At 65.3% G+C, this 57,079-nt stretch carries 51 protein-coding genes, 1 tRNA gene and 1 pseudogene (2 of these 53 only partly in view); 14 read left to right on the top strand and 39 right to left on the bottom strand.

Annotation, left to right across the window (positions count from 1 at the left end; all coding sequences use genetic code 11):
• The 3 genes from ET21_RS0105590 to ET21_RS0105580 all read left to right on the top strand — a co-directional run.
• Positions 1-299: the 3' portion of a glutathione S-transferase family protein gene (locus tag ET21_RS0105590; protein WP_030538886.1), read on the top strand. Its footprint begins 346 nt before the window's first position; only the last 299 of its 645 coding nucleotides appear in the window; its start codon lies beyond the left edge, outside the window; the stop codon is at positions 297-299.
• An 86-nt stretch (positions 300-385) separates the two neighbouring features.
• Entirely contained in the window at positions 386-1,906 is a 1,521-nt protein-coding gene (locus ET21_RS0105585) for a fumarate hydratase (RefSeq protein ID WP_030538885.1), read from the top strand.
• Positions 1,907-1,946: 40 nt separating this feature from the next.
• Positions 1,947-2,864, top strand: coding sequence for a DMT family transporter (locus ET21_RS0105580; protein ID WP_030538884.1), 918 nt, complete (start codon positions 1,947-1,949; stop codon positions 2,862-2,864).
• On the opposite strand, the gene ET21_RS0105575 is transcribed toward ET21_RS0105580, so the two are convergent.
• Both ET21_RS0105575 and ET21_RS0105570 read right to left on the bottom strand, forming a co-directional pair.
• Entirely contained in the window at positions 2,861-3,754 is an 894-nt protein-coding gene (locus ET21_RS0105575; RefSeq protein ID WP_030538883.1) for an NAD(P)H-hydrate dehydratase, read from the bottom strand. The genes ET21_RS0105580 and ET21_RS0105575 overlap by 4 nt on opposite strands.
• Positions 3,751-4,518: a histidine phosphatase family protein gene (locus tag ET21_RS0105570; protein WP_030538882.1), complete on the bottom strand. Its 768-nt coding sequence runs from the start codon at positions 4,516-4,518 to the stop codon at positions 3,751-3,753. The genes ET21_RS0105575 and ET21_RS0105570 overlap by 4 nt, the downstream gene beginning before the upstream one ends.
• Positions 4,519-4,893: 375 nt before the next feature.
• Here ET21_RS0105570 and ET21_RS0105565 point away from each other — a divergent pair, with 375 nt between their 5' ends.
• Entirely contained in the window at positions 4,894-5,877 is a 984-nt protein-coding gene (locus ET21_RS0105565) for a hypothetical protein (protein WP_051768025.1), read from the top strand.
• Between the two features lie 6 nt (positions 5,878-5,883).
• On the opposite strand, the gene ET21_RS0105560 is transcribed toward ET21_RS0105565, so the two are convergent.
• Positions 5,884-7,374, bottom strand: a complete 1,491-nt coding sequence (locus ET21_RS0105560; RefSeq protein ID WP_030538880.1) for a lipopolysaccharide biosynthesis protein — start codon at positions 7,372-7,374, stop codon at positions 5,884-5,886.
• A gap of 211 nt (positions 7,375-7,585) precedes the next feature.
• Between ET21_RS0105560 and ET21_RS0105555 the strand changes: the two genes are divergently transcribed.
• The 3 genes from ET21_RS0105555 to ET21_RS0105545 are packed head-to-tail and all read left to right on the top strand — an operon-like array spanning position 7,586 to position 11,062.
• A complete protein-coding gene (locus ET21_RS0105555; protein ID WP_030538879.1) occupies positions 7,586-9,139 on the top strand; it encodes a hypothetical protein in 1,554 nt (517 codons plus the stop codon).
• Between the two features lie 49 nt (positions 9,140-9,188).
• Positions 9,189-9,557, top strand: a complete 369-nt coding sequence (locus tag ET21_RS0105550; RefSeq protein ID WP_030538878.1) for a hypothetical protein — start codon at positions 9,189-9,191, stop codon at positions 9,555-9,557.
• 56 nt (positions 9,558-9,613) lie between these two features.
• Positions 9,614-11,062 (top strand): UbiA family prenyltransferase, encoded by a 1,449-nt coding sequence (locus ET21_RS0105545; protein ID WP_030538877.1) that lies wholly within the window; start codon positions 9,614-9,616, stop codon positions 11,060-11,062.
• Positions 11,063-11,211: 149 nt separating this feature from the next.
• On the opposite strand, the gene ET21_RS0105540 is transcribed toward ET21_RS0105545, so the two are convergent.
• Both ET21_RS0105540 and recJ read right to left on the bottom strand, forming a co-directional pair.
• Positions 11,212-11,287: transfer RNA gene (locus ET21_RS0105540), tRNA-Glu, on the bottom strand.
• Positions 11,288-11,387: 100 nt separating this feature from the next.
• A complete protein-coding gene (gene recJ / locus ET21_RS0105535; RefSeq protein ID WP_030538876.1) occupies positions 11,388-13,154 on the bottom strand; it encodes a single-stranded-DNA-specific exonuclease RecJ in 1,767 nt (588 codons plus the stop codon).
• Positions 13,155-13,277: 123 nt separating this feature from the next.
• Here recJ and ET21_RS0105530 point away from each other — a divergent pair, with 123 nt between their 5' ends.
• Both ET21_RS0105530 and ET21_RS0105525 read left to right on the top strand, forming a co-directional pair.
• Entirely contained in the window at positions 13,278-15,386 is a 2,109-nt protein-coding gene (locus tag ET21_RS0105530) for a BamA/TamA family outer membrane protein (RefSeq protein ID WP_030538875.1), read from the top strand.
• On the top strand, positions 15,386-19,609 hold the full coding sequence (locus ET21_RS0105525; RefSeq protein ID WP_030538874.1) for a translocation/assembly module TamB domain-containing protein: 4,224 nt from the start codon (positions 15,386-15,388) through the stop codon (positions 19,607-19,609). Before ET21_RS0105530 ends, ET21_RS0105525 begins: the two co-directional genes overlap by 1 nt.
• A 76-nt stretch (positions 19,610-19,685) precedes the next feature.
• Here ET21_RS0105525 and ET21_RS0105520 read toward each other — a convergent pair whose 3' ends face one another.
• From ET21_RS0105520 to dapA, 11 genes and pseudogenes are all read right to left on the bottom strand, one after another.
• Complete coding sequence (locus ET21_RS0105520; protein WP_030538873.1) at positions 19,686-23,303, bottom strand: error-prone DNA polymerase; 3,618 nt, start codon at positions 23,301-23,303, stop codon at positions 19,686-19,688.
• Positions 23,300-24,895 (bottom strand): DNA polymerase Y family protein, encoded by a 1,596-nt coding sequence (locus ET21_RS0105515; RefSeq protein WP_037470313.1) that lies wholly within the window; start codon positions 24,893-24,895, stop codon positions 23,300-23,302. Before ET21_RS0105515 ends, ET21_RS0105520 begins: the two co-directional genes overlap by 4 nt.
• A complete protein-coding gene (locus tag ET21_RS0105510) occupies positions 24,792-25,616 on the bottom strand; it encodes an ImuA family protein (RefSeq protein ID WP_030538871.1) in 825 nt (274 codons plus the stop codon). The genes ET21_RS0105515 and ET21_RS0105510 overlap by 104 nt, the downstream gene beginning before the upstream one ends.
• A 444-nt stretch (positions 25,617-26,060) precedes the next feature.
• Positions 26,061-26,405: a GyrI-like domain-containing protein gene (locus ET21_RS28370; RefSeq protein WP_237751495.1), complete on the bottom strand. Its 345-nt coding sequence runs from the start codon at positions 26,403-26,405 to the stop codon at positions 26,061-26,063.
• A gap of 251 nt (positions 26,406-26,656) precedes the next feature.
• Positions 26,657-26,908 (bottom strand): annotated as a pseudogene (locus tag ET21_RS28365) (helix-turn-helix domain-containing protein); the annotation flags it as partial.
• A gap of 351 nt (positions 26,909-27,259) precedes the next feature.
• The gene (recA, locus tag ET21_RS0105495) at positions 27,260-28,333 is read right to left on the bottom strand and encodes a recombinase RecA (RefSeq protein WP_030538870.1); all 1,074 of its coding nucleotides are present in this window, start codon (positions 28,331-28,333) and stop codon (positions 27,260-27,262) included.
• Between the two features lie 99 nt (positions 28,334-28,432).
• The gene (locus ET21_RS0105490; RefSeq protein ID WP_030538869.1) at positions 28,433-28,792 is read right to left on the bottom strand and encodes a response regulator; all 360 of its coding nucleotides are present in this window, start codon (positions 28,790-28,792) and stop codon (positions 28,433-28,435) included.
• An 83-nt stretch (positions 28,793-28,875) separates the two neighbouring features.
• Complete coding sequence (locus tag ET21_RS0105485; protein WP_021238381.1) at positions 28,876-31,305, bottom strand: PAS domain-containing sensor histidine kinase; 2,430 nt, start codon at positions 31,303-31,305, stop codon at positions 28,876-28,878.
• Positions 31,306-31,346: 41 nt separating this feature from the next.
• Positions 31,347-31,940, bottom strand: coding sequence for a DUF2062 domain-containing protein (locus ET21_RS0105480; RefSeq protein WP_021238380.1), 594 nt, complete (start codon positions 31,938-31,940; stop codon positions 31,347-31,349).
• A complete protein-coding gene (gene smpB / locus ET21_RS0105475; RefSeq protein ID WP_021238379.1) occupies positions 31,937-32,422 on the bottom strand; it encodes an SsrA-binding protein SmpB in 486 nt (161 codons plus the stop codon). The genes ET21_RS0105480 and smpB overlap by 4 nt, the downstream gene beginning before the upstream one ends.
• A gap of 44 nt (positions 32,423-32,466) precedes the next feature.
• Positions 32,467-33,345, bottom strand: coding sequence for a 4-hydroxy-tetrahydrodipicolinate synthase (gene dapA / locus ET21_RS0105470; RefSeq protein WP_021238378.1), 879 nt, complete (start codon positions 33,343-33,345; stop codon positions 32,467-32,469).
• 107 nt (positions 33,346-33,452) lie between these two features.
• On the opposite strand from dapA, the gene ET21_RS0105465 reads away from it, so the two are divergent.
• Entirely contained in the window at positions 33,453-35,540 is a 2,088-nt protein-coding gene (locus tag ET21_RS0105465; protein WP_030538868.1) for a lytic transglycosylase domain-containing protein, read from the top strand.
• 345 nt (positions 35,541-35,885) lie between these two features.
• Entirely contained in the window at positions 35,886-36,371 is a 486-nt protein-coding gene (gene greB, locus ET21_RS0105460; protein WP_030538867.1) for a transcription elongation factor GreB, read from the top strand.
• A gap of 127 nt (positions 36,372-36,498) precedes the next feature.
• Here the strand turns inward: greB and ET21_RS0105455 are convergent, their stop codons facing one another.
• The 4 genes from ET21_RS0105455 to aspS all read right to left on the bottom strand — a co-directional run bounded on the left by ET21_RS0105455 (position 36,499) and on the right by aspS (position 41,338).
• Entirely contained in the window at positions 36,499-36,684 is a 186-nt protein-coding gene (locus ET21_RS0105455; protein ID WP_021238375.1) for a hypothetical protein, read from the bottom strand.
• A 73-nt stretch (positions 36,685-36,757) separates the two neighbouring features.
• Positions 36,758-38,089, bottom strand: a complete 1,332-nt coding sequence (locus ET21_RS0105450; RefSeq protein ID WP_051585364.1) for a methyl-accepting chemotaxis protein — start codon at positions 38,087-38,089, stop codon at positions 36,758-36,760.
• A gap of 73 nt (positions 38,090-38,162) precedes the next feature.
• The gene (locus ET21_RS0105445) at positions 38,163-38,954 is read right to left on the bottom strand and encodes a polyphosphate kinase 2 family protein (RefSeq protein ID WP_030538865.1); all 792 of its coding nucleotides are present in this window, start codon (positions 38,952-38,954) and stop codon (positions 38,163-38,165) included.
• 599 nt (positions 38,955-39,553) lie between these two features.
• Positions 39,554-41,338, bottom strand: coding sequence for an aspartate--tRNA ligase (gene aspS, locus ET21_RS0105440; protein ID WP_030538864.1), 1,785 nt, complete (start codon positions 41,336-41,338; stop codon positions 39,554-39,556).
• Between the two features lie 127 nt (positions 41,339-41,465).
• On the opposite strand from aspS, the gene rnd reads away from it, so the two are divergent.
• Entirely contained in the window at positions 41,466-42,632 is a 1,167-nt protein-coding gene (gene rnd / locus ET21_RS0105435; protein WP_030538863.1) for a ribonuclease D, read from the top strand.
• 14 nt (positions 42,633-42,646) lie between these two features.
• Positions 42,647-42,943 carry an I78 family peptidase inhibitor gene (locus tag ET21_RS0105430; protein ID WP_037470318.1) on the top strand — a complete coding sequence of 99 codons (297 nt, stop codon included), beginning with the start codon at positions 42,647-42,649 and terminating at the stop codon, positions 42,941-42,943.
• 405 nt (positions 42,944-43,348) lie between these two features.
• On the opposite strand, the gene ET21_RS0105425 is transcribed toward ET21_RS0105430, so the two are convergent.
• The 4 genes from ET21_RS0105425 to lepA all read right to left on the bottom strand — a co-directional run bounded on the left by ET21_RS0105425 (position 43,349) and on the right by lepA (position 46,823).
• Positions 43,349-44,032 (bottom strand): hypothetical protein, encoded by a 684-nt coding sequence (locus tag ET21_RS0105425; protein ID WP_030538861.1) that lies wholly within the window; start codon positions 44,030-44,032, stop codon positions 43,349-43,351.
• A 167-nt stretch (positions 44,033-44,199) separates the two neighbouring features.
• On the bottom strand, positions 44,200-44,586 hold the full coding sequence (locus ET21_RS0105420; protein WP_030538860.1) for a PH domain-containing protein: 387 nt from the start codon (positions 44,584-44,586) through the stop codon (positions 44,200-44,202).
• A gap of 54 nt (positions 44,587-44,640) precedes the next feature.
• Positions 44,641-44,847, bottom strand: a complete 207-nt coding sequence (locus tag ET21_RS0105415; RefSeq protein WP_021237844.1) for a DUF2945 domain-containing protein — start codon at positions 44,845-44,847, stop codon at positions 44,641-44,643.
• Positions 44,848-45,017: 170 nt separating this feature from the next.
• Entirely contained in the window at positions 45,018-46,823 is a 1,806-nt protein-coding gene (gene lepA, locus ET21_RS0105410; RefSeq protein ID WP_030538859.1) for a translation elongation factor 4, read from the bottom strand.
• A gap of 164 nt (positions 46,824-46,987) precedes the next feature.
• On the opposite strand from lepA, the gene ET21_RS0105405 reads away from it, so the two are divergent.
• Positions 46,988-47,758 (top strand): CsgG/HfaB family protein, encoded by a 771-nt coding sequence (locus tag ET21_RS0105405; protein ID WP_021237846.1) that lies wholly within the window; start codon positions 46,988-46,990, stop codon positions 47,756-47,758.
• Positions 47,759-47,814: 56 nt separating this feature from the next.
• On the opposite strand, the gene ET21_RS0105400 is transcribed toward ET21_RS0105405, so the two are convergent.
• The 15 genes from ET21_RS0105400 to rpsQ all read right to left on the bottom strand — a co-directional run.
• Complete coding sequence (locus ET21_RS0105400) at positions 47,815-48,858, bottom strand: acyltransferase (protein WP_037470310.1); 1,044 nt, start codon at positions 48,856-48,858, stop codon at positions 47,815-47,817.
• A gap of 450 nt (positions 48,859-49,308) precedes the next feature.
• Positions 49,309-49,827, bottom strand: a complete 519-nt coding sequence (locus ET21_RS0105395) for an SRPBCC family protein (protein ID WP_081856611.1) — start codon at positions 49,825-49,827, stop codon at positions 49,309-49,311.
• 85 nt (positions 49,828-49,912) lie between these two features.
• Complete coding sequence (locus ET21_RS0105390; RefSeq protein ID WP_030538856.1) at positions 49,913-50,569, bottom strand: adenylate kinase; 657 nt, start codon at positions 50,567-50,569, stop codon at positions 49,913-49,915.
• 42 nt (positions 50,570-50,611) lie between these two features.
• Entirely contained in the window at positions 50,612-51,976 is a 1,365-nt protein-coding gene (gene secY / locus ET21_RS0105385; RefSeq protein WP_021237850.1) for a preprotein translocase subunit SecY, read from the bottom strand.
• 323 nt (positions 51,977-52,299) lie between these two features.
• A complete protein-coding gene (gene rplO / locus ET21_RS0105380) occupies positions 52,300-52,824 on the bottom strand; it encodes a 50S ribosomal protein L15 (RefSeq protein ID WP_021237851.1) in 525 nt (174 codons plus the stop codon).
• Positions 52,825-52,964: 140 nt separating this feature from the next.
• On the bottom strand, positions 52,965-53,144 hold the full coding sequence (gene rpmD, locus ET21_RS0105375; RefSeq protein WP_021237852.1) for a 50S ribosomal protein L30: 180 nt from the start codon (positions 53,142-53,144) through the stop codon (positions 52,965-52,967).
• A 5-nt stretch (positions 53,145-53,149) separates the two neighbouring features.
• Positions 53,150-53,869, bottom strand: coding sequence for a 30S ribosomal protein S5 (gene rpsE, locus ET21_RS25620; protein WP_037470305.1), 720 nt, complete (start codon positions 53,867-53,869; stop codon positions 53,150-53,152).
• A gap of 2 nt (positions 53,870-53,871) precedes the next feature.
• On the bottom strand, positions 53,872-54,225 hold the full coding sequence (gene rplR, locus ET21_RS0105365; RefSeq protein WP_021239749.1) for a 50S ribosomal protein L18: 354 nt from the start codon (positions 54,223-54,225) through the stop codon (positions 53,872-53,874).
• A 1-nt stretch (position 54,226) separates the two neighbouring features.
• The gene (gene rplF / locus ET21_RS0105360) at positions 54,227-54,760 is read right to left on the bottom strand and encodes a 50S ribosomal protein L6 (protein WP_030538855.1); all 534 of its coding nucleotides are present in this window, start codon (positions 54,758-54,760) and stop codon (positions 54,227-54,229) included.
• Positions 54,760-55,155 carry a 30S ribosomal protein S8 gene (gene rpsH / locus ET21_RS0105355; RefSeq protein ID WP_021239751.1) on the bottom strand — a complete coding sequence of 132 codons (396 nt, stop codon included), beginning with the start codon at positions 55,153-55,155 and terminating at the stop codon, positions 54,760-54,762. Before rpsH ends, rplF begins: the two co-directional genes overlap by 1 nt.
• Positions 55,156-55,167: 12 nt before the next feature.
• Positions 55,168-55,473, bottom strand: a complete 306-nt coding sequence (gene rpsN, locus ET21_RS0105350) for a 30S ribosomal protein S14 (RefSeq protein WP_009820643.1) — start codon at positions 55,471-55,473, stop codon at positions 55,168-55,170.
• Between the two features lie 51 nt (positions 55,474-55,524).
• Positions 55,525-56,100, bottom strand: coding sequence for a 50S ribosomal protein L5 (rplE, locus tag ET21_RS0105345; RefSeq protein WP_021239752.1), 576 nt, complete (start codon positions 56,098-56,100; stop codon positions 55,525-55,527).
• Entirely contained in the window at positions 56,100-56,411 is a 312-nt protein-coding gene (gene rplX / locus ET21_RS0105340) for a 50S ribosomal protein L24 (RefSeq protein WP_030538853.1), read from the bottom strand. The genes rplE and rplX overlap by 1 nt, the downstream gene beginning before the upstream one ends.
• Positions 56,411-56,779, bottom strand: a complete 369-nt coding sequence (gene rplN, locus ET21_RS0105335; RefSeq protein ID WP_021239754.1) for a 50S ribosomal protein L14 — start codon at positions 56,777-56,779, stop codon at positions 56,411-56,413. The genes rplX and rplN overlap by 1 nt, the downstream gene beginning before the upstream one ends.
• A 165-nt stretch (positions 56,780-56,944) precedes the next feature.
• On the bottom strand, positions 56,945-57,079 hold the 3' portion of the coding sequence (gene rpsQ, locus ET21_RS0105330; protein ID WP_021239755.1) for a 30S ribosomal protein S17. The gene runs 129 nt beyond the window's last position; only the last 135 of its 264 coding nucleotides appear in the window; the start codon falls outside the window, past its right edge — the gene reads right to left on this strand; the stop codon is at positions 56,945-56,947.

Raw genomic sequence — 57,079 nt, 5'->3', positions numbered from 1 at the left:
GGGCGGAGGACGCGCGCGACGTGCAGGGCGTGAGCGAGGCGCGCATCCTGCTGGGCAAGGCCTATGCCATGCTGGAGGAGCGGATCGGCGCGCGGCGATGGGCGGCGGGGGATGATTTCACGCTGGCGGACTGCGCCGCCGCCCCGGCCCTTTTTTACGCGGACAAGGTGGAGCCGATGCGCGGCGGCTTTCCGGCGCTGGCCGCCTATCTCGACCGGCTGGAGGCGCGGGCGAGCTTTGCACGGGTGCTGGAGGAAAAGCAGCCCTGGTGGCCCATGTTCCCCTATGCCGGCGGATAGCTCGCTGGACTCGGGGCCAAATCCCTATTAGCCGCGCGGGCGAGGACCCGCCGTGCAGGGCGGGCGCAAGATAGGGATTAGGGTAGATGACCGTCATCAAGACCGCCGACCTGATCGAGAGCGTCGCCGACGCGCTCCAGTTCATCAGCTATTATCATCCGATGGATTATATCCGCGCGCTGGGCAAAGCCTATGAGGCGGAAGCCAATCCGGCGGCCAAGGACGCCATCGCCCAGATCCTGACCAACAGCCGCATGTGCGCCGAAGGGCACCGCCCGATCTGCCAGGACACCGGCATCGTCAACGTCTTCATCAAATGGGGCATGGATTGCCGCCTGGACGACAACAGCCGCTCCATGCAGGAGGTCGTCGATGAAGGCGTGCGCCGCGCCTATCTGAACCCGGAAAACCGCCTGCGCGCCTCGATCCTGAAGGACCCCGCCTTTTCGCGCCAGAATACGAAGGACAACACGCCCTGCGTGCTGAATGTCGAAATGGTGCCGGGCAACAAGGTGACGGTGGATGTCGCGGCCAAGGGCGGCGGTTCCGAAAACAAGACCAAGTTCAAGATGATGAACCCCAGCGATTCGATCGTCGACTGGGTGCTGGAGATGGTGCCGCAGATGGGCGCTGGCTGGTGCCCGCCCGGCATGCTGGGCATCGGCATCGGCGGCACGGCGGAAAAGGCGGTGGCGCTGGCCAAGGAAAGCCTGATGGACCCCATCGACATGGGCGAACTGAAAGCGCGGGGCCCGCAGAACAAGATCGAGGAACTGCGGATCGAACTGTATGACAAGGTGAATGCGCTGGGCATCGGCGCGCAGGGCCTGGGCGGCCTCGCCACCGTGCTCGACGTCAAGATCCACGACTATCCCTGCCATGCGGCGGGCAAGCCGGTCGCGATGATCCCCAACTGCGCCGCGACCCGCCACGCGCATTTCACGCTGGACGGTTCGGGTCCCGCTTATCTTGAAGCGCCGAAGCTATCCGAATGGCCGCAGGTCGATTGGAAGCCCAGCAAGGAAGCGATCCGCGTCGATCTCGACACTCTGACGCCCGCCATCGTACAGAGCTGGAAGCATGGCGACCGCCTGCTGCTGAACGGCAAGATGCTGACCGGCCGCGACGCCGCGCACAAGCGTATCCAGGACATGCTGGCCAAGGGCGAGCCGCTGCCGGTCGATTTCAAGGGCCGCGTCATCTATTATGTCGGCCCGGTCGATCCGGTGCGCGACGAAGTGGTCGGCCCCGCTGGCCCCACCACCGCGACGCGCATGGACAAGTTCATGGACATGATGCTGGAACAGGGCCTCGCCGCCTGCGTCGGCAAGGCGGAACGCGGCCCGGCCGCGACCGACAGCATCGCCAGGCACAAGAGCGCCTATCTGATGGCGGTCGGCGGCGCGGCCTATCTCGTCGCCCGTGCGATCAAGGGCGCGAAGGTCGTCGGCTTCGAAGACCTTGGCATGGAAGCCATCTACGAGTTCGAGGTGCAGGACATGCCCGTCACCGTCGCCGTCGATAGCGAAGGCCAGAATGTCCACCGCCTCGCCCCGCTGGTCTGGCAGGAAAAGATCAGGAAGGAAGGCCTTCTCGAAAAGGCATGATGCTAAAATCATCCCCATCTGGCGATGGGGAGGACCAGCTGTGATCACCTCGCCCATCTGGCTTCCCGCCGCCCTCGTCGGAGGCGTGACGCAGGCGTGGCGCACCGCGATCCAGCGGCGGGTCAGCCACAGCTTGTCGCTCAATGCCGCCGGACTGGTCCGCTATCTTTACGGCCTGCCCTTCGCGATCATCCTGCTGGGCGGCTACCGGCTGCTCTTTGCCGGGCCCTTTCCCCGGCCCGACCCGATGTTCCTGCTCTTTTGCCTGGGCGGCGGGATGGCGCAGATCATCGCGACCAACCTGTTGATCATGGCGTTCGCCCACCGGAATTTCGTCGTCGGCACCGCTTATTCCAAGACGGAAGCGGTGCAGGGCGCACTCCTGTCCTTCCTGTTGATGGGGGAGCGGCTGAGCCCGCTCGCCTGGGCGGGCATCGGGTGCGGGGTCGCCGGGGTGATGCTGCTGTCGACCGGCGGCAAGCGCATGGGTCCGGCCGATTTCCTGAAAGCGCTTGGCCAGCCCGCCGCGCTGACCGGCATCGCATCGGGCTTCTTCTTCGCGCTGACCGCCATCGGCATCCGCCGCGCCACGCAGGAGGTGGGGAGCGACGACGCCATCCTCGCCGCGCTGATCGTGCTGGTCGCGACGCTCGCGCTCCAGATCGTCATGCAGGGCGGCTATCTGCTGCTGCGCGAGCGGGGGGAGATAGCGCGCGTGTTCAGCACCTGGCGCATATCGGGGCAAGTCGGCCTGCTGTCCGCCCTTGGGTCGGCCTGCTGGTTCACCGGCTTTGCCACCGCGCCCGTCGCGCTAGTGCGGGTGGTCGGGCAGATCGAGGTCGCCTTCACCCTGGGCTTTGGCCATTTTTATCTGGGCGAGCGAATTGCGCGCAGCGAGATCATGGGCCTGCTGCTGGTCGGCGGCGGCGTCATCATGGCGCTTGCGAGCGCTCTCTAGCTGCGCGCGGCTTCCCCCAGCGCCGGGGGAATGAGCGGCAATATCTCCCGCGCCAGAAAGCCGATCTGGCCGATGCGCGAGGCGAGCTGCCGCCCGGCATGACCATGGACCCAGCAGGCCCAGGCGGCGGCGGTGAAAGGGTCAGCCCCGCGCGCGGCAAGGCCGCCAACGATGCCCGCAAGCACGTCGCCCGAACCGCCCGTCGCCAGCCCGACGCAGCCGCCTTCATGCAGCAGGCACTCGCCGCCCGGCCCGGCGACGATGCTCTGGTTCGCCTTCAAAAGGACGATCGCGTTGAACCGGCGGGCCACCTCACAGGCGATTGCGGCGGGATCGGCGGCGATGGCCGCTTCATCCCGGCCGGTCAGGACCGCCATCTCGCCATGATGGGGCGTCATGATCACCCGCCCGCCCTGCCGCGCGATCGCCGATTGCAAGTGGCGGGCGGAGGTCAGGGCGGCGGCGTCGAGCACGAGCGTCAACGGCGGCTCCATCGCCGACAGGATGCGCGCCACCAGATCGTCGGTCTGGGCGCTGGCGCTCATCCCCGGCCCCAGGATCAGCGTGTCGCAGCGCGAAAGATGCGTGGCGAGGATGTCCGCGCCTTCCGCCGCGATCTCGCCATCTTCCTGCGCGGGCAGCGCGATCATCGCCGCTTCGGGCACCAGCACGCCCAGCGACATGGCGGCGGAGCGGACGGTCGCCATCTTCAGCTTTCCCGCGCCCGCGCGCAGGGCGGCCTCGCCCGTCAGGCGCAGCGCGCCCGGCACGAACTCCGCCCCGCCCGCCACCAGCACGCGGCCGCGGCTGTTCTTGTCGGATGCGCCGTCCGGTTCGGGCAAGGGATGGGAGCGCAGCCATTGCGCGTCCAGGGGCGGGAGCGGCGTCATCCCCGCGCCCCTGCGATCGCGTCAGGCTCGCGGGTGACGGGCGTCGCCTCCTCTTCCAGCGGCGCGGTGACATTATAGCGCTGCAAGACAAGGCCGCCGTTGCGGCCATGCGCGGGATCGTAGCGATAGTCGGTGATCGCGCAGTTGGCGACATCCCCCGCCCGGTCGATCTCCAATATGCCCGCTTCGTCCAGCCCTTCGATGATGTAGCGCATGCACAGCACCACGACCTGATGCGTGAAGATCATCACCCGCTGCCCCGCATAGTGCAGCGATATCGTGTCCATCACCGACCGCAGGCGCAGGATGACGTCGCACCAGCTTTCTCCGCCGGGGGAGCGATGATAGAATTTGCCCAGCATCCGCCGGAATTCCGCCTGCGCGGGCTCCAGCCTGTGGATGCCGCTGGTCGTCAGCCCGTCAAGGATGCCGAATTCCTTTTCCCGCAGCCTTTCGTCGAAGCAGATCGGCTCGTCCGCAGGCGCGCCCCCTGCCTCGCGGAACAGTTGCGCGGTCTGGAAGGCGCGCAGATAGGGGGAGGAGAGCAGCACTTGCGGCCTCTCATCCTCCGCCCCGCTCGCGAACCAGTGGCCAAGCGCGCGCGCCTGGTCCCGGCCAAGCCCGCTCAAGGGCACGTCGGCATCGCGCACCGACAGCGCGATCCGGTCCGCCTGCGCCTCCATCGCTGCGTCGCGGGCCACATTCCCGGCGCTCTGGCCATGACGGACGATGATAAGCTGGCTTGGCCAATGGAGGGATTGCACAGGAAAGATCGCCTTTTTTGCCCGGTTTCTGGCAGGAAAACGGTCCCTCGGCGGCTTTGATCCCTGCAATCGCGCGAAACAGGCCGGGAAGCGGAGGCTGGGCGCCATCCCCGAATTCAAAAGTTAGCGATCATTTTACCTTTGCCGGATAAGCGGTCTTCTTAGAGGCATGCAACCATTTCAGCCCTTTTCCGGCTTGCTCGACAATGCTTCCACGAGCCGATCGTCATTTGGGGATGGGCGAAAAGCATATTGTCCGTGGAATCGGGTCATTGGGCTGAATCCAGCGGCTGCCGAACAGGCGAGATGTATGGGGACCCGCGCCTGAATGGCTGAGTTCACGCCGTCATCTCATGATATGGAGACGTTGCGGGGATGTGGCCGGAGATTGCATGGCGCCTGAAGCGCGCGACCTACAACCATCTGTGCGAAGCGATATTCAGCACTCGGCCCATATGCTCCAGCGACGATGGCGTCATCATATTCTCGATGATCGGCACCGGGGTCATGATCCCCTATATGGTGGCCGCGAAATCGCTGCATCATCATCTCAGGCGGGGGCGTTTCGTCATCCTGGATGACGGCACCCTGACCGGACGCGATCGCTCGCTTCTGCGCCGCCATCTGGATGATCCGGTTATCCTGTCGATCAAGGATGTCGATGTCGGCCCCTGCCCGCGCGGCGGGACCTGGGAGCGTTTGCTGACCATTCTGGACATGGCGGCCGGCAACTACATCATCCAGCTCGATTCAGACACCGTCACCACAGGCCCCATTCCCCATGTCGAGGCAGCTATTGCCGCCAACGCAAGCTTCACCCTGCTCGGCGCTGAAACGCAGGTCGAAAGCATCCTGGATGCCGGGGAATTTGAGCGGCGGTTTTTCCCCGGAGGATCGCCCTCTGAGGAGGACCGGACGGGCCATATTCAGGGTGCGACCGAATCCCTCCTGACCCGGCTGGAAATTCCGGGGCTGGAACGCCCGCGCTACGTGCGGGGCTGCTCAGGTTTTGCCGGTTTCGCCCGTGGACAGAACCGCGCGCTGGCAACCGCCTTTTCGCAGGCGATGAGCGCAATGCTGGGCCAGGCGCGATGGCGCGAATGGGGCACCGAACAAGTCACGTCCAACTTCGTGGTCGCCAATGATGCCAATGCCGTGGCGCTGCCATCCGGCCTCTATGTCAACTATTGGGGAGAACCCATCGCCGAAGACGTGCGATTTCTGCACTTCATCGGCACCTATCGCTGGCACAAATTCACCTATTTGCAGCGGTCGCTGGCGGCGATCCGGTCACTGGACCGGACCGGCAGGCGTTCTCAGACAACAGGTCAGGCGGCCGGAGACATTTCACCCATTTGATCCGGCTCAACCGGCGGTTTTGAGCGGGAGAGGCCTGCCTCGCAGCATTGCGAGCAGTTCGTCCAATGTTTCGCGCGCGCAGATGAACAGCGACACTCCATAAATAATCACGCCTGCCGAGACGAGCAGCCCCAGCCTGGCCGCAACCGGCAATGGCGGGAGCATGAGGCCAAGGACATGCACCGCCAGCGCCATCGGCAGGGAAGCGCACAGCGAAGGGAGGATCACGCCCGCGAAACTCGCCGGGCGCAGGCCTATGGCTGGCGCCGCAATCCGAATGGTGGCCAGTGTCAGGAGCAGAATCCCCGCGCCCCAGGCCACGGCAAGTCCCATCACGCCCATCCGCACGCCGATTAGAAACGACACTGGCATCAATAGTGCGCCGATGGCCGATATGGTCGCGGTAAGGCGTGGCAAACCGATGGCGTTGAGAGCCGGGCTGAACAATACCTGCAATGCGTAGCAAGGCATGGAGAGGGCGAGGATCGACACCAGGGGCGCCATCCCCAGCCATTTCGATCCGAACAGCAGTTCGACCAGAGGCGCGGCAACGACCGCCATGCCCAGATAGAGCGGACAGGCGATCAGGAGGATCAGCCGGGCTGCCCGCCTGAAGGACCGGCCAAGCAGCACCTTGTCCGACTGCATGCGCGCATAGGCGGGAAACGCTACCTCATTGAGGGGAGGAATGAAGCGCGACATGAAAATCTGCGTCAGGAACAACGCCTCGGCATACAGGCCCAGTTCATGGGCTCCAAGAAAGCGCCCGCCGATCAATATATCGGACTGGCTCTGGATCATGATGAGCAGTTGAGAGCCAAGCAGCGCCATGCCGAAGGCGATCATCTGGCCGGTTCCACGAAAATCGAAGCTCGGCCATATGAAAAATCGCGTCACGATCACATTGCCGGCCGCCTTGGCCCAGAAGCCGACCAGGGGCGCTATGACCAATGTCCAGACGCCCCAGCCCAGCAACGCGCCCGTCAATGCGGTCAATGCGGCGATCAGGGCGGTGACGATGTTGACGATGGCGGAGCGCCTGAAATCGAGGCTGCGGCCGATCAGCACTTCGGGCAGGGAGATGAAGGGCGTGCTGAGATAGATGAGGGCCTGCACCCGCAGGAGGTCCGCGACCATCGGCTGACCGTAATAATCAGCCGCGACGCCCGCGAGCGTCAACTGCGCCAGCGCAAGGCCCAAATTGAGCACGAGCATCAGGCCAAAGGCCTGACGCACCTGCTTGGCTTCGAGCGAGGGCGCCTGAACCAGCGCGCTCACCAGGCCATAGCCGTTCATGAAGCTCATGAAGTTCAGGACGACCTGAGTCATCGCGAACAGGCCATAGTCGGCCGGATCGAGCAGGCGCACCACGATCAGGGTGCAGGTCCAGGAAACGACCTGGCTGATGATCTGGCTGCCCGATCGCCAGAAAACGGCGCTGCGGATGCGGCCGCCGAAATTGCTGTCATCGATCCGCGCGTCGCTTAAATCCTGCATGCGCCCTTCTGCTTTCAACATGATGATGCGATATCCCGCGCCGCGGCGGACAGCTCGAAGCAGACTAGCTAAAGCCCAATGCTAAGGGTTTGGTTAAGGCAGCGGCGGCAGCGCAGCTCGCCTGGGCGGGACGGTAAAGGAAAATCAATCCTTCGCCATCAGGATCGATGGTTCCCGCAACCCTCGCAACATATGAGCCCGTGGATCAACGATGCAGTCCAGGCGATTTCCCGTTCCGGCAGAGCGCATGCGCGTTTGGGCGATCCTTGCCCTGCTGATCACGCTGGCATTCCTGCCAGTGCTTCTGAACCCCATACCGGGGCTTGCGGATCTGCCCAATCATATCGCGCGCCACCATGTCATGTTCCATCACGGCAGCGGAGGCATGCTCGACCACTATTTCGATGTCCAGTGGCGCTGGATCGGCAATCTGGGCGTCGATCTTCCCGTCATGCTGCTCATGCAGTGGCTTGATGCGGAGACGGCGACGCGCGCCGCCGTGTCGTTCATCGCCCCACTGACGGCCGCCGCGATCCTGCTCCTGTCGCGCGTGGCCCACGGCCGCATAAGCGCCAGCGCGATGCTGGCCCTGCCGCTGGTTTTCCATCAGGCCTATATGTACGGCTTCGTCAACTATTGCCTGAGCGTCGCCCTGGCCCTGCTGGTGTTCGCGGCCTATCTCGCTCGCCCGCCCGAAACGGTGCGCGGGGCACTGCTGTTCGCGCTCGCGGCGCTGCTCGTATGGACGGCTCATCTGGGCGGATGGACCGTGCTGCTGGTGGTGGCAGGCTGCGCCGAGCTTGTGCGCGTGCGGGGGCTTCGTGATATCGCCGCCAGTGCGCGCCGCCTGCTGCCGCTGGCCCTGCCTCTCGTTCCGTTGCTGATGTGGCGCGGCGCGTCCGGCGGCCCTGTCTTCAGCTACAGCGACCAGCATCTGCTCTGGGGCAAGTTCATGAGCTTCGCCGCCGTGCTCAAGGGCTGGTCCCGCTATCCCGATCTGGCGATGACCGGAGCGATCGGCGTGCTCGCGCTGCTGGCCTTCGCCTGGGCAGGCGGCCGCCGGGCCGATGCCAGGCTGCTCGCCGCCGGTCTCGGCATCTCCTTCCTGTCGGTCATCATGCCGACCAAGGTTCTGGGCAGCTGGGGCGCCGATTTCCGGTTGGCCCCTGTCGGCGTCATACTGGTGCTGCTCTCCATCACGCCAGCGGCGCAGCCCCGGCGTGAGCGGCTCCTGTTCGCCGCCGGTGCGCTGCTGTTCGCGGTGCGGGTAGTTGGCATATCGGCGAGCTGGCATCGTGCCGGGACCGTGCTGGAACAGCGCTTGCGCATCCTGGACGATGTCCCGCGGGGCAGCCGCATGGGCTTCATCGCGGTTCATTCCGACTGCCGCACGCCATGGGTTCTCAATCCCGACCGCAAGCTGCCGGGGCTCGTCATTCCTCGCCGCGATGCCTTCACCAACACCATGTTCAAGGTGGACGGCTCCGACCTGATGACCATCCGCGATCCCGGGGATCGTGCCCGCTGGTTCGACCTGTCGGAGGATGTCGAGGCCGTCTGCCCCGCCGGCAAGGTGGATCAGGCTGCACTGGCGGAGCGCGTCCGGGACATGGCGAACGACGATTTCCAGACCATCTGGATATGGGGCGTCGCGGCAGACCGGATCGGCTTGCCGCCGGGCTACCGGGTCATGGAAGCGAAGGGAAATGACGTGCTGATAGGCCGATCCACACAACATCGACCCCATCAGCCCGGCAGATCATAGCAGCCTGGATTTACCTTATGTTGAGCCGGGCCGGATAGTGGACACATCCATGACATTCCGCCTTTTCCTTCTGATTCTCACAAGTGTCAGCCTGTCCGCGCTCGCCCAGCTTGCGCTCAAGATGGGCACCACGGCCGCCGCGAGCGCGCGGACGGCGGGGGTCGGGGGCGAAGTAGGCGGCCTCATCCAGTCGCCCATGGTCCTTGCCGGCCTTGGCCTCTATGGCGTGGGCGCGCTGCTCTGGCTTTTCGTTCTCGGCCGCGCCCCGCTGTCGCTCGCTTATCCCTTCGTCGGCATGGGCTTCATCCTGACGATGCTCGCCGGGGCTCTGTACCTGGGCGAGGGCCTGAGCGCGGCGCGGGTCGGCGGCACGTTGCTGATCGCGGCTGGCTGCGTGCTGGTCGCGCGCTCGGCCTGACCTGTTGAAAGGGGATCGCATGAACCGCCGTCCCGCCACGCAAAGGAGCGGCCCCGATGCTGCATGAACGCCCCATGGCCGCCAGCGAAGCGGTCCCGCTGTTCGTGGATGTGGACGGAACGCTGATACGCGCGGACATCTCGCTGGAAAGCTTCGTGCGGATTGCGCGGTCCGGCATCGCCGCAATGATGGCCGTCCTTCTGTGGCTGATAGCGGGCCGCGCCGCCGCCAAGACGATGGCGGCAAGGCGCGACCGGATCGACGCCGCGCGGCTTCCTTATCGTCAGGAAGTGCTCGGCCTTATCGAGGAAGCGAAGGCCGATGGCCGCCCCGTCATCCTGGCGAGCGCGAGTCACTGGCGCCATATCCGCTGCATCGCCGATCATCTGCAACTATCCGGCCCGATCATCGCGACGCGCGGCCGCGCCAATCTCAAGGGCAGCGCCAAGCTGGCTGCGATCCGTGCGCGCATCGGTCCCGATGCGCCGTTCGATTATGTGGGCGACAGCCGCGCCGACTGCTGCCTGTGGCGCGAGGCGCGGCAGGGCTGGTCAGTCGGCCATGTTCCGCCGCGATCGGCGGTGGAACGTCTCGGCGGCCCTCGCCCCGGCCTGGCGCGCGCGCTGGTAAAGGCCATGCGGCCGCATCAATGGGCCAAGAACGCGCTCGTTCTCGTTCCCGCCTTCACATCCGGCGCGTTCACCCAGCCTGCCGTACTGCTGACGGCCATTGCTGCCGCGCTGCTCATGTCGCTGATCGCCTCGTCCATCTACCTTCTGAACGATCTGCTCGACATCGATTCCGATCGCGCGCACCGGACCAAATGGAAGCGGCCCCTCGCCCATGGCGATCTCTCGATCCCTGCCGCGCTGGGCCTGTCGCTCGCGCTGGCGGGCGCGGGACTTATTGGGGGCTGGCTCCTGGGCGGAACGAAGCTGACCTTCTGGCTGCTCGTCTATATGGCGATCACGACTGCCTATTCCTTCCGCCTGAAGGCCGTGATGGTCGGCGACGCCATCGTCCTTGCCTCGCTCTACACGATCCGCATCTGGATCGGAGCCATTGCGATCGGCGTGCCGCTCAGCTTCTGGCTCCTCCTCTTCTCGGTGTTCCTGTTCCTCAGCCTCGCCTATCTCAAGCGCTATATCGAAATGCGCGAGGCCATCGATCCGAACCGCCTGCTGAGCGGGCGCGGCTATGTCGGCGGCGATCTGGACGTGGTGATGATGTCGGGGATTTCCGCCGGCATGGTCGCAATCCTCGTGCTCGCTCTCTTCGCCCACGATCCTGAGACGGCCGCCCACTATGCCGTTCCCGAACTGCTGTGGCTGCTTTGCCTGCCGCTCATCTACTGGCTGAACCGGATCTGGATGATGGCGCGGCGCGGCGAGGTCGAGGGCGATCCTGTCGCCTTCGCGATCAAGGACCGGCGCAGCATCCTCGTCGGGGCTTCGATGGCCTGCATCTTCGCGGCGGCGCTCTACGGCCACGCCGCCGCGCCCTGATGGCGTGCAAGGGCCACGAGACAATGCGGACAGGCGCTTTACCTCAGCCTCGTAACGGGCAGAGATGCGGCGCCTCGCCTGTCATCGGACAGCTAATGAAGCGTTGATTTCTGGCGTCTTCCGCACAACTTCGCCGATCCCGGCGTAAGTGGTGACCCCTACGGGAATCGAACCCGTGTTTCAGCCGTGAAAGGGCCGCGTCCTAGACCGCTAGACGAAGGGGCCACATGCAGTTCCGCTTGGGCGGCGCTGCGAAGCGAGGGCGGCTTTAGGGGGGGAGTTTGCGGCGGTCAACCCCCTTGGCGAAGGAAAATGACAGGATCGTTCAATCCGCCCAGGCCGCGTCCTCCAGATGCAGTTCGGCCGCCGGGCGGGAACCCCAATCATCGATCTTCGCCCGCCCCGCGACCCAAAGCCGCCGGTCGCGCGGCGCGCCCAATATCGCCTGGCCAAGATCGCTTTCGGCCTGGCGGAAGGCGATGGTCTTGATCGATCGGCCGTCCTCCCCCGCCATCACGGCGCGCAAATGGCCGTTGCCCACCACGTCCGCCTTGATCACGCGCATCGGCCCGGCGGCGACCAGCGGCGCTGGCCACCCCGCGCCGTAGGGGCCGCCCGCCTCGATCGCGGCGACGAAATCGGGGTTGACCCCGGCCGGGGCAAGCACCGCGTCGATCAGCAGCGCGCGATCGTCCCGCGCGCGCGCCACCGGCCCGGCCAGCCGTTCGTCGAGAAAATCCGCCAGCGCATCGACCTTGTCCGCCGCAACCGTCAGCCCCGCCGCCATGGCATGGCCGCCGCCCGCCGCCAGCAGGCCGCTGTCCTTGGCCGCCAGCACCGCCGCGCCCAGATCGACGCCGGAAATGGAGCGTCCCGACCCCTTTCCCACGCCCGCTTCATCCATTGCGATGACGATGGCGGGGCGGCCCGCTTTCTCCTTGATGCGGCCAGCGACGATGCCGATGACGCCGGGATGCCATCCCGGACCGGCGATCACCGCCACCGCGCGGTTGCCCTGCGCGGCGAGCAGCGCTTCGGCCTGTTCCTGCACGAGCGCTTCGATGGCGCGGCGCTCCTCGTTGAACTGGTCAAGCTCGGCCGCGATCTGCGCCGCCTCCAGCGGATCTTCCGTCGTCAGCAGCCGCACGCCGAGGTCGGCCTTGCCCACGCGCCCGCCCGCATTGATGCGCGGCCCCAGCGCGAAGCCCAGATCATGGCACAGCGGCGCGCGGTTAAGGCGGCTGGCGTCGATCAGCGCCGACAGGCCGACATTGCGCCGCTTCGCCATGACCTTGAGCCCCTGGGCAACGAAGGCGCGATTGAGCCCCTTCAACTGCGCCACGTCCGCCACGGTGCCCAGCGCCACGATGTCCAGCAGGTCGATGAGCGCGGGTTCGGCGCGGGCGGCGAACCATCCGCGCGACCGCAGCACGCGCACCAGCGCCGCGCCCAGCAGGAAAGCGACGCCCACGGCGGCAAGATGGCCGTGAGCGGCGGCTTCCTCCACCTCGTCCAGCCGGTTGGGGTTGACGAGCGCGAACGCTTCGGGAAGGGCGGCGGCGCATTTATGATGATCCACGACGACGACATCGACGCCGGTCTGCCTGGCCATGGCCAGCGCCTCGAACGCCTGGGCGCCGCAATCGACAGTGACGATCAGCGTCGCCCCCTCCCCGGCCAGCCGCACCAAAGCTTCGCCCGAGGGGCCATAGCCTTCCATCAGCCGGTCGGGGATATAGGGCCGCGCGGCCAGGCCCAGGTCGCGCAGCAGGCGGATCAGCAGGGCGGCGCTGGTGGCTCCGTCCACGTCATAATCGCCGAATATGCACACATGCTCCCCGCGCTGGACGGCGTCGGCCAGCCGGTGGGCGGCCGCGTCCATGTCGCGGAACAGGCTGGGGTCGGGCATGAAGTGGCGGATGGTGGGATTGCGATGGGCGTCCACCGCTTCACGCGGGCAGCCGCGCGCCAGCAGCAGTTGCGTCACCAGATCGTCGGCGAGGTAGCCGGGCGATCGCGCATCCGCGCCCTGCCCGCGCCAGCGCCAGGGCTGACCAAGGAAGGATCGGGAGACGTTCAGCGCGACATTCATGCCCGATTCCTAGACTGCCCCGGCGGGGATGGCCAGAGTCATGGGAACCAAAGCCTTGTTCCATGCGTATTTCCCGTCCCGCGCGGACGCGCCGGGTGGCTTAAAAGGGGCGGCGCGAATTTCATGGGGTCAAGGCAGGCGAAGAATGTTCGGCGTGCCTTGGGCATGTTCATGATCGCCATGTCCCCCCTCCCCCTGATGGCGCAGGCGCAGACACCGCCCCCCGCCGCCGCGCCTGAGGGAGAAGAACCGATCCTGCCCGACAGCGAGTTCGAAGCGCGCCTGCCCAAGGGGGGCGATAGCGATGCCGCCAACCCCGCTGCCCCCCTGCCTTCGATCGAAAGCTGGATCGACCAGCAGATGCCGCAGGCCGCAGCGCCGCAGGAATTGCCGCCCGCCATCGAACCGCAGCAGGAAATGGAGCTTGCCCAGCCGCTGCCGCCGCTCGACAGCGTGACCGTGCCGGTTCAGGTGGCGGCGGAAAGCCCGGAGGAAAAGACGCCCGAAATACGCTACGCCGTCGATATAGAGGGCTTTGGCAAGACAGGGCTGGAGGATGCGTTCCGCGACGCGTCCGCGCTGGTCGATGGCGATGGCCGGGCGGAGACCGCCGGGATGGTGCAGGCGCGCGCGCATGAGGATGAGGCGCTGGCCGTCCGGCTGCTCTATTCGGAGGGCTATTATGACGCGACCGCCCTCGCCTCGCTGGAACAGACGGGCGAAGGCGGGTTGAAGGCGGTGCTCTCGGTCACGCCCGGCAAACGCTACAAGATCGGCGATATCGTCATCAACGCCGGGGCGACCGTGCCGCCCAACCTCGTCCGTGACAGCCTGCCGCTCCAGACCGGCGATTATATCGTCGCCGCCGATGTGGAGAGCGCGGAGGCGAATGTCGGGGTGAAGCTGCCCGAAAACGGCTATCCCTTCGCCAAGGTGGGGGAACGGGACATATTGCTCGACCCCGCCACCGTCACCGGCGCCTACACGCTGCCGGTCGAGGTGGGGCCGCGCGGCTCCTTCCGCGGCATCACGACCAGCGGCGCCAAGCAGGCGTTCGGCACGGATCATATGAAGGTCATCAGCCGCTTCAAGCCGGGCGAGCTGTATGACAGCCGCAAGGTCGATGACCTGCGCCGCGCGCTGGTGGCGACGGGCCTGTTTTCCAGCGTCGCCGTCGATCCGGTGCGCACCAGCGAGCCGGGGCCGGACGGCACCGAATATGTCGATCTGCATGTCGATCAGGAAGCGGGGCCGCCCCGCACGCTGGCGGGCGAGCTTGGCTATGGCACCGGCCAGGGCTTCCGCGCGGAGGCGACATGGACACACCGCAATCTCTTCCCGCCCGAAGGCGCGCTGATCGCCAGCGTCATCGCCGGGACGCAGGAACAGGGCGTGTCGGGCACCTTCCGCCGGTCGAACGCGGGCAAGCGCGACCGCACCTTCCAGACAGGCGCGCTGATCAACCATCAGAATTACGACGCGTTCGAAGCCTATACCGCCGGGCTCAACATCAACTGGGCGCGCCAGTCCACGCCGATTTTCCAGAAGCGCTGGACCTACACCTATGGCGCGGAAATCCTGCTGTCGAACGAGCAGACGACGATCGACCCGGCGACGGCGGAAAAGCGGCGGCTCACTTATTTCATCGGCTCCCTGCCCACGCAGATCGGCTATGACCGGTCCAACGACCTGCTGAACCCCACCAAGGGGTTCCGCGCCAATCTGCGCGTGTCGCCCGAAGCGTCGCTGCAAGGCAATGTGTCGCCTTATGTCCGGGCGACGTTCGACCTGACCGGCTATTATCCCGTGTCTGACGCGCTGGTGATCGCGGCGCGCACGCGGCTGGGCACCATCAGCGGCGCGGCGCGGGACCAGATCGCGCCGTCCCGCCGCGTCTATGCGGGCGGCGGCGGATCGGTGCGCGGTTTCGGCTATCAGGAACTGGGGCCAAAGGACGCCAATGACGATCCGGTCGGCGGCCGCTCCGTCAACGAATTCGCGGTAGAGGGCCGCTACCGCTTCGGCGATTATGGCGTCGTCGCCTTCGTCGATGCCGGGCAGGTCTATGAAAGCTCCATCCCGCGCTTTTCCGGCATTCGCTACGGCGTCGGGGTAGGCGGGCGCTTCTACACCAATTTCGGGCCGTTCCGCGCGGACATCGCCATGCCGATCAACCGGCAGCCGGGCGAATCCAAATTCACCCTCTATATCGGCATCGGGCAGGCATTCTGATGGCCGAGGACACACCCCCGCCCACCGTTGAAACGGAAACCACGGACAGCATCGTCATCCGCGAAGGCCGTCCGCTCTGGCAGAAGATCGCGCTGGGCGCCGCCGGGCTGCTGGCCGCGCTCGCCGTCCTTATCGCCGGGCTGCTGCTGTTCCTCAACACCCAGCCGGGCAAGAAATTCCTGATCCGCCAGATCGCCGCGCTCAAGCTGGAATCGGGCATGGGCATAGAGGTCGGCCGCATCGAAGGGTCGATCTACAGCGACATGGTGATCCACGACCTTGTGCTGCGCGATCCCAAGGGGCCCTTCGCCGTGTCCCCGCGCGTCCATGTCGTCTGGAGCCCCTTCCGCTACATCAACAACCATATTTCCGTGCGGCTGCTGGAAAGCCCGCTGGTGGTGCTGGCCCGCAGCCCGCAGTTCAATGTGACGGAAAGCGATCCCAATGCGCCGATCCTTCCCGACCTGGACATCGATGTCGACCGGCTGAAAATCGCGCGCTTCGTCCTCGCCCGGCCGGTGATCGGGCAGAAGCGGGAAATCGCCATCGACGGCGTCACCCATATCGCCGATGGGCGCGCGCAGTTGTCCGCCAACGCCGTGGTGGACAGCGGCGACAAGCTGGAGGCATGGCTGGACGCCGTGCCTGAGCAGAACCGGCTGGCGATGAAGGGCAGGCTCACCGCGCCCAAGGGCGGCGTCATCGCGAAGATGAGCGGCCTGACCGATGGCCTGACGGCGTCGCTGGACGGCCGGGGCACGTGGCAGGCATGGAACGGGCGGATCGTCGCCACCTCTCCCAGGGGCGAGTTGGCGAACATCGCCCTCGCCGCGCGCGACGGCAATTTCACCGCCAAAGGCCCGGTGCGGCCGGGGCTGGTCTTTGCCGGGACGGTGGACCGGCTGACCGCGCCAGCGCTGGATGTCGATCTTTTCGCGGGCCTCAACGAACGGCGCGTCAATCTGAAAGGATCGCTGCGGTCGTCCGCGCTGGCGGCGACGGCGCAGGGCCTGATCGACCTGGGCAAGAGCGAGTTCAGCGGGCTCAAGATCGACGCGGCGCTGCTGACGCCCGGCGCGATCATGGAAAAAGTGCGCGGACGCGACGTGCGCGCATCGGTGATCCTGGACGGGCCGATGGCCACCCCCTTCATCGACTATGATCTCAGCGCCGCGATGCTGGCCTTCGACCAGACCGGCATCGAAGGATTGAAGGCGAGCGGCCGGGCAGTGATCGACGCCGACCGCATCCGCATCCCGGTGAACGCCACCGCGCGGCGCGTCACCGGCCTTAACGCCGCCGCTGGCGGGCTGCTGCAAAATCTGCGGGTGAAGGGCGACTTCGCCTATGCCGCGGGCAAGCTGATCAGCGACAATCTGAAAATCGACAGCGACAGCGTGGACGCTACCGCCATCGTGCTCGCCGATCTCGACAACGCCATCTATCGCGGCGCGCTGAAAGGGCGCGTCAATGATTACCGCATCGACGGCGTGGGCATCGTCAACCTGACCACCGACATGGAACTGGTGCCGGGACCCAAAGGCGGCTTCGGCCTGTCGGGCAAGTTCGGCGTGCGCACGGCGCGGTGGGACAATGCGTCGGTGCGCGACTTCCTGGGCGGCAATGCCGTGATGTCCGGGCGGATCGGCATGACGCCGGAGGGCAAGTTCACGCTCGCCGGCCTCAAGGGCGCGGCTCCCAATTTCCGCATCCTGTCGGGGTCCGGCAGCTATGATACGGACGGCGCGATCGCTTTCGACGCGCGCGCGGCCTCCAACCAATATGGCCCGCTGGCGCTGACGGTGCGCGGCACCATGGAGCGTCCCCGCGCCGTGCTGCGCGCCGCTCGCCCCAATGTCGGCGTGCAACTGACGGACGTGGTCGCCAAATTGAACGGCGAAGCGGCGGGTTATCGTCTGGAAGCCACGGGCGGATCGCCCTACGGACCCTTCTTCGCCAATGTGCTGATCCGCACGGCCCAGGGCCCGCTGACCATCGACATTACCCGCGCGCGCTTCGCCGGGGTGGACATGAACGGGCGGGTGCAGCAAAGCCCCGCCGGGCCGTTCGCCGGGCAGCTCGCAATGAACGGGTCTGGCATCAACGGCACGGTGCGCCTGTCCGCCGTGGGCAAGGCGCAGGGCGTCAACGTCAACGCCACCGCCAGCAATGCGCGGCTGCCCGGCGATGCGGACATCGTCATCGGCCGCGCCATCGTCAACGCCTCCATGGTGCTGACCGACCAGCCCCGCATCCTTGCCGATGTGCAGATGGCGAACGCCGCCTATGGCGATTATATCGTGCGCAAGGCGCGCGGACGGGTCGATTATCAGGGCGGACGCGGACGCGCACAGCTGGTCGCCGACGGATCGACCGGCGTGCCCTTCTCCATCGCGGTGAACGCCGCGCTGCGCCCCAGCCTCTATGCCGTCGCGCTGGAAGGCAAGGCGAGCAACATCCCCTTCCGCTTCGCCCGGCCTGCCATCATCCGCATCGAACAGGGCGGCTACCGGCTGGAGCCCGCAACGCTGGTGCTGCCGCAGGGCCGCGTCGACCTCGCCGGGCGCTTCGGCGGGCAGACAGCCCTGCAAGCGCGGTTCAAGGATTTCGACCTCGCCATCGCCAACATCGCCTCGCCCGGCCTGGGCGTCAGCGGCAAGGCGACCGGGTCGCTGGACTTCACCCAGAGCGGCAACGCCTTCCCCACCGCGACCACGCGCGTGGCAATCACCGATTTCCGCCGCTCCAGCCTGAGCGCCGTGTCCGATCCGGTCTCCATGGCGATCGAGGGCAAGCTGTCGGGCGCGGGCGGCGACCTGCGCGGCCTCATCCGGCGCGGCAATGCGACCCTTGGCCGCTTCGTCGCGACGCTGGCGCCGCCGGGACCGGGCGCGGGCTGGATGCAGCGGCTTCAATCAGCGCCCCTGGGCGGCGGCATCCGCTATGCCGGGCCTGCCGATGTCCTCTTTTCCTTCGCCGGGCTCGCCGACCAGCAGTTGACCGGGCCCATCGCGGTGGCGGCGGACTTCGGCGGCAGGCTGAGCCAGCCGCGCCTCAACGGCCTTGTCCGCGCCAATGCGCTCACTTATGAAAATGAGACGTTCGGCACGCGCGTCACGCAGATGCGGCTGGATGGCCGCTTCACCAACGACAGGCTCGACATACGCGACTTTTCCGGGCGCGCGGGCGACGGCACGGTACAGGCGCGCGGCACGGTGGGGCTGGCGGCGGACAGCGGCTATCCGATGGACATAGCGGTGAAGCTGGACCGCGCCCGCCTTGCCCGCAGCGAAGCCGTCACCAGCGTCGCGACCGGCACGATCAACATCACCAACAGCGCGGCCAATGGCGGCCTGATCAAGGGCGACCTGTGGCTGCCCGAAACGCGCTACCGCGTCGCCTGGCAGGGCGGGGCCGAAATCCGCCAGTTGACCGGCGTGCGGCGCAAGGGCGAGGGCAGCGACGTGCTCGACCAGCGGCTCGCCGGGCGGCAGGCGGCGGCCAGGCCCGCGAACTGGAAGCTGGACGTCCGCGTGCGCGCCGATAACGAGATCTACGTGACCGGCATGGGCCTCGATTCCGAATGGAAGACCAACATGCGCGTCACCGGCACCACCGCCGATCCGCGCGTGGTCGGCAAGATCGAGGTGATCCGCGGCCGCTACAGCTTCTCCGGCCACCAGTTCGAACTGGAGCAGGGCGTCATCACCTTCAACGGGCCGATGATGAACCCGGTGCTGGCGATCCGCGCGGAAACGCGGATCGACACGGTCACGGCGGGCATCGCCGTCGCTGGAACGGCGCAACGGCCCGACATCAGCTTCGTGTCCACGCCCACCTTGCCGCAGGACGAGATATTGGCCCGCATCCTGTTCGGCGACAATGTGGCGAACCTGTCAGCGACCCAGGCGGTGCAGCTGGCGGCGGCGCTCAATGGCCTGCGCGGCGGTGGCGGCGGGCTGAACCCGATGGGCAAGCTGCAAAATGCGTCGGGCATCGACCGCATCGGCATCGTCGGCGGCGATGACGCGACCGGTCGCGGCACGTCGCTCGCGGTGGGGCAGCGCATCTCCAACGACATCTATGTGGAGGTGATCACCGACCCCAAGGGCTTCACCGCGACCCAGCTCGAAATCTCGCTGTCCAAGACGTTGAGCCTGCTGTCGAAGACCGGCACCAACGCCGGATCATCGGCCAACCTGCGCTATTCCAAGGATTATTGAGGGTTTAATCCTCCCCGTCGCAAGATGGGGAGGGGACCAGCCTTCTACGGCGCAGGAAGGATTGAACTCACTCCCCTCAATGAAAATCGCGCGATCTGGGCAATATCCGCACATTGCGCGGGTGGCTGGAGGTGCGGGGATGCTGGGGATGGATGAACTCGTCCGCCCGCGAGAGCGCCAGTTGCGGCCGGTGCGTATCCGACAGGCGCGACAGTTCGGCGGTGCGGTCGTGGACGCGGCTCGCCATCAGGTGGACGACGCCTTCCTTGCTGCGCTGCACTTCGCCTTCGACCAGCATCAGCCGTGACGCCATGACGGGCCGCCGCTGCATTTCGAACAGCCGGGCCCAGAGCAGGACATTGGTGATCCCCGTCTCATCCTCGATGGTGATGAAGACGGCATTGCCCTTGCCGGGGCGCTGCCGCACCAGCACCACGCCCGCCGTCCGCACCAGCGCCCCATTCTTCGCGGCCGATGTCTGCGCGCAGCTCAGCACGCCTTCCGCGGCGAAGACCGGCCGCAAAAACTGCATGGGGTGGCCTTTGAGCGACAGGCGCGTCATCTGGTAATCGGCAGCGACATGCTCGGCGAGCGGCATGGCGGGCAGCCTGGCGTCAGGCTCCCGCCCCAGCTCGCCCCCTGCCGCCTCGCCACGCTGGCGGGCGGCGGCGAACAGCGGCAATTCGTTGGACGGCGTGCGCCGCGCTTCCCACAAGGCCGCCCGCCTGTCCTGCCCCAGCGACCGGCAGGCATCCGCATCCGCCAGCAGGCGCAAGGCCCGTGCGGGCAATCCCGCCCGCCGCGCCAGATCCTCAAGGCTGGTGAACAATCCCTGCGCCCGCGCCTCGACCAGTTGCGCGGCCCAGCCCTCGCGAAAGCCATCGATCTGGCGCAAGCCCAGCCGCAGCGCCAGCGCCCGGCCCTCGCCCTCTCCCTTCCCGCTGTCGCGCGACCGCAGCAGCGGCTCCAGCGCATTGTCCCAGCCGCTCATATTCACATCGGCATCATGCACGGTGACGCCATGCTCGCGCGCATCGCGGACGATCTGCGCGGGGGCATAAAAGCCCATGGGCTGGGAATTCAGCAGCGCGCAGGCGAACACGGCGGGCTGGTGGCATTTGATCCAGGCGGACACATAGACCAGCCGGGCAAAGGACAAGGCATGGCTTTCGGGAAAGCCATAGCTGCCGAACCCCTCGATCTGCTTGTAGCAGCGTTCGGCGAAATCGGCCTTGTAGCCGCGCTCCACCATGCCGTTGACCATCTTGTCCTTGAACTTGTCCATGCCGCCCACCTGGCGGAAAGTCGCCATGGAACGGCGCAACTGGTTCGCTTCCGACGGCGTGAATCCGGCAGCGACGATGGCCAGCTTCATCGCCTGCTCCTGGAAAAGGGGGACGCCGTAGGTCTTGCCCAGCAGGGATTTGAGTTCGTCCGGCGGACCATGAGCGGGATCGGGCGCTGGATATTCCACATCCTCCTCTCCGCATCTGCGCCGCAAATAGGGGTGCACCATGTCGCCTTCGATCGGCCCTGGCCGCACGATCGCCACCTGCACCGTCAAATCATAGATGGATCGTGGCCGCAGCCGTGGCAGCATGTTGATCTGCGCCCGGCTTTCGACCTGGAAAACGCCAATGCTGTCGCCCTTTTCCAGCATGGTGTAGACGGCGGGGTCGCCGGACTTGAGGTCGATATTGAGGTCGTGATCGCCCAGATCATGAAGCCGCATCAGGTCATAGGCTTTGCGAATGCAGCTCAACATGCCCAGCGCCAGTATATCCACCTTCATCAATCCCAGCGCGTCGATGTCATCCTTGTCCCATTCAATGAAGCTGCGGCCTTCCATCGCCGCATGATGCAGCGGCACCGTTTCATCGAGCCGGTTCTGCGTCAGCACGAAGCCGCCCACATGCTGGGACAAGTGCCGGGGGAAAGGGGCGTCCAGAAGCTGGTCCACCACGGCGCGCAGCCGCACGATCTGGGGATTGTCGAGGGCAAAGCCCGCTTCCATGATCCGCGCTTCGGGAAACTCGCCCGAATAGCTGCCCCAGACCGTGCTCGACAGGCGCGCCGCCACATCTTCGCTCAGGCCCAGCGCCTTTGCGGCTTCCCGCACGGCGCTGCGCGACCGGTAATGGATCACGGTGGCCGCGATCCCGGCGCGATGGCGGCCATAGCGTTCGTAGATATATTGCATCACCTCCTCGCGCCGCTCATGTTCGAAATCGACGTCGATATCGGGAGGCTCGTCCCGTTCTTCCGACACGAAGCGGGAAAAGAGCAGTTCATGGCGCTCCGGGTCGACCGAGGTGACGCCCAGCAGGAAGCAGACCATGGAATTGGCCGCCGATCCGCGCCCCTGGCACAATATGCCCTTCATCCGGGCAAAGGCGACGATGTCGTGGACGGTCAGGAAATAATAGGCATAGTTGCGGTCGCCGATCAATTGAAACTCTTCGTCCAGAAGCTTGCGGACCTTGGATGGAATATGCGGACCATAGCGCGCATGCGCGGCGGAAATGGTCAGTTCCTCCAGCCATTGCTGCGCCGTCCAGCCTTCGGGCACGGGCTCATGGGGATATTCATAGGCCAGCTGTTCCAGCCGGAAATGCACCTGGCCAAGGAAGCGCATGCTTTCGGCGATGGCTTGCGGGCAATCGCGAAACAGCCGCGCCATTTCATCGGGCGCATGGATGTGCCGTTCAGCATTGGCCTCCAGCAGCCGCCCCGCCTTGCCGATGGTCACGCCTTCGCGGATGCAGCTCAGTACATCCTGCAACGGCCGCTGTGCGGGCGTGGCGTAAAGCGCGTCCATCGTCGCGATCAGGGGCACGCCGGTGCGATCGCTCAGCCCCTGCAAGCGAGCGATCCGGCGCGCGTCCCGTCCATCCCGGCACAAGGCCGCGCCCAGCCAAACCCGTCCGGGCGCCAGACGGGACAGACGCAACAAACAGGATTCCAGGTCCGCCGGACGCGGCGGCGGCACCAGGCTCAAATGCCCCTGCCGGACCGCTTCCTTTGAAGGCCGGTCGTCATAGTCATAGTCCACCGGCTTTCGATGCGCGGTCTGCGCCGTGGCCGTCGAGGATGGCAGGACGATCAGCAGCAGATCGTCGAGATAAGCGGTCAGATCCGCATAGGTGAGGATGCAATCTCCCTTCACCGACCGCAAATTGCCGACCGTCAGCAATTTGGTGAGTTCCCCCCACCCGCGCCGGGTGGCGGGATAGGCCACGATATCGGGCGTGCCGTCGGCAAAGACCAGCCGTGCGCCGGCGATCAGCCGCAGATCATTCTGGCACGCCTGCTCCTCTTCTTCGGTCAATTCCAGCGGCTGCCCCGCTTCCTTCTTCGCCGCCAGCAGGTTGGCGCGCGCTTTTTCGGGCGCGCGTTTCAGCGCCGACCAGGCCCGGACCACGCCCGCGACCGTATTGCGATCGGCAATGCCCAACCCCTTCAGGCCAAGATCGATCGCCTGCGACACCATGTCCGAAGCGTGCGACGCGCCGCGCAGGAAGGAAAAGTTGGTCGCCGCCACCAACTCGGCAAAGGCAGGACCATCATCCTTGCGGGACGAAGGCGGCCGCGCCTCCTTGGCCCGCGCCTTTTCCCGCGCCGCTTCGGCCGCGTTCAATTCCCGCCGGTCCATGGACTTGGGCCTGGACGGATCGGGGCCCTTGCCGCGTCTCATGCGAACAGGCCGTGGATATACCAGGCGGGATGCCGCGCCTCCGCGCCATAGAGGCCGTGGCGGAAAATCCAGTAGCGCCGCCCGCGCACATCCTCGATCCGGTAATAGTCGCGCGTCATTCCCGCGCTTTCGCCTTCCAGCGCGCCGTCCTTCGCCTTCCACCATTCGGGCGCGATCCGCTCCGGCCCTTCATAGCGGGTCACTTCATGCGCCGCGCGCCGCCAGCGGAAATGATGCGGGGGACCATCGGGGACCTGCGCCACCACCTCGATCGGCTGGGGCGGGTCGAACAAATGGATGGGGCGCATCGGCGGATCGCCCGGCTCGCCCTGGCGCGGCCAGCTCGACGGCGTGCGGACCTCAATCGCTGGCAAGGCGAGTTGCGCCTGTTCGGGGATGTGGCTGTCGCGCGGCTCCAGCCGCTGGATGCGGTTGCGCCCGGCGCGGACGGACAGCCGGTCGATCAGCGCCGCGACCGCTTCCTCCCGCCGCGCCTCCCCGCCTTCCAGGGCAAGCTGGGTCGCGGCCATCGGTTCGGCCTGCGGCACGGCAAGGCGCAGCATGTCGAACCCGAAGCCGGGGTCGAGCGGATCGGACAGGCTGTCGATCCGCTCCTGCACCAGCCGCATGATCGCGGGCGCATCGCGCATCGGCAGGCTGGTTTCCACCCGCAGCGGGAAGGCAAGGCCATCGGTGCGGAAGAACAACAGTTCGAACCGGCGCCCGCCTTCGCTCCGTTCGCGCAGGCGCTCGCCCGCCTCGGCCGCCATCTCCTCGACCGCCGCGAGCGCATAGGCGGTGCTGCCCACGGGTTCGGCAAAGCGGCGCTCGATGCGGATCGCCGGGCGCGGACGGCGCGGCGCGAGCGGGCGCTGGCCCAAGCCCAGCAGGCGGTGCAGCGCATCCACCGCCTCTTCGCCAAAGCGCGCGGCCAGCGTCGCGGCGGGCCGGGCGGCAAGGTCGCCCACCGTCCGCAGCCCCGCGCGGCGCAGCGCCACGCCGCTGTCCTGCTCCAGCCCCAGCGCCTCGACCGGCAGGCGGCGCAGGGCGGCCTCCTCATCGGGTGCTGGCCCGGCGGAAAAGCGGCATAGCGCATGGGCGCCCTCAGGCGTCCCCGCAATGGCGTGGCGCACCGCCATGCCGTGCCGTTCGAACCTGTCCGCCGCCGCGCGCGCCAGCGCCTCCTCCCCGCCCCACAGATGCGCGCAGCCGGTAATGTCCAGCATCAGCCCGTGCGGAGGGTCGATCGCGGCGGCCGGGGTATAGCGCGCGCAACCGTCGCACAGCCGCTCCAGCCAGTCCTGATCGGCATGGGGATCGGCCTCGAAGCTGACGAGCCCAGGCTCCTGCGCCCGCGCGTCGGCCAATGTCATGCCCGCATTCAGGCCCAGCGCCAGCGCATCGGCATCCGGCGTCACAAGGCGCATGGCCCCGCGCACCGGCTCCACTATGGCGACCGGGCCGCCCGCGTCCCGCGCCTGCCACAGGTCAGGCCGCGCGATCCGCAGCCGGTCGACCGGCAGGAAGGGGAACCACAGTGCCAGGTAACGCCGCCTCCTCAGCGCGTCCTCCGCTTCCCTGTCCATGCTCATGGCGTTCATCGCACTCTTCTCCAAAATCTCCCCGCGCGCTGTTCCACGCCAGCCGCCATGTCATGCCGTCCGGCCCCGAACGGCGGCGCAGCAGGTGCAGCGAAAAGGCGCTCATGCCCGGCGCATTGCCCGGCAGGGGCAGCGACGGCGCGGCCGCCACGCGCCACCGCGTCTCCGCCGCGCTGGGCACGGGATCGCCGCCGATCCGCAGCAGCAGCGCGGTCACCCCCGATTCTTCCGCCGCCAGCGCCAGGCGGCGGCTGGCCGTCAGGTCCATCAGCGGCGCCCGCCCGCGCAATTCGATGACCAGCGCGCCCAGCCCCGGACAGCGCAGCGCATCCACCGACGCCCGCAGCAGCATCGCCTCATCCTTCATCACGCCGACCAGCAGCCGCGCGGGATCAAGCCCCATCGCCGCCAGGCCCGGCCCATAGAGCCGTCCCCCTGCCCGCTGCCCCGCCTCCGTCCGCAGCCAGAGCAGCGGCGCTACCCCTTTCGCCAGAAGTTGCGTCAGGCCCAGCGCCAGCCCGGCCACCGCACCTTCCTCCTCCACATCGCCGAACAGTTCATGCACCCGCCCCGTGGGCAAGCCGCCACCCAGCGCCGCATCCACAGCCCCATGCCCCGTCGCCACCCGCGCACGGCCTCGCGCCGCCGGAACGCTTTCCAGCGATGCGATGCGCCGCTTGAGGGCAGCAAGGGACCTGATCGACTCAGCCATAGCATGTTCACTTTATGTTCTTTTCGGAACTATGGCAGCGGCTGTCAATGCGGTTGGGAGCGGAAGGGCGCTCCTTCATCCGGGGAGACTTTGCCGCCCTTATGGAGAAGGGGATAGCGGCGCAACCCAGAGAGGTTGAAGATATGGTAGGGCAAATGGCGATCCGATAGCAGCACTGAAATCCTCCCCAACGCAAGATGAGGAGGGGAACCTCCAAAGGCGGTGGAGGGGAAATCCGCGACATCGGCCCACTTCCCCTCCACCATGCATGCTGCGCACGCTCCCCTCCCTGCCTCCGCGCAGGCGGGATTTGGCGAAAGGGCCGGTAGCAAGTGCGACCCGTTCAGAATCTCGTCGTCCCCGCGCAGGCGGGGACGGCGAGGATGGGTGGTTTGAAGACTGTCAGCTCCGGGATGTAGAGATGAACAAGCCGCCATTCCACTATTACTTTAGCGGTAGAAACAACTCTGCCACGGCCTCATGCTCCGGCACCTCCGGAAAGAAGGTGAAGCGTTGGCAGTAGAGCGGGAAGTCACGCGCTTCTTCTCCGCTGGCGGGCAACCAGTCTCGATAAAGATACAGGGCCGCAGGCTCCAGATTATCGGTGTTGCCGACGACGCGCAGCACCGCGCAGCGCCCGCCGGGGATTGTGCCCGCCTCGATCAGTTCCCCGTTTGCTTCGATTGACCGATCCACGCCGACGCACAGGTCCATGTGATATTCGCTCGGGGGCGTCGTGCGCGGATCGGAATGGAAGATGTTGAAGGTTGGGCTTGTCTTCGGCGACAGTCCGCTTGCTTTCCGCCAGGCAATGAACCGCTGGATGGTGAGCCGATAGTCGCGGGATCGCCGCGATGCTCCATGATCGCCACGGGCGTCGGAGCTACGTCGCGGATCGTCACATCATCGGGGGTGTAGGTCTTGTGCATGAGCTTGCTCCTCGCATTGTCGAGAGGCCCGAAGGCCGCAAGCCACGGTTCCCAATCGGGAGACTTCCTGAACGACGAGGGCGATTGTCCGAACCGTTGCCGAAAGGCGCGGGCGAAGGCATCGGGGGCGTCGTAACCGGCATCCATCGCTATTTCGGTAACGCTCTGCGCGTCCCTGTAGGCCAGCCGATACGAAGCGCGCTTCATGCGGGCGAGCTGGATATAGCGATACACGGACAGCCCGAAGGTCGCCGTGAACTGCCGGTGAAAGTGATATTTCGAGAAGGCTGCAACACCGCTCGCAGTGTCGAGATCCAGATCTTCATCCAAATGCCGGTCAATATGATCCAGCACCCGTTGCATCCGGACATGGTAGTTATGAACCGCGGCCTTCATCGTCCCGTCCTCCGTGGCAGCACCAAATAGGCAGCCCGGGATATGACGCGCTCCACCGATCTTGCGGTTTTGACATGACGGAAGATCAGTCGCAAAGGCAGCTTATGAGCACGTTGCCCCCTCATTTAAACGACCACAAATGGTCGCGAGCAGCCATCTCTACCCACGCATCCCAGCCATCTCTACCCACGCATCCCAGCCCTATCACCAAACACCCAACGAAAACGGCCCGCCACGCATTGCGCAGGCAGGCCGTTCAACATAGCATTACAGCCCACGCAACTGGCCGTGCCGGATCGCTCCGGCACTGACCCATGCTTACTCGCCGTCATCCCCCGGTTCTGGGCCGGTCATCATTCCTTCGGCGACTTCCTCGGTCTTGCCGCGGATGGCGCGTTCCAGGCGGTCGGCCATTTCGGGGTTTTCCTTGAGGAAGGTCTTGGCATTCTCCCGGCCCTGGCCGATGCGCACGGAATCGTAGGAGAACCAGGCGCCCGACTTTTCCACCACGCCCGCCTTGACGCCAAGGTCGAGGATTTCGCCGATCTTGGAGATGCCTTCGCCATACATGATGTCGAATTCCACCTGCTTGAAGGGGGGCGCCACCTTGTTCTTCACCACCTTCACGCGGGTCGCATTGCCGACGATATCGTCGCGATCCTTGATCTGGCCGGTGCGGCGGATGTCGAGGCGCACCGAGGCGTAGAATTTGAGCGCGTTGCCGCCCGTCGTCGTTTCCGGGTTGCCGTACATGACGCCGATCTTCATGCGGACCTGGTTGATGAAGATGACGAGGCAGCGCGAGCGCGAGATCGAGCCGGTGAGCTTGCGCAGCGCCTGGCTCATGAGCCGCGCCTGAAGGCCGACATGGCTGTCGCCCATTTCGCCTTCGATTTCCGCGCGCGGCACCAGCGCGGCGACCGAGTCCACCACCAGCACGTCGATCGCGTTCGACCGCACCAGCGTGTCGACAATCTCCAGCGCCTGTTCGCCCGTGTCCGGCTGCGACACGATCAGTTCGTCAATGTCGACGCCCAGCTTCTTGGCATAGACCGGGTCGAGCGCATGTTCGGCGTCCACGAAGGCCGCGGTGCCGCCGCCCCGCTGCGCTTCGGCGATGGCATGGAGCGCCAGCGTCGTCTTGCCCGAGCTTTCCGGCCCGTAAATCTCGATGATGCGCCCGCGCGGCAGGCCGCCAATCCCAAGAGCGATGTCGAGCCCTAGCGAGCCTGTCGAAATCGCCTCGATCTCGATCTTCTCGCGGCTGCCCAGCTTCATCGCCGAACCCTTGCCGAAGGCGCGGTCGATCTGGGAAAGGGCCGCTTCCAATGCTTTCTGTCTGTCCATTGTTCCTGTCTTCTTGGAATCGATAAGTGAGAGCATTGCTGTCATCGGCCTATCCCCTGTCAAGCGGATCGCGCCGAATCCGTGGCGCGCCAGCACGATGTATCCTGTTTGTTCACGCAGAACAAGATAGGAACAAGAAATTTCCTATTGGGGTGACAACACCTTGCCCAGCGCCCGTTCGACAGCCCCGATCGTATAGGGCTTGGCCAGTGTCGGGCGGTTCGCATGCCCCTGCGGCACATCGTCGGCGATGCCGCCGGTGGCGAAGATGAAGGGGATGCCGTTTTCCGCCAATATGTCGGCGACCGGCCAGCTTTTTTCCCCTTGCAGGTTGCAATCGACCAGCGCCGCGTCGAACCCGCCCTTGCGCGCATGGTCGCACGCTTCGTCCACGGACGCGGCGATGGCGTGCAGGCCGTAGCCCAATGTTTCCAGATAATCTTCCAGCATCATGCCGATCATCGCTTCATCCTCAACGATCAGGATGGTTTTTGCGTCAGCCATGCGTGCGATCCCCTATGTCGTTACGCATCGCTATCCGATGAACGGAGCGGTGCACAGTATAATCGCTTGATCGATAAAGAAGTTCATTCCACCCCGGTCCCCATCGCCAGCGCGTCGCGGGCCGCTTCGGCCAGCTGGCTGACCGAAAAGGGCTTGGGCAGGAAGGCGACATTGGCGATATCGATCGACTTGCGAAGTTGTTCCTCGGCATAGCCCGACATGAACAGCACCGGCAGGCCGGGATGGCTGTGGCGCGCGCGCGCGACCATCGACGGGCCGTCCATATTGGGCATGACCACGTCGGAGATCAGCAGGTCGATCTTCTCATCGCCCGCCAGCACCTCCAGCCCCTGTTCGCCGTCATTGGCGGTCAGCACCTTGTAGCCCTGGCGCGACAGCGCCCGTTCGGCGACGGCGCGGACCATATCCTCATCCTCGACCAGCAGCACCGTGCCGCTGCCCCAGGTCTCGCTGCGGCGGATCGGCGTCTTGGGCTGCGCCGCCTGTTCGATGTCCGCGCCCTGATAGACGGGCAGGTAGATGACGAAGCTCGCCCCGCGCCCCAGTTCGGATTCGGCGAAGATGTAGCCGCCCGACTGCTTGACGATGCCGTAGACGGTGGAAAGCCCCAGCCCCGTGCCCTTGCCCAGTTCCTTGGTGGTGAAGAAGGGTTCGAAGATCTTCGACAATATGTCGGGCGGGATGCCAAGGCCGGTGTCCGACACGCGCAGCGCCGTATAGTCGGCGGCGGGCAGGATTTCCTGCCGCAGCTCGCGCACCTTGGCGGCGGGCACGGCATAGGTCTGGATGTTGAGCGTCCCCCCGCCTGGCATGGCGTCGCGGGCGTTGACGGCAAGGTTCACGATCACCTGCTCCAGCTGGCCGGGGTCGGCGCGCACCGCGCCCAGATTGCGGCCATGGCTCACCTCCAGCTTCACGCTTTCACCCAGCAGCCGCTTGAGGAGATTGGACACGTCAGCGACGATGTCGGGCAGTTGCAGCACCTGCGGCCGCAGCGTCTGCTGGCGCGAAAAGGCGAGAAGCTGCCGCGTCAGCCCCGCCGCGCGGTTGCTGTTCGACTTGATCTGCTGGATGTCGTCATAGTCGCTGTCGCCCGGCGTGTGGCGCATCAGCATCAGGTCGCAATGGCCGATGATCGCGGTCAGGATATTGTTGAAGTCGTGCGCCACGCCGCCAGCGAGCTGGCCGATCGCCTGCATCTTCGTCGCCTGCGCCACCTGCCGCTTGAGCTTGCTCTCCTCGCTATTGTCCTTGAGGCTGAGCAGCACCGCCGCCTCGCCCAAGCCCCGCACGCCTGCCAGGCTGAGCGCGGTCGGCTCGTCCGGCTGGTCGCGCATCCGCACGGCGATGTCGCCCGACATTTGCGGGCCCACGGCAAAGCGGCGCACCGCGTCGGCCACCGCCGCCTGATCCTCCCGTATCACCAGGTCGCCCGGATAGACCGGCTTTTCCCCGCGCTTGAGCCCGGCAGCGCGGGAAAAGGCGCCGTTCAGAAACAATATCCGCCCGTCCCGGTCCGCCATGGCAAGGCCGAAGGGCAGCAGCGACAGCAGCGTTTCGATATAGGAAAGCGACATGGTGCCGCCCCCGCCGCTGCCCGCAGGCTCGTCGATCAGCAGCAGCAGCATCGGCCCGTCCTGCCCGCCGCCCTGCGCCCCGCCCGGCTGGCTCATGCGGCGCAGCGGCACCTGCAACAGGCGCAGCGGCAGTCCCCCCGCCTCCTCGCGCGCCAGGAACAGCCGCCCCTTGTCATCCACCCGCATATGGGTGGCAAAGTCGCGCCCGGTGATATTGGCGTCGATCCGCCCGGCCGCGCGCAGCAGGAATGCGCCGTTCGCCGCCCTGATGCGCCCTTCGCCGCCGATCATCACCGCCATCACGCCCGCCTCGCCCATCTGGCGGCCAGCCTCTCCGGTCAGCAGGCGGTGGACATCGTCCAGCGCGCTCGGCTGGCGCACCGGGGAAAAGCGCCAGAGCAGATAATCCTCCGCCCGCCCCGTGCGGCACACATCCACGTCCAGCCGCAGCGCGCCCTGGGTCAGCCCTTCCACCCTGCCCTCGCCATCGCGCCAGGCGATCCGCGCCGCACCGCCCAGGCTTTCCAGCAAGGCCGGATCGGCGGTGACGTTGGGCGGGGCGGGGAAGCCGGGAAACCATTCGCCGAAGCGGTCGCTCGCGCATACCAGCCGCCCGGCCCTGTCCGTCACCGCGATCGCCATGCCGGACGCGTCCGCCGCCGCGCGCGCGATGGTCCAGTCCGGCGTGGTGTCCCCTTCCGCGGTTTCAGCGGAGGTCAGGCGGCGGTGCCAGCTAAGCAGCGCCGCCAGCGCGAGCACGGTCGCGGCAAATCCCGCCGCCAGCGCGCGGTCGCCCGCCGCATAGATGACGAGAGCCGCGGAAAGCATCGCCGCCAGCAGGAGCAGCGGCAGGGCGAAACGCGACGGCCGTTCGCCGGTCCACGCTTCATCATCCCTTTTCACCCGCGCGGCCATGACCGGCGTTCCCCCTCAAACGGCGTTGGACAGCGCCTCCGTCAAACGGGGGCGATTTCTTCCAATGCGCTGCTTTCGGGTGACTTGCCAATCCTCATTTTGCGCGCATGCCATTTCCGGCCCATGCGATGCCGCCAGATCCAGTCCGCCAGGAAATAGCCGACCACGGCGAAAACGATGGAGATGATGGCCAGTCCGAACAGCATGGCCGGGGCCGCTTCGGAAAAGAGCCAGGCCACCCATTGGCGCATGGTGGCATGTTCATTGACCAGCGCCATGAAGCCCGAAGCGTCCGCCGTCCGCCCCAGCATCCAGTTGCCGATATAGACCGACGCCATCAGGAACAGCGGCGTCGTCGCGGGATTGGACAGGAAGGTCATGGCCGCGGCGATGGGAATATTGGCGCGAAAGGGCAGCGCCAGCAGAGCCGCCCCCGCAATCTGAACGCCGGGGATCAGCAGGAATATGCCGACCAGCAGGCCCAGCGCCACGCCGCGCGGCACCGACCGCCGGGTGAAGCGCCATAGCGATGGTTCCAGCACCCGGTGCGCGACGGGCGCCAGGAAGCGATTGCCCTCCAGCGATTCGCGCGTCGGCGCATTGGCATGCCACCATCGGGTCAGCCGGTTGCTCATCCGCGATGCGCCTTCATGATGCGCTGCTGGTCGCGCTTCCAGTCGCGTTCCTTGATGGTGTCGCGCTTGTCATGGGTCTTCTTGCCCCTGGCCAGCGCCAGTTCGACCTTCGCCTTGCCCCGGCTGTTGAAATAGATGGACAGCGGCACCAGCGTCATGCCCTTGCGCTCCACCGCGCCGTGCATGCGCGCGATCTCCCGCTCGTGCAGCAACAGCTTGCGGGGCCGCTTGGGCTCGTGGTTGTAGCGGTTGCCGTGGCTGAATTCGGGGATGTTGCTGTTGACCAGCCACACCTGCTCGCCCTTCACCTCGGCATAGCTTTCCGCGATATTGCCCTCGCCGAAACGGAGCGACTTCACTTCCGTCCCTTGCAGGGCGATGCCCGCCTCGAACACATCCTCAAGGAAATATTCGAAGCGCGCGCGCCGGTTCTCGGCGACGATCTTCTTCTTGTCGAAGGTTTCGGGACGGGGGCGGGCCATATCGGATTAACTAACTCACTTCACCATATAGTGCGCCCAGGCGGTCAGACCAGACCGGCGATCTCCAGCGCGCGGTCGACGGCGGCGCGGCTTGCCTCCGACGGCCAGGTGATGGGCAGGCGGACATCGCCTGAAATGTCGGACCGCACGCGGGTAAGCGCATATTTGACGGGTCCGGGTGAAGAATCGCTGAACAAGGCGTCATGCAGGGGGTAAAGACGATCCTGCAACGCCAATGCGCCAGTCCAGTCGCCCGCCGCGCAGGCCGCCTGGAACTGCGCGCACAGGCGCGGGGCGACATTGGCCGTGACGGAGATGCAGCCCGTGCCCCCCATCGCATTGAATCCCAGCGCGGTTTCGTCATTGCCCGACAACTGGCAGAAGTCCGGCCCGCAGGCGAGGCGCTGCGCGGTGACCCGCCCCAGATTTCCGGTGGCGTCCTTGATCCCGGCGATCGTCTGATATTCCTCCGCCAGCCGGTGGATGACCGGCACCGAAATATCGGTGATGGTGCGGCTGGGCACGTTATACAGCAGGATCGGCAGGTCGCAGCGCTGGGCCAGATAGGCGAAATGCTGGTACACGCCGTCCTGATTGGGCTTGTTGTAATATGGCGCGACCACCAGCGCCGCGTCCGCGCCCGCCGCCTGCGCCGCATACATATGTTCCAGCGCGATCCGGGTGTCATTGGACCCGCAACCCGCGATCACCGGGACGCGCCCCGCCGCCTGGTCGACGCAGATGGCGATGACGCGATTATGCTCCTCCACCGTCATGGTCGCGCTTTCGCCCGTCGTGCCGCAGGGCACCAGCGCGCTGCTGCCTTCTGCAATCTGCCAGTCGACGAGCGCGCGAAAGGCCGCTTCATCCACCGTGCCGTCGCGAAACGGCGTGACCAGCGCCGGAATCGACCCGGAAAACATGCACAAACTCCTTCAATTCACCGGGATTCCGGGGCATTATGTCGAGATAAGGACGACGCAGCGCTATAGCGCGTCATTCAGGGCCTGATAAGGTTGGAATTGCGATGATGTCCACTATGCTGTCAGCTCGCTTTCCTGAAACTGCATTGGTTCGTATGCCCTTGATTGCCTTGCTACTTTTCACCGCTGGCGCCAGCGCCCAAACGGAAGCGCCCGTGTCTTCCGCCCAGCCATCCTATCCGCGCGGCGCGGTCGTGCAGCCGCTGCCCCCTTCCAGCGGGTCCAGCCAGTGGGATCAGGTCAGCGGCCGAATCGGCGTCGCCACAGACGCGTCCGTCGCCGCCGCCATCAGCCAGTGGCGCGCCCTGCAACAGAGCGACGGCCTGGGCTTTTCCTCCTATGCCAGCTTCATCATGGCGAACCCCGGCTGGCCGGGCGAGGACCGGATGCGCAGGCTGGCCGAAACCAGCATCAATCCCAACAGCTACGATCCCCGGCAGGTGACGGCCTTCTTCGCCCGCTTCCCGGCGCGCACCGCCACCGGCCACGCCCGCAACGCCATGGCGCTGATGCAGACCGGCCGCATGGACGAAGCGCGCGTGGCGGCGCGCAGCGCCTGGGTGGGCGGGACGCTCTCCCCCGATGACGAATCGCGGCTGCTTTCCCTTTTCGGTTCCGGCTGGACCAGCATCGAACATGATCAGCGCGCCGACATGCTGCTGTGGGGCAACGATATCGCCGGGGCGCAGCGGATGCTCGCCTATGTCTCGCCGGCCCGCCGCCCCGTCTATGAAGCGCGCATCGCCTTCCGCCAGAAGGCCCCCGACGCCGCGACCCGGATGCAGGCGGCCGAAGCGATCGGCGCGACCGACGCGGGTTTCGTCGCGGACAAGGCGACATGGCTGCTCAATACCGGCAACTGGATCGCCGGGCGGCAATATCTCGCCAACCGCCCCGCCCTGACCTTCCGCCCCGGCAATGCGGAAAAATGGTATGAGGTGCTGCTGACCCACGCCAGGGCGGCGGCCAATGACAGCCAGTGGAGCTTCGCCTACGGCATCGCCAGCAAGGTGGATGACGCCTATGCGCCCGGCACTGACGTCAGCAACCGGCCGATCGGGGAGCGCGATGATTATACCAGCCTCGCCTGGCTGGCCGGGTCCACCGCCTTCTACAATCTGAACCGCCCGGCCGACGCCGCCGCGATGTTCCGCCGCTATGCGACGGCGGCCAAATCGCCGCAGACCCAGTCCAAGGGCTATTATTGGGCCGGGCGCGCGGCGCTGGCGGCGGGCGACACGGCGAACGCCAACAGCTATTTCGCGCAGGCGTCCGTCTTCCCCGACCAGTTCTACGGCCAGCTCGCGCTGGAACGGCTCGGCCGCCCGATACCCGCGCCCGCCGTCGCCGAACGCGGCGTCGCCTTGTCGGCGGCGGAACGCGCCGCCTTCAACAACCGCTCGGTGGTCCGCGCGGTCAAGGCGCTGGGGCAGATGGGCTATTGGGAAGACCAGAGCAAATTCGCCCGCGCCATCGCCAACAATGCCGACAGCGACAGCGACCATTATCTCGCCGCTGAACTGGCCAAGAGCATCGGCCGTCCCGACATGGGCGTGATGGTGGGCCGCCGCGCCGTTTCCAGCGGCCTGACCGGCTATGGCGAAAGCGCCTTCCCGCGCGTGCCGGTGCCGCCTTCCGCCCAGTATAACTGGACCATGGTCCACGCCATCGCGCGGCAGGAAAGCCAGTTCGACCGCGCCGCCGTCAGCCATGCGGGCGCGCGCGGCCTGATGCAGCTCATGCCGGGGACCGCGCGGGAACAGGCGGGCAAGCTTGGCCTTGGCTATAATCCCGGCTCGCTCACCACCGACACCAGCTACAACATCATGCTGGGCTCCTCCTATTTCCAGCGGATGCTCGACTATTATGGCGGCAGCTATCCGCTGGCGGTGGCCGCCTATAATGCGGGGCCGGGCAACGTGAACCGGTGGATCAACGCCAATGGCGACCCGCGCCTGCCTGGCGCGGACATGCTGCGCTGGATCGAGCAGATCCCGATCTTCGAAACGCGCAACTATGTGCAGCGCGTGCTGGAAAACGCCGTCGTCTACGAAGCGATGAACCCCGAACGCGCGCGGTTCAGGGGGAGCAGCACGCCGCTGTCCAAATATCTGGGCAAGCAGACGCCGGGCTGATCTTTGGTTCGTGCGGAGGCGCAGAGGACGCAGAGAGGACATTGCGCTTATTTATTTCACGCGGAGGCGCGGAGACTTTAGAGAGAGGGCCTTCAGGCCCTCATTCCCCCAACTCTGCGCCTCTGCGCGAATAATCACTTCGTCCCTCCGGCAGCCCGCCAGGCCAGCCAACTCCGCACACCGCTATGCTGCGATCTGCTCGCGCAGAGGCGCAGAGAGCGCCGAATGGGCAGAGGCAAAAATCTCCGCGCCTCCGCGCCTCCGCGTGAACCAGAAACTCTACGGCCTCCGCCTCCAGGCGAACCGATTTGCCCCGGCACCCCCATCCCGGATAAAAGATGCAGCATGCCCCCCGCCCATCCCAACTACATCACCCCCGAAGGTTTTGCGAAGCTGCGGGCGGAATATGACCAGTTGCTGGGCGTCGAACGCCCGCGCATTGTCGAGATCGTCAGTTGGGCGGCGGGCAATGGCGACCGCAGCGAAAATGGCGACTATCTCTACGGCCGCAAGCGGATGCGCGAGATTGACGGCCAGCTCCGCCGCCTGTCGAAGAAGATGAAGGACGCCAAGGTCGTCGACCCGCGTCACCAGCCGGACAAGAGCAAGGTCTTCTTCGGCGCGACCGTCACCATCGCGGACGAGGATGACCAGCATCGCACCGTCACCATCGTCGGCAATGACGAAGCGGACGCCAGCGCGGGCCGGATCGGCTGGGGCTCCCCCATCGCCCGCGCGCTAAGGGGGGCGGCGCTCGGCGACCTGCGCCGCGTCACCCTGCCCGCGGGCGAAAAGGAATATGAGGTGATCGACATCCGCTACCCGGCATAGGCGCGGCCGGGCATGCCATATCGCACGCTCCGAACGGATCGGGTGTGTCGGGGCGCAGGGGCACAGGCCCCGGAATCACGCCGGAGCCTCTCCCGTCCCGGCTGAATCAATCCAGCCGGGGCAAATCCTAATCGTGCGGCCGGAGCGCCTGGTTGAGGCTGTTCATGACCTCGCCGATCGGTTCGATCACCGTGACGCTGCGTCCTTCGCCAAAGCGGATGCGCGTGCCTTCCGTGACTGACGAGACGAAGGTCACCTGCGCGGCATTGATGGCGGTTTCAGTGCGATCGGCGCCTACGAACATGACGAGCATGCGGTCCTCTCCTTTTACCTTTGGAGAGCCAGACTAGCCGCATTTGCGCCGCGCGCCAGTCCGTTTCGACGGGTCACGCCGCCTGGATCGCGCGGATGAAGGCGCTGGCCCGCGCGTCGAGCCGCCGGGTCTCGTCCGCCAGCCGCCGCGCGGTGCCGCCAATGGCCCGCGCCCCGTCCGCCGCGGCGGTGGCGCTGTCGCTGATCTCGCTCGCGCGCGCGCGGATATGGTCGCTCGACGCGCTCGCTTCCGCCACGCTCGCCGCTATCGCGCGGCTGAACGCGCCGTGCCGCGCCACGGCGTCGAACACAGATGCGGCGAGCCGGTCCGCCGTCATGATCGCTGCATCCATATGCGCATGGCCCGCCGCCACATTGCCCACGCTTTCGCGGACATGGCCGATACGGCCCGCAATCTGCGCCGCCGCCTCGCGCGTCTGGGATGCGAGCGTCTTCACCTCCCGCGCCACCACGGCAAAGCCCTGCCCCGCCTCACCGGCCCGCGCGGCTTCTATCCCCGCGTTGAGCGCCAGCGTCGTCGTGGCGCGCGCGATGCCGTCGATCACGGCGGTGATCTCGCCGATGCCGTCCGCCTCGACCATCAGCGCCTGGCTGTGCGCCGATCCAAGCCGCGCCTGTTCGACGGCCTTGCGCAGCGCCTCGCCCGCTTCGCGCACCTCTTCCTCGACCGACAGGAACAACTGCCCCAGTTCCGTGCCCGAAGCCGCGATGCCCGACAGCGCATCGGCCGTCTGCGCCGCCGCGATCGCCATGCCGCCCGCCGCCTGGCTGTTGTCCACCGCCTGCTCCGCCGCTTCGACGGAAAAGCTGGACAGCATGTCCGCCGCCTTCACCAGTTCGGCCGTCAGTACCTCCACATCGCGCCGGAAAGTGGCGCTTTCGCCCGTGATCCGTTCCAGCCGCGCCGCCCGCGCCAGCGCCAGCCGCGCGTCCCGCTCCGCCGTCAGCCCCAGCAGAAGCTGGCCGCTCACGACCCCGGCATAGCGCCCCTGCTCCACCACGATCAGCCCTTCGCAGGACCTGTCTTGCGCCGCATAGATGTCGATCAGCGTTTCCACGCTCGCGCGCCGGTCCACCACCGGGCAGCGCCGGACATGATCGTCCAGCCGCCCGCCGAAACTGGGGTTGCGCAGCAGCGCATGGCCAAAGGGATTGAACAGGATGCGGCGCATGTCCCATTCGTAGATCGCGCCCGCCGGGCTATCCTCATCATCCAGCACCGGCAGCAGGCGCAGATGCGGGTCGCGCTGGAAATGCTCCACCGCCTCGCTCAGCGGCTGGCCCAGGCGGATGACGGGCGCGGACGCGATCAGGTGCAATCCGCCCTCCGCCGCCTTGGCTGGCGCATCGCCGGTCAGCGGATCGTGTGCCTTGGGTAAGTACATGCGGGCCGGTTAACCCGGAAATGGTAAATGCCGGGTTAGGCTTTTATGACAATTCGATGACAACAGGCTGTTTTCAGGCGATTTTCTTCGGCTCATAGCCAAAAGCCTGCTGCGCCAGCTTCACCACTTCCGGGTCCGCCTCCGGGAAATCCATCGGCACCAGCTTTTCCAGCGTCCTGGCGACATGCTTCATCGCCGCCAGCCGTCCCGATTTCCGGTCATTATTGTCGATCACCTGCCAGCGCGCATATTTGCTGTCGGTCTTGTCGAACATATCCGCCAGGGCGTCGAGATAATCCGCCCGCCGCGCGCGGTTGCGATAATCGTCCGCGCCCGTCTTCCACCGCTTCCACGGCGTGTCGAGCCGTTCGGCAAGCTGCTTGTCCTGCATTTCCTGGGTGATGTGCACAAACAGCTTCACGATGTTGGTGCCCGCATCCGCCTGCTGCTTTTCGAATGCGTTGATCTCGTCATAGGCGCGCTTCCATTCCGCCTTCGAACAAAAGCCCTCCACCCGCTCCACCAGCACCCGCCCATACCAGCTTCGATCGAACACCGCGATGTTGCGGCCCGCGGGCAGCCGGGTCCAGAAGCGCCAGAGGAAATGATGGTCGCATTCCTCCGCCGACGGAGCGGCGATCGGCCAGACCCGGTAAAAGCGCGGGTCCCATTGCGCCGTCATGCGCTTGATGATGCCCCCCTTGCCCGCCGCGTCCCAGCCTTCGAACAGGATCACCGACCGCCGGTCATGAATGACATGCGCCACCTGAATCTTCGCCAGCCGCTCCTGCAACTTGTCGAGTTCGGCGTCATAATCGCCCTTGAAAGGCTTGCCCTTCTCATAATCGGCAAGGTCGATGGCCATGAACGTCTCCTTTCCCGTCACAATGAAGCAACGCGCGGCACAAGGAAAAGTCAAATCGCGCGCGGGTGAGCGCAGGGAAGAAATGGTTCACGCGGAGGCGCGGAGAAGACGTCACTCCCCGTCGCCGCGTGATCAAAAGTGCGCGCAGAGGCGCAGAGGACGCAGAGCCTTCCATCTGCGCCCCTGCGCCAAAATCCCCAGCGCAATGCGCGCCAGCGCTCAATCCCGATGATGCGGCCGCAAAGAAGAATGACTCACGCGGAGACGCGGAGGCGCGGAGAAAAAATCACTCCGCGTCTCCGCGCCTCCGCGTGAACAAAAGAACACTGCCCGCAGAAAACCCAGACCCTTCCCGTCTGCGCCCTCCGCGCCTCTGCGCGAAAAATCCCAGCGCAATGCGCGCCAGCACTCAACCCCAATGATGCGGCCGCAAAGAAGAATGACTCACGCAGAGACGCGGAGACGCGGAGAAAAATCACTCCGCGCCTCCGCGCCTCCGCGTGAACAAAAAAAGCACACGGCCCGCAGAAAACGCAGAACCTTCCCGTCTGCGCCCTCTGCGCCTCTGCGCGAAAAACCCCAGCGCAACGCCCGGTGTATCAGCCCTTCGCCTGCGGCTCCACCACCCGGATGTGCAGTTCGCGCAACTGCTTGAACTCGGCGGGCGAGGGCGCGCCCATCAGCAGGTCCTCGGCGCGCTGGTTCATCGGGAACAGCGTCACCTCGCGCAGGTTCTGCGCGCCGCACAGCAGCATGACGATGCGGTCCACGCCAGCGGCCATGCCGCCATGGGGCGGCGCGCCATATTGGAAGGCGCGATAGAGGCCGCCGAAACGCTCCTCCACATCCTGCTGGCTGAGGCCCACCTTCTCGAACGCCTTGACCATCAGGTCCGGCGACTGGTTGCGGATAGATCCCGACGCGATTTCATAGCCGTTGCAGACCATGTCATATTGGAACGCCTTGATCGTCAGCGGGTCCTGATGCTCCAGCGCGTCCATCCCGCCCTGCGGCATGGAGAAGGGGTTGTGCGCGAAGTCGACCGACTTGGTTTCCTCATCATATTCGTAGAAGGGGAAATCGACGATCCAGCACAGTTCGAAACGATCCTTGTCGATCAGGTCGAGCTGCTCGCCCACGCGGACGCGCGCCAGCCCCGCCAGCTTGGCCGCCTGGCTTTCCTTGCCCGCCGCGAAGAACACGCCGTCATTGGGGCCAAGGCCCAGCGCCTCGATCAGCTTCGCGGTCCGTTCCTCGCCATGATTCTTGGCGATGGGGCCGCCGGGCACGCCATCCTTGATGTTGATATAGCCAAGGCCCGAATAGCCTTCGGACCGCGCCCAATTGTTCATGTCGTCGAAGAATTTCCGGCTGCCCGCCCCGGCGCCCGGCGCGGGGATCGCGCGGATCACGCTGCCGCTCTCCACCAGCGACGCGAAGATGCCGAAGCCGGAGCCGTGGAAATGCTCCGTCACGTCCTTGATCAGGATGGGGTTGCGCAGGTCGGGCTTGTCCGACCCATATTTCAGGATCGCTTCATCATAGGGGATGCGCGGAAAGCTGCCCGCCGGGGTCACCGGCTTGCCATCGGCAAACTGTTCGAACACCTGGGCGATCACCGGCTCCATCGTGTTCCACACATCCTCCTGCGTGACGAAGCTCATTTCCAGGTCAAGCTGGTAGAATTCGCCCGGCAGCCGGTCGGCGCGCGGGTCCTCGTCGCGGAAGCAGGGCGCGATCTGGAAATAGCGGTCGAAGCCAGCGACCATCAGAAGCTGCTTATATTGCTGCGGCGCCTGCGGCAGGGCATAGAATTTCCCGGCATGAATGCGGCTGGGCACCAGAAAGTCGCGCGCGCCTTCCGGGCTGCTCGCCGTCAGGATCGGCGTCGAATATTCGGTGAAGCCCGCCCCTTCCATGCGGCGGCGCATGTCGGAGATGATCTTGGTGCGCTTGACGATATTGCCGTGCAGCGTTTCGCGCCGCAGGTCCAGGAAGCGGTAGCGCAGGCGAATATCTTCGGGATATTCCTGCTCCCCCGCCACCGGCAGCGGCAGGTCGGCGGCGGCGGACAGCAGCGTCGCGTCCAGCGCGCGGATCTCGATCTCGCCGGTGGGCAGGTTGGGGTTCACCGCCTCCGCCGCACGCGCCACCACCTTGCCGGTCACCGTCACCACGCTTTCGGCGCGCAGCGATTCGATCACCTTGAAGACGGGACCATCCACCTCCGTGACGATCTGCACCATGCCATAATGATCGCGCAGGTCGATGAAGACCAGGTCGCCATGATCGCGCTTGCGATGCACCCAGCCGGACACGCGCACCTCATTGCCGACTTCGGCCGAAGTCAGGGCGCCGCAAGTATGAGTGCGATAGGCGTGCATGGCGTTTGTATCTTTCAGCTTCGTTTTACGGAAATGACAAAGTGCCGCCGCCCCGCTATGGGCGGTCTTGTCAAGCATTGACGAGCCCGTGAGCGACGGGCCAGGCCATAATAAGATCGAAGACCATATGCAAATCCATCCGCTGATCACCGACAGCAAGACACTCGCCCAATTTTGTGCCCGGATCGCCAAATCGCCCTATATCGCGGTCGATACCGAGTTCATGCGTGAAAACAGCTATTGGCCCGACCTCTGCCTCGTCCAGGTGGCGGACGGCAATGAAGCGGCCGCCATTGACCCGAAGGCGCCGGGCCTGGACCTTTCCCCTCTGCTCGACCTGCTGGTGGACAATGAGGATGTACTGAAAGTCTTTCACGCGGGTGGGCAGGATCTTGAGATCATCTATAACCTGACCGGAAAGACGCCCCATCCGCTGTTCGATACGCAGATCGCGGCCATGGCGCTCGGCCTTGGCGAGCAGATCGGCTACGGCAACCTCGTCGACGCATGGCTGGGCGTGCAGCTCGACAAGGGCGCGCGCTTCACCGACTGGGGCCGCCGTCCGCTCGACAAGCGGCAGATCGACTATGCGATCGGCGACGTCACCTATCTTATCCAGATTTTCCCCAAGATGCTGGAGGAATTGAAGCGCACCGGCCGGGGCGACTGGCTGGATCAGGAGATGGAGCGCATCAGCGATCCCGCAAATTACGTGAACGAGCCTGAGGAAGCGTGGAAGCGCGTCCGCATCGCCAGCCGCAAGGCCGATGTGCTGGGACGGCTCAAGGCCCTCGCCGCCTGGCGCGAGATCGAGGCGCAGGACAAGAATCTGCCGCGCGGCCGCATCGTCAAGGATGAAACGCTGGCCGACATCGCCAGCCACCCGCCCCGCACCCAGGATGATCTTGGCAAGGTGCGCGGCCTGTCCGCCACGTGGAAGACCAACGATATCGGCGCGCGGCTGATGGCGGCGCTGGGCAGCCACAAGCCTCTCGACAAGGACGAGATGCCCGAACGCGACCCCAAGCGGCCGGGGCTGGGCAAGGACGGCGCGCTGGTGGCGGACCTTTTGAAGCTGCTGCTCAAGATCCGCTCGCGCGACATCAACGTCGCCGCCCGCCTGATCGCGCGGAGCGACGATATCGACGCGCTGGCCGCTGGCGTGCGCGAGGATCTGCCGATCCTGCAAGGCTGGCGCTATGAACAATTCGGCCGCGACGCCGTTGATCTGGTGGAAGGACGCCTGGCCTTCACGGTGAAGGGCGGCCGCCTGAAAATGACGCGGACCGAATAGGAGCGATGATGATGATCCGGGCAGCAGCCTTTGTTCTTCTCCCGCTGGTGGCGGCCTGCACCGGCGCTGGCGGCGAAGGCCCCGCGACACCGCCCGCCGCCGCCGAAGGGCCGTGCAGGAACGAAGGGCTGGACCGCTTCACCGGCCAGAAGGCGAGCGCCGGCATCGGCGCGCAGTTGCTACAGGCTTCGGGCGCGCGCACCCTGCGCTGGGGCGCGCCGGGCATGGCCATGACCATGGACTTCCGCGCCGACCGCCTGACCGTCAGCTATGACGACCAGATGCTGATCACCTCCGCCCGCTGCGGCTGACCACCAATCTCCCCATCTCCCATCAAGGATGCATCCACGCGCGCATGCGCCGCGCTTTGTCCTGCGGCTACCCACCCAATCCTCCCCATCAAGGATGGGGAAGAGGACCAGCCACAGGCTGGTGGAGGGGAAATAGCGCAACCTTCCCCGCGCGCCTGACGCCCCTCCCCACGCCTGCGGCGCAGGAGGATTTCCAAAAGCCCGCCTCCCAGCCGCGACCCGCCCGCCGCAACAGGCGCGCGCAAATTCCGCCTGAATTTTCCTCTGTCCTACAGGCCCGGTTACGCGCTAGGCTCAACTCGCTCTTTGAAAATTTAACATAATGTTGGACCCGGTACGCGAAAACGGCGCTTTTCCGTGCCTTTGTCGTGTCACTTATGTCACCCAAATCCTATCGCGGGGCGCTCAACATTCCAACCCCACCAGCGCCCCGCTGCCGATCCGGTCGACATAGCGCTTCCCGTCAATTTCCAGCCAGTCGGGCGTGACCTCCAGCCGCCGTCCGCGGATGGTGGTGCGCAGATGCTCCACCGCGATCCGGTTGCGCGCGACGATGCGCAGGACCGCCAGCCCCTCCCCGCGCGCCGCCATGATGCTGTACCGGTCGCCGCGCAGCAGGAAATGCCAGCTCCCGTCCGTGGGCAGCCATTCATTGCCGTTGATCACCTGCACGGGCGATCCGTCGGGCGCGCCCATGCGCAGGCTGATCCGCGTCGCTCCCCGGCTGCGGCGCGGCGGGGCGAACATCATGATCGGCTCTCCGTCCAGCACCAGCGGGATCGGCGTATCGCGCAACAGCCGCGTGCCCCCGATGATCAGCATCGGCAGTTCGGGCGAAAAAGGCAGGCGATCCCGCGCGAAATGGCGCTGGCGGACGACCGGATTGGTATGGAAACCGTGCACCTGCGCGGCCGTCAGCCGCCCCTCTTCCACCAGTCCGTGACAGGTGGGGCAGAGCAAAGTCGCCTGCGCCGCGTCAGGCAGGCGCAGATAGCGATAGATGGTGACGCCGCAGCGGACGCAGGCGAACCCGCAGGCCTGCCTGACCTCCTCCCGCTCCTGTTCGGTCAGATCGGGCAGCGAAAGCATCACCGGCAACGCCATGAACGGCAAACCCCTTGCAACTGCCGCGCGCGTCATTGCGAAGCGGCGTCACCCAGTGGCGTCCTTTCCCGGATGCAGGCTCTTGAAGGGCCCTTCACTTGCCTATGGTCGAAATAAATCGGCGCAAGGTCAAGGGGGGCGCTGCGAATTGATCAGCGCTGCGGCAGCAGGTCCACATTGCGCGACGCGGCGATGTTGCGGATGCGCCCCGGGCGCGGCATGGATTTGATGGCGATTTCGGCCATGTCCCCGGCGCTGAAAAGCTCGACATTGCCCACGTCGAAAATGCGCTGGCCAAAGCTCTGGGTGATGCGCACGCTGCGGATGCTGGACAGGGCGATCTCCGTCCGCTGCTTCGACAGCAGCCCCCGCTCCATCAGCACCTCGCGGTCGGACAGCGCCAGCCGCTCACCTTTCACCCGCAGCCACCAGACGCCGATCGCCAGCAGCCCGGCCACGGATATCAGCAGCAGCAGGAACAGGAACGGATGCGCGCGGAACATTGCGGGATGTTCGTCATACAACCAGGCGTCGCTCATCATTCGTCCCGTCCAGAAAGGCCGCCGGACATCATCATGGATGGGCCGCCCGCGTCAATCCTTGGCTAATGCTTCCTTCTTGTGCGCGGCGCGCTTGCCCTCGCCGGTTTCGACGATGAACTGCGGATTGTCCTTTGAAGCCGCGACCTTGTGCCCCTTGATCCGGGTTGGGCTGGTCTGCTTCTTCACCACCTTGCCATGCGCCTCTCCGCCATGGCTTTTCCAGCTGACCTTGTCGCCGGGCTCGGGTTCCTGCTTCATCGCGCGATCTCCTGACCAGCGCAAGAACCCGGCAGGAGGAGAGAGGTTGCGCGCACACGGGCCCAGAACTCCGTCACCCTGAGCGAAGTCGAAGGGCTATGCCGAGCGAGGCGAAGCCTCATGCCTTTCGCCTCGGCTCAGTCCGAACGGAGTAGGGGTAGCGGAGGGGCTTAACTCTCATCCCCCATCCGCAAGGCCGCGATAAACGCCTCCTGCGGAATCTGGACCGACCCATATTCGCGCATCCGCTTCTTGCCCTCTTTCTGCTTTTCCAGCAGCTTCTTCTTGCGGGTGATGTCGCCGCCATAGCATTTCGCGGTCACATCCTTGCGCATCGCCGCGATGGTCTCGCGCGCGATCACCTTGCCGCCGATCGCCGCTTGGATCGGGATCTTGAAGAGGTGGCGGGGGATCAGGTCCTTCAAGCGCTCACACATATGCCGCCCGCGCGCTTCGGCGGCGCTGCGGTGGACGATCATCGACAGCGCGTCGACCGGCTCATTGTTGACGAGGATGCTCATCTTGACCAGATCGCCCTCGCGGGTGCCGATCTGATGATAGTCGAAGCTGGCATAGCCCCGGCTGATCGATTTCAGGCGGTCGTAAAAGTCGAATACCACTTCGTTGAGCGGCAGTTCATAAGTGACCTGCGCGCGGCCGCCGACATAGGTCAGGTTCTTCTGGATGCCGCGCCGGTCCTGGCAAAGTTTCAGGATCGAGCCCAGATATTCATCGGGGCAGTAGATGATCGCCTCGATCCACGGTTCCTCGATTATCTCGATATGGTTGGGGTCAGGCATGTCGGCCGGGTTGTGAAGATGCTTCACCTCCCCGTCCTTCATATGCATCTCATAGACCACCGAGGGCGCGGTGGTGATCAGGTCAAGATCATATTCCCGCGTCAGCCGCTCCTGAATGATCTCCAGATGCAGCAGCCCCAGGAAGCCGCAACGGAAGCCGAAGCCGAGCGCGGCCGAGGTTTCCATTTCGAATGAAAAGCTCGCATCGTTCAGCCGCAGCTTGGAGATGCTGTCGCGCAGCTTCTCGAAATCATTGGCGTCCACCGGGAAGAGGCCGCAGAAAACCACCGGCTGCACTTCCTTGAAGCCCGGCAGCGGCTCCTTCGCCGGGTTCTTCACCGTGGTGATGGTGTCGCCGACGCGGGTCTGGCTGATATCCTTGATCTGCGCGGTGATGAAGCCGATCTCGCCGGGGCCAAGCTCCGGCAGAGACTCGATCTTCGGGCGCATGCACCCGACACGGTCGATCAGATGCTCGGTGCCGCCGATCATGAACTTGATGTTCTGACCCTTCTTGATGACGCCGTTGACGACGCGCACCAGGATGACGACGCCCAGATAAGGATCATACCAGCTATCGACCAGCATCGCCTCCAGCGGGGCGTCGCGGTCGCCCTTGGGCGGCGGGATCTTCGCGACGATCGCTTCCAGCACCTCATCGATGCCGATGCCGGATTTTGCGCTCGCCAGCACCGCTTCCGACGCGTCGAGGCCGATCACCTCCTCGATTTCCGCGCGCACCTTCTCCGGTTCGGCGGCGGGCAGGTCGATCTTGTTGAGCACGGGCACGATCTCATGATCATGCTCGATCGACTGATAGACATTGGCCAGCGTCTGCGCCTCCACCCCCTGCGCCGCATCGACGACCAGCAGAGCGCCCTCGCACGCAGCCAGCGACCGGCTGACCTCATAGGCGAAGTCGACATGGCCCGGCGTGTCCATCAGGTTCAGCTCATAGGTTTCGCCATTCTTCGCCACATAATCCAGGCGCACGGTCTGCGCCTTGATGGTGATCCCCCGCTCCTTCTCGATATCCATATTGTCGAGCACCTGCGCCGACATCTCACGGTCGGTCAGGCCCCCGGTGCGCTGGATCAGCCGGTCCGCGAGCGTCGACTTGCCATGGTCGATATGCGCGATGATCGAGAAGTTACGGATGTGCGAAAGATCGGTCATGGCCCGCGCCGATAGCAGCCATTTGCGGGCCTGTCAGCAGCACTCGCGCATGCACCGCTCACGGCTTGCTTGAACGGTAATGCGGTTGTGCTAGAGCTTGGCCCCACTAACGGGTGGCCAACTACACATAACAGATCGCAACTTTCCTCAGGGGGTGCAAATCCATGCGCACGTTCACGTCGTTCATCGCTGCCGCAGCCGCTCTGGCCGCTACGGCGTCTCCGGCGCTCGCCGCTGACAAGGGGTCTTCCGCGCGTCAGCAGCAAGCCAAGAAAACCGTCGAAATCCCCCGCTGCACCAAGCGGCTGGGCACCGTCGCCATTGTCGAGCCCGACAATCAGTGGTGGCGTGAATTGAACCTGGGAAGCCCCGAAGCGATCCTGAAGGTCTTCATCCAGCAATCGGGCTGCTTCGGCCTCGTCAATCGCGGACGCGCCATGGCCAGCCGCAACATGGAACGCGCCATGGCGGATTCGGGCGAGCTTCAGGCCGGGTCGAACCTTGGCCGTGGCCAGGTGAAGGCGGCGGACTATTTCCTCCAGCCCGACATCGTCTCTTCGAACAAGAATAGCGGCGGCAATGCCTTTGGCGGCATGATCGGCGGCCTGTTGGGCGGCCGGACGCTGGGCGCTCTGGCTGGCGGCATCTCGATCAAGAAGAGTGAGGCGAATGTCACCCTCTCGGTTGTCAACGCCCGCACCACCGAAGAAGAAGCGCTGACCGAGGGCTATGCCCGCAAGTCGGACCTCAGCTTCGGCGGCGGTGGCGGTGCTGGCTGGTGGGGCGGTTTCGCTGCGGCAGGGGCTGGCGGCTATCAGAATACCGAAATCGGGCAGGTCATCGTGCTCGCCTATCTGGACGCCTATACGAAGCTGGTGACGCAGCTGGGCGGCCTGCCCGCCAATGCTGCGGCCGCCGCGCCGGTCGCGCAGTAAGCCGGCCAGCTTTCACGAAAGAAGGGGCGCTGCCGGTCGTTGCCGCAGCGCCCTTTTCATGCCTGGCTGGCGACCATGGCCGCCCGTGCGTCCCGCTTGATCCGGTGCCGTTTCCACCAGTTGAGGATCGCCTCGCCTGCGGGGCGCTCGACCAGGCGGTTGATGGCAGTGCCTAATATCAGCGCGACCAGAAATGCCGCGACGAAGGCAACCCAGGGGCTCCAGCCCGCATCGGCCATCCTCAGCATCACGACGAAGCCGACATGCTGGTGGATCAGGTAGAAGGAATAGCTGATCCCGCCCATCCAGATCAGCGGACGCACGGCGACGACATGCAGCCGCCCGGCGATCAGCGCGGCAAAGCCCGCCAGCAGGATACAGGCCATCACGGCCACGTCCCAGCTTTCCATGGTCACGACCGACAACAGCGCGAGCGCGGCATAAGGACATTGCTGCTTCCAGCTACGCTGTCCCGACCAGACCCGGTATGTCAGCATGCCGATAACGAAGAAGGGTACATAACGCAGGACCAGCAGCATCACGATGCGTTCGGGCATGTCGGGCGACAGCGCATAGAGCCAGCGGACCACGAGCCACAGCGCAAGCACCGGCTCCAGCCGCTTGAGGCCGATCCCCTTCCACAGCGTGATCATGCAGGCATAGAATGCAATCTCCACCGTCAGCGTCCAATAGGCCCCGTCGACTTCGGGAAGAAACGCAAAGCCCTGCAACATGGTGAAGTTGGCGAGGATCGCCTCCGGGCCGATCAGAAGCTGGGTCGCGCTCGCCAGATATTCGATCGACAAGGTCAGCAGCATGGCGGCAAGATAAGCCGGATAGAGCCGCGCGAAGCGGTTGACGGCAAAGTCCCTGATGCTGCCGATCCGGTCGAGCGTGAAGAAGATTGCAAAGCCCGAAATGGTGAAGAACAGCAGCACCCGGTAGTTGCCGCCTGGAAAGCTGAACGGCACATGCGCCGCCTGCGGGAACAGCTCGTGAAAACGGGTGGAATAATGGAATATCAGCACGCACAGCGCGCCTATGCCGCGCAAGGCATCGAGTTCCGTCAGACGGGAACGCGAGGGGATGGCTTCACTCACAGTTGCGCGTTAGCAATAAAAGAGCAACGTATCCGTTAAGATCGTGGTTAAGAGACTGTTGTTAACCTTCATTTTTCTGCGTCGTGGTGCCCTAAGGTATCGCCATCGCATTGTTAGCTAAGCAAATGAAAGGCTCCGAAAGAATGTTTTTGCGCAGAAGCGCGAAGATCGCAGGGGACCAACAGTTCTTTGATCTTTCGGGTTCACCCGAAGGCGCGGAGACGCGGAGCATCCTTCACAGCTCTGCTCCGGCTCCCTTGAACTCACCGCCCGACGTCGGAGTGACATTATCAAGCGGCTTTCGCCGGACCTAAACAAGTCCGTTCAAGGCATCTCCAAAGTTAGAACCCTCTGCGTCTTCTGCGGGCTCTGCGCGAACCTCTATTCTCCAGTTCGCAACGTCACTCCGCGCCTCCGCGCTCCGCGTGAATCACCCGCCAAACGCCAGCCTCATCTCGCAGGTGGAGAACCGCGCACCCTCTTGCCCGCCTCCGCAGCATGCTTGAGGCTCTCCAACTGTTCGCCAAGCACTTTATCCACCGCAGGCGCAATCGCAGCTCCGCCGCCACGCAAATAGCCTCCGGCCACATAGGTCAGGGTCACGCGCGCGCCACGTGCATGGGGGGTGATATCGAAGTTCAGCGTACCAGTGACGGCTTCGGCCTGCAGCGGCCCCAGCGCGCCTGACAGCCGCAGATGCTTGCCCGGCAATGCATAGATGATGCGGGCATGTTCGACGCCGCCAGCCTCGCCATGCGCCTGTGGCAATGTCTCGCAAAAACATCCGCCTGCCCTTAATTGCAGGCTGAGATTGGCCGCGTTGCCCGAATAGCTATGCGCGCCTTTCCACCAGCGCTGGGGCGATCCCAACAGGGCGTAGATGTGGGCGGCGTCCGCAGCGACATCGACGCTGCTCTCGACAGCGAAGCCTATGTCGCTTGCCGACCTGACCTCTGCCTGTGCGGGCATGGGCGCGAACAACAGGACTGCGGCCAGATACTCCAGACGATAGCGGATGAGCCTCCCCCCCGAACGATGCCAGCGGGAGTTTAGCTCAGCCCTTGCCGCCGTCCAAGATCGCGGCGATCGCCTTCGTCACTTCGCCCATATCGGCCATGCCATCGACGCGCGACACGATGCCCCGCGCTTCGTAGATCGGCAGGATCGGCGCGGTCTTGGCACGATATTCCGCCATGCGCGTGCGCACCGTTTCCTCATTGTCGTCGGGACGCCGCTTGAATTCATGAGCGCCGCATCTGTCGCAAGTGTCGGCAATCTTCGGCGTCTTGAACGTATCGTGATAACCCTCGCCACAGCTGGCGCAGGTGAAACGGCCGGTGATACGTTCCACCAGCGCGTCTTCGTCCACTTCAAGCTCGATCACATGGTCGAGTGAACGGCCCCGGTCCGCAAGGATGGCATCGAGCGAGTGGGCCTGCGCCTCCGTGCGCGGATAGCCGTCGAAGATGACGCCGGTTTCCGCAGGCAGGCCGTCCAGCGCTTCGCCGATAATGCCCGAAACGATCTCGTCCGACACCAGCTCTCCGGCTTCCATCACTGCCTTCGCCTTGAGCCCGACCGGCGTCTGCGCCTTCACCGCTGCACGCAGCATGTCGCCCGTCGATAGCTGCACCATGCCGCGATCCTCGACCAGACGGCTGGCCTGGGTCCCCTTGCCAGCTCCCGGAGGGCCGAGCAGGATGATATTCATGCGCGCATTCTCCCCTGTTGTGCGCTTTGCTGGCCCGCGCGCTTAGCGCAGGCGGCCTTTCAACTTCGCCTTCTTGATCAGGTCGCCATATTGATGCGCCAGCAGATGGCTCTGAATCTGGGTAACGGTATCCACCGTCACATTGACCACGATCAACAGGCTGGTGCCGCCCAGATAGAAGGGAATACCGGCCCGCGCGATAGCGAATTCCGGCACCAGGCAGATCAGCGCCAGATAGGCCGCGCCAATCACCGTGATCCTGGTCAGCACATAATCGAGATAATTTTCGGTGTTCTTGCCCGGACGGATGCCGGGAATGAACCCGCCGTTGCGCTTGAGATTGTCCGCTGTCTCTTCCGGGTTGAACACGACAGCCGTGTAGAAGAAGCAGAAGAAGACGATGCCCAGGCCATAGAGCGCCATATAGACCGGGCTGCCATGGGACAGATACTGGTTCAGCGTCAGCACGAAATCGCCCAGGCGGCTTTCACCCGCGACCGTATTCCCGGCAAACTGCGAGATGGTGAGCGGCATCAGCAACAGCGAACTGGCGAAGATCGGCGGAATGACGCCAGCGGTGTTGACCTTGAGCGGAAGATGGCTGCGATCCGCCTGCATGATCCCCTGGCGCGTCTGGCGCTTGGGATACTGGATCAGCACCCGGCGCTGCGCCCGCTCCATGAAGCAGATCAGCAGGATCAGGCCAGCCGCCATGACCAGGATCAGCATGATCAGCAGGCCGGAGATCGACCCTTCGCTGCCGGACTTGAACAGGTTGCTGAGCGTCACCGGCAGCTGCGCGACGATGCCCGCCATGATGATGAGCGACACGCCGTTACCAATCCCGCGCGAGGTGATCTGCTCACCCAGCCACATCAGGAACATGGTGCCGCCGATCAGCGAGATAACCGCCGCGACCCGGAACAGCATGCCCGGATCGACCACCGCCTGCACGCCCGACTGCGCGCCGAAGCTTTCCAGGCCGACCGCGATGAAATAGCCCTGAACGGCGGTCAGGCCGACCGTGCCGTAGCGGGTATATTGGTTGAGCTTCTTGCGCCCGCTCTCGCCTTCCTTCTTGATCGCGGCGAGCTGCGGCGAAAGGCTGGCGGCGAGCTGCACCACGATCGATGCCGTGATATAGGGCATCACGCCGAGCGCGATCAGGCTCATGCGCGAGAGCGAACCGCCCGAAAAGGTATTGAAGATGTCGAGGATGCCGCCATTCGTCTGCTGGTAAAGCTGCGACAGCGCGGTCGGATCGACGCCCGGCAGCGGCACGAAGCTCAGAAAACGAAACACGATCAGCGCGCCCAGTGTGAACCACAGGCGCTTTTTTAGGTCGGTCGCCTGGCTGAACTTCGCCAGGCTGAGATTGGATGCGAGCTGGTCGGCTCTCGATGCCATCTTGGCTGCCCTTCAAAACACTCTTGGCCGAAGTCTTCGCTCCAGCCTGAATCGCTAATCCCTTAGCGGGGTCATGGGGCGCTGTCGAACCGGGATTTGCCGATGATGCGACAAAGTCCGCGAGCAGCCCGTCCTTCGCGCTGCCCCCTCACCCGTTCGTTTCGCGCCTGTCGAAAAACGGGTTCGGCACCTTCATCGTGTCTCGACCGCGCTCGACACCAACGAAGAAAGGGAAGGATCGTTACGCCTATCCAGCCCGGAAACACATAGCCCCGCTCACCCATATCGGGCAGCGGGGCCATGCTTGCAAGCCTGTGTTTGGCTCAACCCTTCTTGGCGGCCTTGGCAGTACCCTTCTTGGCGGCAGCCTTTTCCGCAGCCGGGACGACAGCGATCACCTCTACCTTGCCGCCAGCCTTCTCGACCGCTTCAACCGCGCCCTTCGACGCTCCGGCAACCAGCAGGTTGACCTTCGCCGTCAGTTCGCCCTTTCCGAGCAGGCGCACGCCGTCCTTGCCACCACGAGCGAGGGCAGCGGCCTTGAGCGCCGCATGGTCGATGGTCGCGTTGGCGTCCAGCTTGCCCGCATCGATCGCCTTCTGCACCGCGCCGAGGTTCACGATCGCGTAATCCTTGGCGAAGATGTTGTTGAAGCCACGCTTCGGCAGACGCATGTGGAGCGGCATCTGGCCGCCCTCGAAGCCGTTGATGCTGACGCCCGAACGCGCCTTCGCACCCTTCTGGCCCCGGCCCGCGGTCTTGCCCTTGCCCGAGCCGATACCACGGCCGACGCGCATCCGGCCCTTGCGGGCACCTGCATTGTCATTGAGTTCGTTAAGCTTGGTCATGTCGTGCACTCGCTTTCGCTATGTTCGCGCAGCCCCGCGCGATCGCGGGACAACAAAGAGGGCGCGCCATTAGCGCCCTTTCACAAAAAACGAAAGAGGGGTCGCCCCCTCTTCCGCCTCATTCCTTGTGAACGAAGGGTTCAGCCTTCGACCACTTCCACCATATGGGGCAGCTTCTTGATGGCGCCGCGGACTTCCGCGGTGTCTTCCAGCTCCACCACGCGGTGCATCTTGCCAAGGCCCAGGCCGATCAGAATCTTCTTCTGAGCTTCGGGGCGGCGGATCGGCGAACCGATCTGCTTGATCTTGATCTTCGCCATGTCAGTTACTCCGCAATCGCTTCGGCGTCAGCCTGCGCGACTTCGGCCGAGGCGCCGCCACGGCGGAGAAGGTCGGCGACCTTCTTGCCACGGCGCTGCGCCACCGACTTCGGGCTGGTCTGCTCGCCCAGCGCCGCGAAGGTCGCACGGATCATGTTGTAGGGGTTCGACGTGCCGTTCGACTTGGTCACGACGTCAGCGACGCCGAGGCTTTCAAACACGGCGCGCATAGGACCACCGGCGATGATGCCCGTACCGGCAGGCGCCGAACGGACCGTCACCTTGCCCGCACCGAAATGGCCAAGGCCGTCATGGTGCAGCGTGCGGCCTTCCTTCAGCGGGACGCGAACCATCGCCTTCTTGGCCGAAGCGGTCGCCTTGCTGATGGCTTCGGGCACTTCGCGCGCCTTGCCATGGCCGAAGCCCGCACGGCCCTTGCCATCGCCGACGACGACCAGAGCCGCGAAGCCGAAGCGCTTGCCGCCCTTGACGGTCTTCGAGACGCGGTTGATGTGCACCAGCTTCTCGATCAGCTCCTCGCCCTGCTCCTCGTCACGGTTGCCGCGACGGTCGTCGCGACGGCCACGGCCGCCCCGCTCGCCACGGTTGCGATCGCCGCCACGGCCACGGCCACGACCGGGACCACGGCCCTCGGTCTGCTGCTCGCCGCCTTCGACAGCGGCGGGTGCGCCCGGCTGGGCCTGGATTTCGTTTTCGTCAGCCATGATCAGAACTCCAGCCCGCCTTCACGGGCGGCATCGGCCAGCGCCTTGACGCGGCCATGGAACAGGAAGCCACCGCGGTCGAACACGACCTTGGTGACGCCCGCCGCCGTAGCAGCGGCAGCGACGCGCTTGCCGACATCGGCAGCAGCTTCGGAAGTAGCGCCGGTCTTGCCGCGCACATCCTTGTCCAGGGTCGAAGCGGCGGCCAGGGTCTTGCCCTGGGCGTCGTCGATGATCTGGGCATAGATGTGACGGCCCGAACGATGGACGCTCAGGCGGGGCTTGTGGCCCGAAACCGCCTTGAGCGCGGTGCGAACGCGGCGGCGGCGCCGCGCGAAGAGGGAAAGCTTTGCCATCTTACTTCTTCTTCCCTTCCTTGCGGAAGATGAACTCGCCGGCGTACTTGATGCCCTTGCCCTTATAGGGTTCGGGCTTGCGCCAGCGGCGGATCTCGGCGGCAACCTGACCCACCTTCTGCTTGTCGATGCCGCTGATCTCGACCGTGGTGTTATCCGGGGTCTTGATCTCGATGCCTTCAGGCACCGCGAAATCGACGTCATGCGAATAGCCGAGCTGTAGCTTCAGGGTCTTGCCCTGGGCGTTGGCGCGGTAGCCGACACCGGTGATCAGCAGCTTCTTGGAGAAACCCTCGGTCACGCCGGTGATCAGGTTCTGGATCAGCGTGCGCTGCATGCCCCAGAAAGCGCGAGCGCGCTTGCTGTCATTGGCAGGTTTCACGGCGATCGAACCGTCTTCGATGCTGTAGGTCACTTCGTCGGCCAGCGGCAGCGACAGGGAGCCCTTGGGCCCCTTCACCGACAGCTGACCGCCTTCGATGGCGGCGGTCACGCCCGCGGGGACGGCGACCGGCTTCTTACCAGTACGGCTCATCAGAACACCTCCGCCAGCACTTCGCCGCCGACATTCTGCTCGCGCGCTTCGGCGTCGGACAGAACGCCGCGGGGCGTCGAGACAATGGTGATGCCCAGGCCATTGCGCACTACCGGCAGTTCCTTGGAACCCGAATAGACGCGGCGGCCAGGCTTCGAAACGCGGGCGACATGCTTGATCGCCGGCTGGCCTTCGAAATATTTGAGCTCGATGCGCAGGCCGGGGTGCTTGCCGAGCGCTTCCTCGGAATAGCCACGGATATAGCCTTCGCGCTGGAGCACGTCGAGCACGCGGGCGCGCAGCTTCGAAGCGGGGGACACAACGCTGTCCTTCTTCGCCTGCTGCCCGTTGCGGATGCGGGTGAGCATATCACCCAGGGGATCGGTCAATGCCATCTCAAATGATCCTTACCAGCTCGACTTGGTGACGCCGGGGATCAGGCCCTTGTTGGCCAGATCACGCAGCTGCACGCGGCAGAGACGGAATTTGCGGTAGTAAGCGCGAGGACGCCCCGTCAGCTCGCAGCGGTTCCGAATGCGGGTCGGATTGCCGTTGCGGGGGATCTCCGCCATCTTCAGACGCGCGATCAGACGATCGCTGTCGTCGGCCGCGGTATCATTCGCGATCGCCTTGAGCTTCGCATAGCGGCCGGCATATTTCTTCACCAGCTTCTTGCGGCGCTCGTTCTTGTTGATCGAACTCAGTTTCGCCATGACTTAAGTTCTCTTCCTTTGTCTATGCAATGGGAGAGAAGCGGGGCCTTTTCAGGCCGCCTGCTTCTGCTCTTCAAGCGGGAAGGGGAAGCCGAAGAGACGCAGCAGTTCGCGCGCTTCCTCGTCCGTCTTCGCCGTGGTGGTCACGATGATGTCCATGCCGCGCACCTTGTCGATGCGGTCATAGTTGATCTCGGGGAAGATGATCTGCTCCTTGATGCCGAAAGCATAGTTGCCACGGCCATCGAAGCTCTTCGGATTGAGACCACGAAAGTCGCGCACGCGCGGCAGAGCGATGTTGATCAGGCGATCAAGAAACTCATACATGCGCTCGCGGCGCAGCGTGACCTTGGCGCCGATCGGCATGCCTTCACGCAGCTTGAACTGCGCGATCGACTTGCGGGCCTTGGTGATGACCGGCTTCTGGCCAGCGATCAGTTCCATTTCCTCGGCGGCCGACGTGACCTTCTTCTTGTCCTGGGTCGCCTCGCCCACGCCCATGTTGAGCGTGATCTTCTCGATCCTGGGCACTTCCATGACGTTCTTGTAGCCGAACTTCTCGGTCATCGCCTTGACGATTTCGGCATCATACTGCGCCTTGGAGCGCGGAATGTACTTGTCGGCCATTACAGCACCTCACCGGACTTGACGGCGACGCGGACCTTCTTGCCGTCGCGATCCTCGAAACGGACGCGGGTCGGCTTGCCGCCCTTGTCAGCGACCGCCACGTTCGAAATGTGGAGCGGCGCCGGCTTGCGGTCGATGCCACCCTGCGGGTTCGACTGGTCGGGCTTGCGGTGACGCGCATGCACGTTGATGCCTTCAACGAGGACCTTGTCCTCCTTGGGCAGCACAGCCAGGACAGCGCCGGTACGGCCCTTGTCCTTGCCAGCCAGGACGACGACCTTGTCGCCCTTCTTGATCTTCGCAGCGCTCATTACAGCACCTCGGGAGCAAGGCTGATGATCTTCATGTGCTGCTTTGCGCGCAGCTCACGAACGACGGGGCCAAAGATGCGGGTGCCGATCGGCTCCTGGTTCTTGTTGATCAGCACGGCGGCGTTGCCGTCGAAGCGGATCACCGAACCGTCGGGACGGCGGATGTCCTTGGCGGTGCGGACGATGACGGCGCGATGCACGTCACCCTTCTTCACCTTGCCGCGAGGCTGCGCTTCCTTGATCGAGACGACGATGATGTCGCCCACGCTCGCGAAGCGCCGCTTCGAGCCGCCCAGCACCTTGATGCACTGGACGCGCTTGGCGCCGCTGTTGTCAGCGACGTCAAGATTGGATTGCATCTGGATCATGGATCCGGTTCCTTCTTATCTGGCCTACCGAGACTGTCCCGGCGGTTCCGAATTCGTGGTTTCGGCCGGAAGATTCGAAACACGAAGCGCGGGCCTGTAACCTTTCCGACAGGAAAAGGCCAGCCCCGCGTCCGAATTTTCGACCCTTACGGCCGGTGACTGGCCTCAGGCCGCCGTTTCGGGCGACTTGTGGGTGTCCACGCGCTCGACGACCTTCCAGGTCTTGAGCTTGGAAATCGGAGCGGTCTCCTCGATGCGGACCGTTTCGCCTTCCTTGTAGACATTGCCCTCGTCATGGGC

The sequence above is a fragment of the Sphingobium sp. DC-2 genome (assembly GCF_000722555.1).
In the GTDB taxonomy this organism is placed as follows: Bacteria; Pseudomonadota; Alphaproteobacteria; order Sphingomonadales; family Sphingomonadaceae; genus Sphingobium; species Sphingobium quisquiliarum.
This window is presented reverse-complemented; position numbering and strand designations above follow the sequence as displayed.

Coding starts and splice junctions, on each gene's coding strand:
- ET21_RS0105450 (WP_051585364.1), bottom strand. CDS start 38,089: ATGTACTTACCCAAGGCACACGATCCGCTGACCGGCGATGCGCCAGCC.
- lepA (WP_030538859.1), bottom strand. CDS start 46,823: ATGACCGATCTTTCGCACATCCGTAACTTCTCGATCATCGCGCATATC.
- ET21_RS0105585 (WP_030538885.1), top strand. CDS start 386: ATGACCGTCATCAAGACCGCCGACCTGATCGAGAGCGTCGCCGACGCG.
- ET21_RS0105525 (WP_030538874.1), top strand. CDS start 15,386: ATGGCCGAGGACACACCCCCGCCCACCGTTGAAACGGAAACCACGGAC.
- ET21_RS0105550 (WP_030538878.1), top strand. CDS start 9,189: ATGACATTCCGCCTTTTCCTTCTGATTCTCACAAGTGTCAGCCTGTCC.
- ET21_RS0105515 (WP_037470313.1), bottom strand. CDS start 24,895: ATGAGCATGGACAGGGAAGCGGAGGACGCGCTGAGGAGGCGGCGTTAC.
- ET21_RS0105490 (WP_030538869.1), bottom strand. CDS start 28,792: ATGGCTGACGCAAAAACCATCCTGATCGTTGAGGATGAAGCGATGATC.
- rpsE (WP_037470305.1), bottom strand. CDS start 53,869: ATGGCTGACGAAAACGAAATCCAGGCCCAGCCGGGCGCACCCGCCGCT.
- greB (WP_030538867.1), top strand. CDS start 35,886: ATGCCCCCCGCCCATCCCAACTACATCACCCCCGAAGGTTTTGCGAAG.
- ET21_RS0105485 (WP_021238381.1), bottom strand. CDS start 31,305: ATGGCCGCGCGGGTGAAAAGGGATGATGAAGCGTGGACCGGCGAACGG.
- ET21_RS0105565 (WP_051768025.1), top strand. CDS start 4,894: ATGTGGCCGGAGATTGCATGGCGCCTGAAGCGCGCGACCTACAACCAT.
- ET21_RS0105480 (WP_021238380.1), bottom strand. CDS start 31,940: ATGAGCAACCGGCTGACCCGATGGTGGCATGCCAATGCGCCGACGCGC.
- ET21_RS0105575 (WP_030538883.1), bottom strand. CDS start 3,754: ATGACGCCGCTCCCGCCCCTGGACGCGCAATGGCTGCGCTCCCATCCC.
- ET21_RS0105555 (WP_030538879.1), top strand. CDS start 7,586: ATGCAGTCCAGGCGATTTCCCGTTCCGGCAGAGCGCATGCGCGTTTGG.
- ET21_RS0105445 (WP_030538865.1), bottom strand. CDS start 38,954: ATGGCCATCGACCTTGCCGATTATGAGAAGGGCAAGCCTTTCAAGGGC.
- ET21_RS0105455 (WP_021238375.1), bottom strand. CDS start 36,684: ATGCTCGTCATGTTCGTAGGCGCCGATCGCACTGAAACCGCCATCAAT.
- ET21_RS0105510 (WP_030538871.1), bottom strand. CDS start 25,616: ATGGCTGAGTCGATCAGGTCCCTTGCTGCCCTCAAGCGGCGCATCGCA.
- recA (WP_030538870.1), bottom strand. CDS start 28,333: ATGACAGCAATGCTCTCACTTATCGATTCCAAGAAGACAGGAACAATG.
- smpB (WP_021238379.1), bottom strand. CDS start 32,422: ATGGCCCGCCCCCGTCCCGAAACCTTCGACAAGAAGAAGATCGTCGCC.
- ET21_RS0105420 (WP_030538860.1), bottom strand. CDS start 44,586: ATGAGCGACGCCTGGTTGTATGACGAACATCCCGCAATGTTCCGCGCG.
- rplR (WP_021239749.1), bottom strand. CDS start 54,225: ATGGCAAAGCTTTCCCTCTTCGCGCGGCGCCGCCGCCGCGTTCGCACC.
- ET21_RS0105530 (WP_030538875.1), top strand. CDS start 13,278: ATGGGGTCAAGGCAGGCGAAGAATGTTCGGCGTGCCTTGGGCATGTTC.
- ET21_RS0105395 (WP_081856611.1), bottom strand. CDS start 49,827: ATGCCCGCACAGGCAGAGGTCAGGTCGGCAAGCGACATAGGCTTCGCT.
- rplO (WP_021237851.1), bottom strand. CDS start 52,824: ATGACCAAGCTTAACGAACTCAATGACAATGCAGGTGCCCGCAAGGGC.
- rnd (WP_030538863.1), top strand. CDS start 41,466: ATGCAAATCCATCCGCTGATCACCGACAGCAAGACACTCGCCCAATTT.
- aspS (WP_030538864.1), bottom strand. CDS start 41,338: ATGCACGCCTATCGCACTCATACTTGCGGCGCCCTGACTTCGGCCGAA.
- rplF (WP_030538855.1), bottom strand. CDS start 54,760: ATGAGCCGTACTGGTAAGAAGCCGGTCGCCGTCCCCGCGGGCGTGACC.
- ET21_RS0105545 (WP_030538877.1), top strand. CDS start 9,614: ATGCTGCATGAACGCCCCATGGCCGCCAGCGAAGCGGTCCCGCTGTTC.
- ET21_RS0105465 (WP_030538868.1), top strand. CDS start 33,453: ATGTCCACTATGCTGTCAGCTCGCTTTCCTGAAACTGCATTGGTTCGT.
- rplE (WP_021239752.1), bottom strand. CDS start 56,100: ATGGCCGACAAGTACATTCCGCGCTCCAAGGCGCAGTATGATGCCGAA.
- rplN (WP_021239754.1), bottom strand. CDS start 56,779: ATGATCCAGATGCAATCCAATCTTGACGTCGCTGACAACAGCGGCGCC.
- ET21_RS0105520 (WP_030538873.1), bottom strand. CDS start 23,303: ATGAGACGCGGCAAGGGCCCCGATCCGTCCAGGCCCAAGTCCATGGAC.
- dapA (WP_021238378.1), bottom strand. CDS start 33,345: ATGTTTTCCGGGTCGATTCCGGCGCTGGTCACGCCGTTTCGCGACGGC.
- ET21_RS0105390 (WP_030538856.1), bottom strand. CDS start 50,569: ATGAATATCATCCTGCTCGGCCCTCCGGGAGCTGGCAAGGGGACCCAG.
- rplX (WP_030538853.1), bottom strand. CDS start 56,411: ATGAGCGCTGCGAAGATCAAGAAGGGCGACAAGGTCGTCGTCCTGGCT.
- ET21_RS0105560 (WP_030538880.1), bottom strand. CDS start 7,374: ATGCAGGATTTAAGCGACGCGCGGATCGATGACAGCAATTTCGGCGGC.
- ET21_RS0105415 (WP_021237844.1), bottom strand. CDS start 44,847: ATGAAGCAGGAACCCGAGCCCGGCGACAAGGTCAGCTGGAAAAGCCAT.
- ET21_RS0105405 (WP_021237846.1), top strand. CDS start 46,988: ATGCGCACGTTCACGTCGTTCATCGCTGCCGCAGCCGCTCTGGCCGCT.
- rpmD (WP_021237852.1), bottom strand. CDS start 53,144: ATGGCGAAGATCAAGATCAAGCAGATCGGTTCGCCGATCCGCCGCCCC.
- rpsN (WP_009820643.1), bottom strand. CDS start 55,473: ATGGCGAAACTGAGTTCGATCAACAAGAACGAGCGCCGCAAGAAGCTG.
- ET21_RS0105425 (WP_030538861.1), bottom strand. CDS start 44,032: ATGCTTTCGCTGCCCGATCTGACCGAACAGGAGCGGGAGGAGGTCAGG.
- secY (WP_021237850.1), bottom strand. CDS start 51,976: ATGGCATCGAGAGCCGACCAGCTCGCATCCAATCTCAGCCTGGCGAAG.
- recJ (WP_030538876.1), bottom strand. CDS start 13,154: ATGAATGTCGCGCTGAACGTCTCCCGATCCTTCCTTGGTCAGCCCTGG.
- rpsH (WP_021239751.1), bottom strand. CDS start 55,155: ATGGCATTGACCGATCCCCTGGGTGATATGCTCACCCGCATCCGCAAC.